The sequence below is a fragment of the Paraflavitalea sp. CAU 1676 genome (genome assembly GCF_029223285.1).
Lineage (GTDB): Bacteria > Bacteroidota > Bacteroidia > Chitinophagales > Chitinophagaceae > Paraflavitalea.
On sequence record NZ_JARHUJ010000007.1, the window covers coordinates 461,371 to 519,041 of the forward strand.

A 57,671-nucleotide genomic window follows, 5' to 3' on the forward strand; every position below is an offset into this window, starting at 1 on the left:
GCGGGCAACTACCTATCCGACACGGACACTTGTAAAGAAGTCGTACAGGAACTATTCATCACCCTGCACACGAAGCGTTTCCAATTGAAAGTAAGCAGTTCCGTATCGTCGTACCTGTACAGTTCCCTAAAGAACAAGATCTTTAACCACCTGCGCGATCAGTCTGTTTACAACAAACACATCAAAGGAGCCTCGCGCACAAAGTGGGCGTCGTTCAACGACAACAATGTAGAGCAAACGATCGACCTGATCGAGCTTAACCGGAGTATCAATGAATGCCTGCTGCTGATGCCCGAGAAATACCGCCAGGTGTATACGCTTCACAAACAATACGGCTATACCCTTAAGAAAACATCCTTCCTGCTGAAGCGACCGGTCGATACCGTAGAAAAGCAATACCGGCGCATCATTCACCTCATCCGGGAGCATCTCTGCGAGAAGGAGCTCTACCCAGCGATATCTCTCAACAAAGCGTAGAGATACCTCTAAATTTTAGAGATGATGGCGGAAAAAGCGCCCCGACGGTGTCTTACCAGCAAAAGACATTAAAACTATAAGCGTATGAAAAAATCGAAACCGCTGGCCGTCTGGACAGCCGCCGTCCTTTGCCTGGCGTCCTGCGCGCCCAGCCTGAAGGTCAATACCGACTACGATAAAAGCGCCGATTTCAGTAAATACAAGACTTTTACGCTCTATCAAAGCGACAGCAGCAACTCGGCCATCAGCCAGCTGAACCAGGAAAGGATCAAGAATGCCGTGATCGCGGCCATGCAGAGCAAGGGCCTCACCCTCGCCAGCGGCACGCCCGACCTGTACGTCAATACGGTTACAATCCTGAAGGACAAAGTAGCTCTGAGTTCCAACACCGACTACTACGGGTATGGCGGTGTGTACCGGCCCTACTATTGGGGTGCCGGCATGGGAATGTCCTCCTCCACCAACTACAATGTCGATTATTATAAGGATGGATCGCTCATCATCGATGTAATCGACGCCGGCACCAAGAAACTGATATGGCAGGGGATAGGCAATAAGGAGATCGATAACCCGATCAAGAACCCGGATGTTGAAGCTCCTAAAATAGTTAATAAGATCATGGAAGGATTTCCCCCGGGCGCAGCAAAGAAATAATGATCACCGCCAGCATTTTTCATCTTACAACTGATTCGATGGCTACCCAAAGAAGAAAATTCTCCTACGAGGAGAAGCTTGGAATCGTTCAAAGAGCCGGCCAGCTGGGGGTCACCGCCGTGTTGCATGAGTATCATTTATCGTACAGCGTATTTGCCCGGTGGCGCAAACAATTCATCCAGGCCAACGCCAACGCAGCCGAAATGGCTGCCACCAACAAAACCAGGATTGAGCTCAGGCAACTGCAGGAAGAGAACGTTCGACTGAAAAAGATCATCGCCGATCAGGCGCTCGAACTGGAAAGAAAGGAAGAAGACCTTCGAAAATTCAAACGATAACCAGGCACCCATCAGTTTCATCAACCAGCTAGTCAACATTAACTAACAAACAACAACCCTCCATTAAAAATGAAACAAATGAAAAAGTATCTCTTTCTGCTGATCGCCATGGCATGGATCAGCCACAGTTTTGCCCAGGATGACGACATCGTAATCCGCGGCACCTCAAAGATCAACAAGAACCTGACACCAAAGGTCGTGATCGATTCACTCAACAAGAAGTTCCCCAACGCCAAAGCCGTACAATACTATAAAACCCCGGCCGATGCAGCGAAGAACGGTTGGACCATCACCACCGAAAACGACCTCGACGCATCCGACGAGATCGATTACTATACCATCAGCTTCAAGAGGGACAACATGAAGTATTATGGCCTATACAAAGCCAACGGAGAACTGGTCACTTCCAAATTGGCCCAAAGTGTAAAAACATTACCGGCACCCATACAAACGTCGCTGAAATCATTGAGTACCCAGTACCCGGGCTACAAGGTCATCTCAAAGACCTATTACAAGAACACCAATTACTCCAAACACAAGGAACATTATGAGATCATCGCCGAAAAAGGAAAAGAACAGAAAAGGCTTTATTACGATGGAGAAGGCAACCTGGTGAAAGTGAAAGGATAAAAACGATCCGCCTACCACAAAACAAGACCGACCGGCAGGAAAACCTATTGAAAATACAAACAACACTATCATGGCAGTATTAAGTAAACACCTGGCATGGCCATTTGCCGTATGTACCAGCATGGCCTTATGTACATACCAGACCTCCGTAGCCCAAAAGAAGCCCAATATTCTGGTCATATTCGGCGACGACGTAGGTCAGGCCAACATCAGTGCCTTCACCTATGGCGTGGTAGGCTATAAAACGCCGCATATCGACCGCCTCGCAAAAGAAGGCTTGTTGTTTACTGACTACTATGCGGAAAACAGTTGTACAGCCGGTCGCTCTACCTTCATCACCGGGCAATGCGCCAAGCGCACGGGCCTTTCCAAGGTAGGCATACCGGGCGCCCCGGTAGGCCTGCAGGCCAGAGACGTAACGATCGCAAGGGCATTGAAAGCACAGGGTTACGGTACCGGGCAGTTCGGAAAGAATCACCTCGGCGATCGCAACGAATTTCTCCCTACCGCCCATGGGTTCGATGAGTTCTTTGGCAACCTCTACCACCTCAACGCCGAGGAAGAGCCGGAGCGCCCGTACTGGCCCAAAGACGAACCGGAATTTGAAAAGATGTATAAGCCACGCGGTGTATTGCGCAGCACGGCCGATGGGAAAGTGGAAGATACAGGCCCGCTCACCAAAAAAAGGATGGAGACCATAGACGACGAAACCACCGCTGCGTGCATTGACTATATTAAAAGGCAGGCGCAACAAAATAAACCATTCTTTACCTGGATGAACTTCACCCGTATGCACTTCGAAACGCATATACGGCCGTCCATGCAGGGCCAAAGCGGCATGCCGGGAAATGGTTATGCCGACGGCATGATTGAAATGGACAACAATGTAGGCAAACTACTCAACCTGCTGGATGAGTTGAAGATCACCGACAATACCATCGTGATCTTTACTACCGATAACGGCCCCAACCAGTTCAGCTGGCCCGATGCCGCTACAACTCCGTTCCGCAGCGAGAAAAATACCAATTGGGAAGGCGCTTACCGCGTACCCGCCTTCGTTCGCTGGCCAGGCCACATCAAAGCAGGCTCAGTCACCAATGAAATGTTCTCTGGCATGGACTGGTTCCCTACCCTGCTGGCAGCCGCGGGCGACAACAACATTAAGGAACGACTGCTCCAAGGCACCACCCTTGGCGGCAAATCGTATAAAGTGCACCTCGACGGTTATAACCAATTGGATTTTCTTACCGGAAAAACTGACAAAAGCTCCCGCATCGAATTTCCCTACTTTAACGACGATGCTGAAATGGTGGGCTTTCGGTTCAAGAACTGGAAAGCTGTATTCCGGGAGCAATCGGCCCCGGGCGGCTTTAAAGTATGGTCCGATCCGTTTATCAGGTACCGGGTACCCAGGTTGTTCAACCTGCGCATGGATCCTTATGAACGCGCCGACGGCGTCTCGGATCAATACTTCGACTGGCTGGTCAAGAACGACTATATCATCTTTGATGTGATGACGCATGCCATCGCTTTCCTCGAAACGTTCAAAGCCTATCCGCCATCGCAATTGCCCGCCAGTTTCTCGATCGACCAGATAGAAGATGAACTCAACAAGGCACTGGAAGAAAAACTAAAACCCAAAGCACCCACAGGAGGTAAATGACAACGTAACATTAACCATTGATAAACCAAGAGGCCTCATGAATCCGTACTGGGGCCTCTTTACCTTATACCTTATCACAAAATGCTTACCGATGGCGACACGCGATCAGATACTGGAGCTGAAAAAACAAATTGGAGAGAACATCATCGGCCAGGAAGATGTGATCACAAAGATCCTGATCGGATTGCTCACCGATGGCAACGTGTTGCTGGAAGGCTTACCAGGACTGGCAAAGACCAGGGCGGTGAAAAGCCTCGCCAAACACCTGGCCTGTAAGCTCAGCCGCATACAGTTCACGCCCGACCTGCTGCCCTCCGACATCACCGGCACCGAGATCTACCAGCCGCAAAGTGAAGAGAAGTTCATCTTTCAGCCCGGACCGCTGTTCAGCAACCTGGTACTCGCCGATGAGATCAACCGCGCTCCCGCCAAAGTACAGGCGGCCCTGCTCGAAGCCATGGAAGAAAGGCAGGTATCCGTAGCCGGTAAAACACACGCCATGGAACCGCTGTTTATGGTGCTCGCCACCGAAAACCCGATCGAGCAGGAAGGCACCTACCCATTGCCCGAAGCACAGCTCGACCGGTTCATGATGAAGATCGAGGTCACCTATCCCGGCTACGACGACGAACTGTCTATCATGCGCCTGGTGCGGAAAGAGGCCGGCTCTACCAACGGCGCAGCACCGGTAGTGATACCACAGGAAGTGATCTTCGAAGCACGTAAGGCCATCAACACAGTAAAGACCAGCGAAGCAGCCGAGAAATACATCGTCGACATCATATCAGCCACCCGCTATCCCGACAAATTCGGAAAGGACCTGGCCAAATGGATCAGTTATGGCGCCAGCCCCCGCGGCACCATTGCGCTCGACAAATGTTCGCGCGTAGTAGCCTGGCTGGAGGGGCGCGACTATGTAACACCCGACGATATTCGATTTATCGCGCACGACGTATTGCGCCACCGCATCATACTTAGCTATACCGCCAATGCCGATGGCATGAATGCCAACAAAGTGATCGACGAACTATTGAAAAATGTAGCCGTAAGCTGATATGTTCCGCTTCAAACAAAATACACCGATCGATTATCCGCCCGAGGTAGTAACCACCTTGCACGACCTCATGCGGTTCGAGTACCTGGTGCAGGCAGGCCACCTGTTGCCGGCACACCCCGTTTATTCCCTGCTGGCCGGGCGCCATGCCTCCAAATTGCGCGGCCGCGGTCTCGACTTCGAAGAAGTTCGCCTCTACACCCCCGGCGACGATATCCGCAATATCGATTGGCTGGTGACGGCCCGCACCGGCAAAACCCACTCCAAAACATTCAATGAAGAAAAAGAACGCCCCTCTTTCATCATCGTGGACCAAACCAGCCGGCTCTTCTTCGGCAGCCAACGATATACCAAATCCGTGATCGCCGCACATGCGGCCGCACTCGCAGCCTTCTATACCCTCAAAAGAGGCGACCGTGCCGGAGGCATCATATTCAACGAAACCGGCGCCGATCATATACACCCGCGCCGCAGCAAAGCGCTCATACAGCACTTCCTGCAATGCATCGTAGAACGCAACCGGCAATTGCCGCAGCGCAAAACCGCCGGCAACAGTCCTGAATTCCTCAACAAAGCCATTCAACAGGCACAGGCAGCCATCACCCACGATTACGTCGTGAGTCTCATCGGCGACCTCAGCCTTATCGACGAAGAAACGAAAGAACGGTTACGCAACCTCAGCTACCACAACGATGTGATACTGGTACATATATACGACGCCTTCGAGGAAAGTCTCCCCGAAGGCAAACTGGTGTTATCCAACGGCAAACAACAGATCGCCTGGCGCAATAACCGGCGCCAACATGGCGAACGATTCCGCCAGGACTTTACCGCCTGGAAAGAAAGCATCACTGATGAATTCCGGCATACCCGCATCCCGATCGTATTCTTCAACACTACCCAACCCGTAGAAGAACAGGTAAAACAATCGATGGGAATGCTGCTTGATTAGTCTTTTCTGCCAATCAACAGCAACACCACCATTCATAAAAACAGCATTAATCATGAATGAATTCGGCAGCCTGATAGAGCCCCCACCCGTACCCTTCCGCTTTGGGGCACCCGGCTGGTATGTACTGGGCGCCCTGATCATGCTCATTCTGCTTGCTGCAGCCAGGCTCATCATCCGCCATTACCGGCGCAATGCATACCGGCGGCAGGCCCTGGGGTGGTTAGAGCAACAGGAAACCCGGCTGCAACAGGGAGGATCACCCCTGGCATTTGTATACAATGTCAACATGCTGCTGAAAAGAGTAGCCATGGGCCGCTACGGCAGGCCCGGCATTGCCCCCCTGCGCAATGACCAATGGGTAGCGTTGCTGAACAAAACTGCCCCGCGCAGCCTGTTCACCGGCGAAGATGCCAGCTTGCTGCAACAGGCCCTGTATACACAACAGGAAATACCGCTCAACGAGGCGGCCGCTTTCGCCGCCAAATCTAAAAACTGGATACAATACCACCGGTACAACTATGCACTTTGAGATCGCCTATAAATGGATATACTGGTTACTGCCACTACCACTGCTGGTCTGGTTCCTGTTGCCTGCCCTCAAAAAAAGAAGAGCAGCCCTGCTGGCACCCTTTTTCGACCGCGCAGCGAAACTCTCGGGTCAGCATCCACGCAAAGCAGCCTGGATCACCACACGTTCCTGGCTGGGATTGGCAGCCTTGTTCCTGTGCTGGATATGCCTGCTGGCAGCAGCCTCCTCGCCCCGGTACGTAGGCAAGCCAGGCAAAAAGGTCAAAACGGTAAGAAGCTTCCTCATAGCAGCCGATATCTCCTTCAGTATGGCGCAAACCGATTGGATACTTGATGGCAAACGAACCAGCCGGTGGGCAGCGGTAAAGACCATCATGAAAGACTTTGTGAAAAACCGCCAAAGTGACCAGATTGGCCTGGTCATGTTCGGCACCCATGCCTACCTGCAGGCTCCCCTCACGACCGATCTCGATGCCATCACCTGGCTGCTCGATGAAACCGAGGTAGGCATGGCCGGGCAAATGACAAGCATCGGCGAAGCGATCGGCTTCAGCATAAAAGTGTTCCGCGAGGATACGATCAAACAACGCATCATGCTCCTGCTCACCGACGGCATCGATGCCGGTCAGCAGGTGCAGCCACTCGATGCCGCCCAGGAAGCCCGTAAAGACTCCATCATCATTTACACGTTGGGAATAGGAAAGGCCCACGGCAGTGGCGGTTACGACCTAGATGAGAAAACGCTCAAGGATATAGCCCGGGTAACCGGCGGAAAATATTTCAACGCCATGAATGAAGGACAATTAAAAGAAGTATACAAAGAGCTCGATAAACTACAGCCCGTACAATATGAGGAGGAGACCTATAAGCCGGTGCAATTGCTGTACATGTACCCATTGGCATGCGCCATTGCACTGGCCCTGGTCTTCCACCTGTTGAATGGCATTATCCAGGCGATCAGGTGGAACTGACACATCACCACCAGCGCAGGCAATTATGTGGAGCGAACTTGAACATATCATCAGTAGCATCAACTGGGAGCAGTTCCACTTTCTGCGACCGAAGGCCCTCTATTTGTTCATACCGCTGGGCATCATCGCCGGGCTCCTCTTACTCGGCAACCGCGAACGCAAGAAATGGAAGCTCATTCTGCCACCCGCTTTGCGCCCATTCATGTTCACCCGTGGCAACGCGCTTTCCCTCCTCCTTCCTTTACTATTATTCTTACTGGGATCCACCATATGCATCTTCGCACTGGCAGGTCCTGCCTGGGAAAAGAAAAAGATACCCGGGCAGAAAATAGAAGCTGTCGTATTGATCGCGCTCGATCTATCGGGCTCCATGCTCGCCACCGATATAGCCCCCAACCGCCTCGAGCGGGCAAAGTTCAAGATCAGTGATTTCCTCGATGCCAATCCCCGGGCACGCGTCGGACTGGTGGCCTATGCCGGCACCGCCCATCCGGTACTGCCATTTACATCCGACTACAAGCTCATCAAACACCATGCAGCCAGCCTCGTCAACCGCATCATGCCCGTGCAGGGCAGCAACTTGTCCATGCTGGTGCAAATAGTCGATACCATGCTGCGCAAAGTACAGGCGCCAAGCACCCTGCTGCTGATGACCGATGCCATTACCAGCGACGACGCCGCACTCCTTACACAGTTTACACAACATTCCATTCACCGCATCGAATTGTTGCTGCTGTCTACACCCGCAGGTGCCAAAGTACCCGGCCATCCCAACATTACTTCCAAACAGGAGCCCACCATCATCAATAATCTGCGACAGGATACCTCCATCGCCATCACACCGCTTACACTCGACACCACCGACGTAGGCAGCATCGCCGCACGCATCGCCGGCAGACTGGTCTTTGAAAAAGATAAAACGAAAGACGACAAGGACTGGGACGACCGGGGTGCACTACTCCTGGTGCCCGCACTACTGATCACCCTTTTCTGGTTCCGCAAAGGCTGGGTATTGCATTGGTGCTGGCTGCCATTGGTGGGCGGCCTGCTTACCGGTTGCGGCGTCAACAGCCAACACCCCGATTGGTGGTACAGCAAAAACTACCAGGCACAGCTATTGGAAAATGCCGGCCGCTACCAGGCCGCCGCCGAAACGTTTGAAGACGACAACCAAAAAGCCATTGCCTATTATAAAGCTGGCAACTTCACCGCCGCGGCCGATCTCTGGGCACTCGACAGCTCAGCCACTGCCACCTATAACCGCGCGTTGGCGCTTGCACGTCTGGGACGTTATGACGAGGCCCTGACAGCCTTTGAAGAGGCAGGCGCCAAAGACCCCACCCTCCGGCAAAAAGCAACGAACGGACTTACACAAACCCGCCTCGCCAGGCAAAAAGCCGACAGCATCAAAAAATACGACGAAACAACAGTCAGCAAAAAGGAAAAAGACCTGGCCGCCGACAAAAAGAAGGAGAAGAAAGATCCATTGAAAGAACACAAACCACAGGGCAAAGACGAACAGCTCAGTTCCGATACCCGCGTAAAGAAATTACCCAAATTCGGCAATCGCGCCACCGACGAAGTAGCCTCCGATATCCATCACGGCAAAGAAGCGAAATGGCCTCCCAAAGACCAGCAGCAGCAACAACAGCCCCCCAATCAAACCGCGGGCGCCATCCTCATGCGCCAGGTAGCCGCCGACCCTTCCGAATTCCTGCACCGCCGCTTCGAACTGCAGGAGAAACGGTATTACAAACATATACCCAAACCCAAAGAAGCCTGGTGAAAAGACTGCTTGCCATATTACTGATACTGATAACACAGCGGGCAATAGCGCAGGGGCATTGCTTTGCACGCATCGCACTCGACCGCAGCAGCGTATATGTACAACAACCATTCAAGGTAACCATCACCGTACTGACACCCACCTGGTACACGCAGCCACTCGAATTCGACAACATTCAAATACCCAACGCCTTTACGCTACCCTTCGATCAAACAACACCCGGCATGTTCGACGTGGATGGCAAACAATATGCGGGCCTGGAATTTTACTTCATCGTATTTCCCTACCAGGCAGGCGACTTCACTTTACCACCCATCAACATCGTGGCCACTACCCCACCCGAAGGATCGTCTACCGCTACCCAGGTAAAGATCGCTACACCGGCCAGGCACTTTACCGTAAAGCCAGTACCGGCCAAACTGAAAGGCAACGATTGGTTGGTAGCCAAGAACGTAATCATCAGCGAACGATGGAACAAACCACTAACGCACCTGAAAGTAGGTGATGTACTGGAAAGAACGGTATCCATATCAGCTCAGGGTACCCTACCCCAGTTTATACCTACCCTACCCTCCGAAAACCTCTCATTTGCCAGCGCCTATCTGCAGGATGCAGAACTGGATGATGAACGCAATGAGTACGATGCCAATGGCAGACTCACCCAAAGTATTACCTACCTGCTGGAAAAAGAGGGAGACTTCGAGTTGCCACCGGTCACCATTACCTGGTGGAATCCGCTCAACAGCCGACTGTACAAAAAGAGCGCAGCCCCGGCAACAATCCACGTGGCGCCCAACCCCCACCTCGGCATGATGACAACCCTCAAAGACAGCCTGGCCGCTACGCAAACCAAACAGGTGGCAAAGCCGGCAAAAAAAGGACCGTACACCATCGCAGGCCTGCCCTGGTACTTATTCGCAGCATATGCCATCGGCGCCGGTCTGTTATTATATATCCTCGCCCGGTATGGCTACCTGTTCGTTATCAGGCTGCGGGCCAGGCGAAGCGCCTATATACAAAGCGAACCCTTTTACTTTCGGCGGCTACGCCATCTTTCCAATAGCCCGTCGGGAGTGATCCACCATTTCTATCCCTGGTGGGATCGTTTTCACGGTAGCGGGCCATCACCTTCGGTAACCCTCACCTGGCAACAGGAAAAGGAACAACCCCTGCTACAGTCATGGCAATCCATCAATCAAATCGCGTTCAACGACACACAAGCCCAGGACGGGCAGCCACCACCCAACCTGAAACAATTCAAGGTATTGCTACCCGACTACCGCAAAAAACGAAAACGAATGGGCAACGTCCCCCATCAACCAGTGATCGGCCAGCAACAACAACCATGGACATAAAAAATCATTCAACAGCAAAAGTCATCTCATGAAGCCATTAACTTATCTATTCTTTACAGTGGGCCTATGGCTTACGTTCGCCTGCGGGAACAAGCAACCAGCATCAACGACCAACCCGGCCACCACAACGCCGGCCGGGAAGGAAGCCCTGGCCAGCTGGCGCGATGGACCACTTAAACAAGCCATCATCGCCTATGTAGAAAAGGTCACCAAAGATGGCAGCCCCGACTACATACCACCCGCCGACCGCATCGCGACCTTCGACAATGATGGAACGCTGTGGGCCGAACGCCCCTATGTACAGGAGCTCTTCGCCATCTACCAGGTAAAGAAAATGGTGGCCGCCAATCCCGCATTGGCGAATAAGCAACCGTTCAAAGCGGCAGTGGAACACGACAAGGCCTGGTTCGAAAAAGGCGGCGAAAAAGCACTCGTAGAAATGGTAGGCGCCACGCATACGGGCATGACGGAAGATGCCTTTGAGGCCGCAGCCGGTAGCTTCTTCGAAAACGCACAATATCCCGTCCTCAACAAGCCCGTCAAAGAGATCGTTTACCAACCACAGCTTGAACTATTGCAATACCTCCGCGACAATGGATTTAAAACATTCATCTGCACCGGAGGCACCATCGAGTTTGTACGCGCCATCGCGCCCGCCTATTATGGCATACCCAAAGAACAGGTGATCGGCACCAGCTTCAAATACCAGTTCGTCGACAGTAACCGTACCATCCTGCGCACGCCGGTACTGGAACATTTCAATGACAAAGAAGGTAAACCTCCCGGCATACAATTGCATATCGGACAACGTCCCGTCTTTGCCTGCGGCAATGAAGGCGGCGCGGGCGATATCGCCATGCTTAAATATTGTCAAAGCAGCCGGTACCCATCCTTCCAGCTGCTCATCAACCACGACGATGGTGACCGGGAATTTGCTTACCAGGAAAAAGATTCGGCCTCACTCAAAGCGGCTGCACAAAACAAATGGCATGTCGTGAGCATGAAAGACGATTGGATCAACATCTTCCCCACTCCATCCGCCACCCAAAAAAAGTAGCAGCCTGACTAAACAACGCAACAAGAAACAGATCATCATAAAACCGAACATCATGAAACAAATCATCAGTTTTGTCGCCATCGTGCTCCTTTGTTCCTGCGCAGCCTCCAAAAAGGCTAAAATGCTGGAAGCAGAAAGTCAGGGATTGAAACAACAGATCGGCCAGCTGCAAGCCACCAACCAAAAACTGGAACAATCCAACGCCCAGATGCAATCACAGCTCGAGCAGTTCAAATCGGAAAGACAGGCAAACGTCGAAGCATTTACCCGGTACAAAGAGGAATGTGAAGCCGCCCAATCGAGGCTCATCGCCACACAATCCATTTTGAGAAACCAGGCAAAAACGCTCCAGGAACTCGAGGATAAGATCAACACAGCCCTGACCGATTTTGCAGACAAGGGCGTAGATGTGTATTACAAGAATGGCTATGTATACGTAAGCATGGAAGACAACCTCTTGTACAAGAGTGGAAGCTCGGCATTGGGAGCAGAAGGCAAAAAAGCATTGGGCTCACTGGCTGGCGTATTGAACGATTACCCGAATTTGAAGATCGTAATCGTAGGCAACACCGACGATGCCAAATTCAAGAAAGGCAGCATGGACAATTGGAGCCTCAGCACCGAACGCGCCAATGGCGTGGTACGCGCCTTCCGGGATGATTACAAGATCGATCCAGCGCGCCTTACCGCAGCAGGCAGAAGCAAATACAATCCAGTAGCCGACAACAGTACAGCAGCAGGCAAAGCCAAGAACAGGCGAACCGACATCATCCTCAATCCCGACATCGACAAGATATGGGAAAGCTTGGGTAACTAACGCGAACCAGCGACCTATAACGACCCCTCAACAACTTTGCACGTGTATCATGCAACGTGCCCTGGAAACTATTGCCTATACAAAAGCCTTGAAAGATGAAGAACACACGAACATCCAAGACCCTGTTGCACGTCGCGGGCGCATTAATATTTTGCACGCCATTGCAAAGTCAAACAACGCCCCCCCCTCCCCTGCAGGATCTCGGCTGGCCGCGGCAAACAGCTGCCAATGGAGCCACCCTCACCTACTACCAGCCACAGGTCGAAAGCTGGAGCAATTACAAGAACATGGAAGGCCGCATGGCATTCGCCCTGCAGCCGAAGAGCGGCCAGCCAATAATGGGTGTAGCATCCGTCACCTGTAATACGATCGTAGACAAAGACACCCGCACGGCCTACCTCCGCGATGTAACCTATACCGATGTACGCTTCCCTTCTCTGCAGGGTGACTCCGTGCAATTGATGGGCAACCTGTTCAGGCAGCTGGCCCCAACAGGAGGTGATCCTGTAGCGGTAGACCGCCTGCTGGCCGATATGCACCAGCACGAACCACAGGCACAAGGCGTGGCACTCAACAACGAACCGCCCACCATCTTTTACAGTGCTGGACCCGCCATCCTGCTCATGGTGGAAGGAGAGCCCGTTTACGCACCCATAGAGAAAACAGGACTGCAATTTGTCGTCAACACCAACTGGGACCTCTTCCAGGAAAAGAAAAAGAAAGACTACTTCCTGCTGGTGGATAAGAATTGGTACACCGCCAACGACCTCAAAGGCCCCTGGACCTACACCCAGGCCTTACCCGAAGACATGAGCAAGCTGCCGGCCGGACAAAACTTCGATGAGGTCAAAAAGCTGGTGCCGCCACCGCCGCCCGCAGGCACCAATCCGCAAATATTCTTCAGCGATAAACCGGCCGAACTGATACAATTAAAAGGAGCGCCGGTCTATAGCAAAATTCCCGGCACACAACTGTTGTACATCGCCAATACCGACAACGATATCTTTCTCGATCAGTCCACCAACACCTACTACGTGCTGTTCTCGGGCCGCTGGTTCAGTGCCGCCGGCTTTGAAGGCCCCTGGCATTTTACCAGCGATAAACTGCCCACCGACTTCAGCAAAATACCAGCCGGTTCCCCCAAAGCGACTGTACTATCATCGGTACCTGGTACCCTCGAAGCAGCCGATGCCGTGATGCTTGCCCAGATACCCACCACCGCTATCGTCAACAAAGCCGAGGTAGAATCGAAAGTAAAAGTGACCTACGACGGCGCGCCGCAATTCAAACCGATCGATCAAACCAACCTGCAGTATGCATCCAATACGCAAGACAAAGTGATCAAAGTGGGCGATCTCTATTATTGCTGCTTCCAGGCCGTATGGTTTAAATCCACTACGCCGAATGGCCCGTGGTCGGTGGCCGACGAGGTACCGAAAGAGATCTACACCATCCCTCCCGGATCGCCCGTGTATAATGTAACCTATGTAACACAAACCAATCCTACCAGCACCACCATCGAAAGCAGCTATACCAGCGGCTACCTGGGCATGTTCATATTCGGTGCGGCATTGGGCGCCTGCCTTGCCTTTGGCACGGGCTGGTACTACCCGCCTTATATCTGGTGGGGCCCCGGCATGTTGTATCCCATCTATCGTCCATGGCCATGTACTTATGGTATAGGCGCCGTGTACAATCCGTGGACGGGTGGCTTCGCAGCAGGCCGCGCAGTCTATGGCCCCTATGGCGCAGCACGCACTGCCGCCTGGTACAATCCGGCAACCGGCCGCTATGGACGCTCTGCCTCTGTTCAGGGATGGTATGGCGGCCGTACCGCCGCCAGCACCTACAATCCATGGACAGGTGGATATGGTGCCACCCGGCAGGGACATAACGCGTATGCGCAATGGGGCAACTCAGTGGCATCGAGAGGAAACCAATGGGTGCAAACCGGCCACATCTCCACCGCCAATGGCACCGCTTTCGGCTATCGTACCTCCACCGGTCAGCACGGCGTCATCAATACCGGTCCACGCGGCAATACCGTAGCACACACCACCAACGGCACCTATGCGGGGCACGATGGAAATATTTACCGGAAGAACGCCCAGGGCAACTGGAGCCAGTATACCCATGGCAGCTGGCAACAACCGGTAGGCACCAGCCAACACACAATGGGTGGCCTCGACAGGTCGGCACAGGCCAGGCAGCGCGGACAGGTACAAACCCAACGATTCCAGCAACACCGAGGGTCATTTGGCGGTGGCGGCGCAAGGGGCGGGTTTCGCCGCAGGTAAAACTTATAGAATCAAGTAAAATCATCGCCATGAAACATACAACCAGGAAAGCAGCGGCACTATGGATCATCTTATTAACGGGCACCAGTATCCTGCAGCAGGCGACAGCGCAATTGAAAGGCTACAATATCTTAGGCGATCAGGGCCTGCAGGCAGGCACCCAGCCTCCGCCCTCCATCAGCCTGGCAATACCCTTATACGTCTACAGCGCCTCTTCATACCGCAACAGCAGTGGCGACAAACTCAGCAGCAGTCCCTCGCTCGACATGTTCTTTACCGGCATCGCCGGCAGCATCGTCACCAATGTGAAAGTATTCAATGGCAACTGGGGCGCCACCATCATTGTACCTTTTGCTTCCAACAGGGTCGAAGGAAACGTGGTCAACGTCGATGGCCCCTTCTCTTTTACCGATATGTACATACAACCCATTCAGCTGGGCTGGCATACCAAGCGGGCCGACTTCAATATGGGCTACGGCATCTTTATCCCAACCGGTAAATATGAATTTGGAGGCGATGACAACACCGGCCTCGGCATGTGGGCGCAGGAGCTAACAGCCGGCACTACCCTATTTCTCAACAAGACCAAGACTTTTCATTTTGCCACCACTTTCTCGTACGAAGTGCATGGCGACAAAAAAGATACGGATATCAAAACCGGCGACATCCTGAGCATCGAAGGGGGACTGGGCCATACCTGGTACAAAAAAGGGAAAACACCCATCCCCACGATCTTCAATGCCGGGCTTATTTATTACATGCAGTTTAAAATATCCGATGATAAGATACCGGTCGGCAACACCGTCTTCAGCGGCAGTAAAGACCGCGTGTATGGCTGGGGAGTGGAAGGCAATGTATTCATGCCAGGCATCCGCAGCCAGCTGGGCCTGCGCTGGCTGGCCGAAACAGGCGCCCGCAACCGCTTCGAGGGCAGCACCTTTTTCATTACCCTCGGTTATATGTTGAAATCTTTGAGCAAGAAATAACATGAAGAAAACCCTTTGCATAGCGAGCCTGCTGTTCTTCTTACACACTGCCAGCGCCCAGGTATTGATCGCCCTGCTGTTTGGCAACAAGCTCAATACCGGCCAGCTCGAATTTGGATTGACCGTTGGCCCCTCGCTCACCAATATAAGCGGAGCAGGCGGAAAAGGGAAAGTAGGCCTCAACCTCGGCCTCTACTTCAACATCAAACTCAACGATCGCTGGTACATTCACCCCGAAGGGGTTGCCAAAGGAGGATTTGGTGCAAAAGACATATTACCCTACAGCACCGGCAACGACAGTCTCGACCAATTCTTTACAGGGGGCGCCGTAAAAAGGCAGATCGGCACGCTCAGCCTGCCCGTATTGATCCAGTATAAGATCTACAAGCGTTGGTTTGCCGAACTGGGCCCGCAGGTCAACCTGCTCACCAAACCCAAAGACATTTTCACTGGCAAGGTCAACGACAACGAACTGTCCTACACTACAGAGATCCGCGAAACCATCACAAAGCTCGATTTCGGCATGGCCGGCGGTTTGGTCTACAAACTGCGCGAAGACCACGGCATGGGCATTTGCCTCCGGTACTACGGAGGGCTCACAGATATCCAGAAAGACCTGCCCGGTGCTAACCGCAACAGGATGTGGCAATTAAACGTAACGATACCCATCGGGGCCGGTAAAGCAAAATCCAATGCCAACGGCAATTCCAGCAAAACGCCCCCTCCATAAACATCAGCATACCGCAAAAAGCAAATCACTATGACAGGATTCTTCAAAACGCTCTTCCTGGCCGGCACCCTGGCAACAACCGTCACAACCAGTGCCCTGGCGCAAAAACAAAAAAAGCTCATATCGCTAAAGGATTCGCTCGATGGCAAGTTCGACCTCAGCGATTACATCATCGATGCCAATGGATTCGTGCCCGTACCCTATATCATTACGGAACCAGCCCTTGGCGGATTTGGAGGCGCACTGATACCTGTATTCATAAACAAGAACAAACCCTATATCGATTCGGTAAAAGGCAAACTGGTGCGCACACCGGTAGCACCAAATGTAACAGGCGGCATCCTGGCTTACACGGCCAATAATACCTGGATACTTGGCGGCTTCCGCTCCGGCACCTTCGTCAAAAGCCGTATCAAATACACCGTATTTGGAGCATATGCCAACGTGAACATGTCCTTTTACAGAACCTTCGATCGGCTGGGAGAAAAGGAACTGAAGTTCAACTTCAAAACGATACCGGCCATGCTGCAGGCCACCAAACGCATTGGCTACAGCCACTGGTATGCAGGCTTCAAGTACCTCTTCCTCAAAACCGACGCCACGTATGAGGGCGATACCAGCCTCAGTAACCTGGTAAAGAACATGGAGTTCAGTAGCATTATAAGCCAGCTGGGCGCCATCATCGAACTCGATAACCGCGACAATATATTTAGCCCCGACCGGGGCAAGAAACTGCATGTGGATGCGAATATGTCCAACGGGATCCTGGGCAGCGATTTCGATTTCTGGCGCATCAATTACTACACCTATATGTATTGGCAGCTATCGCACAAACTGGTGGGAGGCCTGCGTGTGGATGGGCAACAGGTCTTTGGCGACGCCCCCTTCTACCAGCTGCCTTATGTAGACATGCGGGGAGTGCCGGTAAACCGTTACCAGGGCAAGGCCGATATCCTTACCGAAGCAGAATTCCGCTGGGATGTGGTAAAACGTTGGAGTATCATGGCATTTGCCGGCACCGGCAAAGCATTCGACGAATGGAGTGAGTTTGGCCCCGCCGATTGGGTAGTATCCGGCGGTACCGGATTCCGCTACCTCCTGGCGAGAAAGTTCAAATTAAGAGTCGGCATAGACATTGCCCGCGGGCCCGATACCTGGGCCTGGTACATTGTATTTGGCAGCAACTGGCTCAAATAACGATCCGGCAGGAAAGACTTCCTGCCGGGCCGTTATTGGCCTTATTCACTGGTGGGGCGCAACGCGGCAATGCCGGGCGCCCGCCTGAATGTCAAAATATTCCGCGTATACACCGAAGGCGTAAAACCGGTAAATTTCTTAAAGGCAGTGGTCAACGTGTTTCGGTTGCTGAATCCGCATTTGAGCGCAAGGCCTTTCAGATTCAATTGTCCTACCAGCCCGTCCTGCATCAATCCTTCACAGTACCTCACCCTGAACTGGTTGAGGTAATCATTGAAATTCAAGCCGATCTCGCGGTTGAGATAGGCAGAAAGCTGGTAAGAGGGGATATCGATATCATCCGCCAGGTCGCGGATAGAATAACCAAACCGGAGAAAAGGCTTCTGCTCACGCATAAAACGATGTAACCGTCCTTCAATGTTCTCTATGCGGTCTGATGATAATTCGTAAGTATAGCCGGGCCTTTCGTTCTTGACCTGAAATGTCAGGTATTGGAGTAGATCGTGACGCATGGTAAAAAATTTAATGTTACGTAGAATGAATGGGATTCCATAACGCCGGTTTAAGGTGTTATCGAGGCATTGTCTACATCGTTCAATTGGTAAGACCCGGGCACTTTGTCACGGCCGGATCCACACACTCATTAAATCAGGGTGGAGTAATAAATTAATAACATTAAAAAATGATCCTGGAGAAGTTGCTTTACGAATCCTGAGTCTACGGACGATTTTTGAGTCTACCAGTTAACAATGTAATTAGGCTGGAATGGTGTGACAACATGGTTTCGACTGGCCGGAGAACTGCACCGGCTTCTTCAAATGTCTGTCCTGATAATTTTGACACCTTGTCATGAGAGGAAAGAAAGACAAGTTTGAGAAATCTTGGCAAGGTAGGCTTAATGGGTCCACTAGTTTTTCGTGCTTGTTCATACATTCAAATTTTGGTGTTACGCAATGGATTGGGGGAGTTGCTACTTTGATTAATGCACTAACAATTTACAATCTTAAGCACACCGAAGCCTAATAAAAATACCCGAAAGCAGCATTGTTTTATAATTATTGGCAGCATTTCCCACATAGAGACTTGCCTAATATTATAGCATCTTGCAGTAACCGTGCCCGTTTGTTTTTGAATACAATCGGTATTCTACATAATACTTACACAAAAGGGTGTAAAACACGGTATATCAGACATCAATTAAGCAAAAACACTTAGCAATTATCAAACAATTCGTGTATGATCATGGCAACTGGGTATTACGTCTTCGACTAAGCGTATACGCTTATACAGGAGCTCATCTTTCTATACGAAATTGACTTATATCAACCCATTGCGCATGCATCGATTCGTAAGTTGAGGCCAACCGCTACCTAATGGGCATTGCGGCCTTCGTAATTTTATACAATAAAACCTTGAAAAAGCTACTTCGCATATGTGCCACGACATTCATGGGCGGAATATTCTTCCTGGTCCCATTAGTACTGGTCATCATGATCCTCGAAAAAGCGGTCAGCCTGTTGAACCGGATCATTGTCCCCATGACGCGCAGGCTGGAAGATTGGAAAGTAGGGGGCGTCTATTTCCATGAAATTCTGGCAGTGATGTTACTATTGCTCATCTGCCTGGGAGCCGGCATCGTGGCACGCACCGGCCTGGCCAGGCACCTCATCAGGCGGATCGAAACCCGCATCCTCGTTCACCTCCCCGGCTACGAAGTGATGAAATCGATCCTGGGTGATCTGGACCCCGACAATACCGAAAAAGATCAGATGAAGGTCGTACTCGCCCAAACCGATGCAGGCTGGCAACTGGCCTTCCTGATCGAGCAGGTCAACGAAGAACTCTTCGTCATCTTTATCCCCAACGCCCCCAGCCTGCGCGATGGCATGGTGGTCTATGCAGAAAAAGACAAGATCAGGCCCATCAACATAAGCCGCAAGGAAGCCATCAGCACCATCCGCCGTATGGGAGCCGGCTCGGCAAAGATCTTCCGCAACAAAGGCGGGCAACCTGTCTAGCAGCGCCGGATATACGCTCAACCCTCTCGTATTCCATTCAAATGCCACAACTTATAAGATTGGGCACACAAGGCACCTCAATATTTTGTACGCGACAATCACTACTGTAACTTCAATGCAGGTTCTAACAAGCAGGTATAAACTTATTATCCGGCCAGTGGATAGCAACGATACAAGTTACTTTTCATGTTTTAGTTTAAAGGCTCCGTGCCCTGTGAAACTTTTCTCATCATTAACTCGCAGTAAGGGGTTCTTTTCATATCAGAGTTTTTTATTTGTGCCCGGAGTTCCGCTTTCGCGGGACTCCTCGTTTTTACACATCTCCCTATAGCACGATCGTAACGGCAAACTGCCATTTATAGCACAATCATACACACCATTTATATGTAATAAGTTATCGGAAGAAGATATACTGATAGGCGAGAGAAACTGTATTGTAATCATACCCACGAGTAGCAAAAGCACCCACGTGAAATTGAAGTTTGAGAGAATGTCCTTTGGCTATTGGAGTAGACCAGGTGGCGCCCACCCGCCAGTTATCAAACAACTCGCCACGCGATCGGCCGTCCACGAAATTCTGACCGCCATTGAACCAGGTGCCATCTACACTCAACCACATCGTATTGCGGAATTGATAACACGCATGCCCCTGCAAACTGAAAACAGGCTCCTGCCTTTGCACCTGGTGCCCCATGTATTCATCGTTGGGGGCATAAAACCAAACGCCCGTATACAGTTCGCCATAGAACCGGTTGATCCGCTGCGAGATACCCACCTCCGGTTTAACAGCCCAGCGATTGCTACCGGTATTCACCACCTTGTCGTTGTGATAAAGACCAGTGGGTATGTTGACCACCATGCTAAAACCCAGGATGGTGCCCTGCCTGAATTTTGCAAACGCCTTGCGGTCCATCGCCGGCGAGCCGAGCAGGTTGATACCCCAACGCAGCTGAAGGTCATTGAAACCCGCCCGGCTGATACTTGTATCACGGCCCTGGATCTTTACATTACCCGCCAGCGCCGTAAAAGGAAGGCTTACTGCCACCCGGGCCAGCTTCCCCCACATGCCAAAGGTGTGCGCATAGCCGGCGATCAGCATATGTGTCTTCAAACTAAAGTCTTCAACCGGCAATGCTGCGTCGGCCACGATATTTCCTTCCGAGAAACCATATCCCAGCGCAAGCGCATTCATCCCCGTTGGCAGGGCCGCATAGCGGCGTGGCTCCAGGTCCTGCCCCATCGCGCCCCAACAGCCCAACATAGCGGCCACACAAAAGATGATCCTGCTCATTGCAAGCAAGACACTTCCCGCAACAACCAACCACCAAGTAAGAACCTGATAAGAACACATCCCTATACAACAGCAGTTTATAAATCTGTGCAACTTAGTCGGCCCTGCACCCCAATCTTCTGCCTGCAGAAAACAGTACTTCGGTAATTATTCAATAAATTTATGATAACCATTAAGTTCGATACTGCATGAGAACACACCTGCTCTTACTGCTTGCAGTAGCCAGCATCTACTGCACCAACATTTCGGCCCAGCAAAAAGATGAAACCTCGCTCACGGAGGCAGACACCATCAGCAATTTTTCAGCCTTTAAACGCTCCCTGTCATTCTCGGGCGTATTACAAACGCGGTATATGGCATCACTCAACGACCAGGTCGATGTGAATGGAAAACACTTCAACCCCTCCACCGGCGCCAAAGGCGTACGCAATACCTTTCTCGTCAAACGCGCGCGGATCATGGTCAAAGCCAATATCAACGATCATTTCTCGGCCAATATACTCGCCAACCTGGCCGACTTCAACGGTACCCCGGCCAATAAGGTTCTCGAAAACGCCTACATCAAATACAGCCTCAACAAGTATTTCAACGTACAGGCCGGACAGTTCCGCCCATTCTTTGGCATTGAGGACGCTATTGCAGTCGATATCATCCGTACACTCGATTTCTCCAACCAGTACTATGCTTTCGGCCGCAATGGCTGGCAAAGCTTTCAGATAGGCCTGTCGGTATTCGGACAGCTCTCCAAAGACGGTAACCTTCGCTACTTCGCCGGCGTGTACAACGGCAACAACCGCAACCAGCCCACCGACGACGACAATACCAAAAACGTCTACGGCCGGCTCGAAGCCACCATTGCGCCAGATTTCACCGTAGCCATGAATGCAGGCCTCGGCAGCATGGCCGGCAGCGGCACCGGCAATGCCTGGGGAGGCGATGCCACCGCAAAGATCGACCTCACCAGCCGCTGGCAACTCTTGGTGATGGCCGAGTATAAATCCGGATCCGATTTTCTTGCGCACAACAGCAGCACCATTACCCCCAAACCAGCCATCAGCCAGTTCAGAACGCGCGGCTTCTACTTCTTCCCCACCCTTCGCTATGAATATGAACATCCGCGGGTGAGGGCCATCGAGCTTTCAACGCGTTGCGAGTGGCTCGATGAGAATTACAAACAGGCAAAGAATGGACGCCAAACCATCATACCTAACGTGTCGTTGATATTCGCCGACAATTTCTATGCAGCCTTACAGGTAGGCGTGGCGATCGACAGGTATAAACATGATATCCGGCTCACCAATGCCTACAGTTACAACCTGGCCTACGCACAATTGCAGATAAGATTCTAATTGGAACAATAAACCAAACGCATGAAAGAGATCAGGCCCAAAGCATTGCTCATTACCTTTATCGTAGCATTGATCATCTGGTTCATCCCCGCCCCCGAAGGGGTAAAACCCAATGCCTGGCACCTGTTGGCGATCTTCCTGGGCACCATACTGGGCATCATCCTCAAAGCGGCGTCTATGGGCACCATGGCCATGCTGGGCATGACGCTTTGCGCAGCCACCCAGGTGCTGGCCCCCGGCGATCCGGCACACGCCGTCACCGCAGCCCTCAGCGGCTTTGGCAACTCCACCATCTGGCTCATCGGGCTCGCCTTCTTCATAGCCCGGGGTTTCATTAAAACCGGCCTGGGCACACGCCTCGCCTACAACTTCATCCGCATCTTCGGCAAGGGCACCCTGGGCCTGGCCTATGGCCTCAACACGGCCGACCTCCTGCTGGCGCCCGCTATACCCAGCAATACCGCGCGCGCCGGCGGTGTCATCTTCCCCATCATGAAGTCGATCGCCATCAACATGGGCTCGCACCCCGATAAACCCGAAACGCATCGCCGCATTGGCGCCTACCTTACCCTGGGCAGTTACAATGCCAACATGGTCACCTCCGTCATGTTCCTCACTGCAACCGCCAGCAATCCCATGGCGCAGAAGTTTGCCAAAGACCTCGGCATCACCATTACCTGGACCAGCTGGGCCATAGCAGCCCTGGTACCCGGGCTTGTTTGCTTTTTATTACTGCCGCTGTTACTGTATAAGTTCTTTCCGCCCGAGCTCAAACAAACCAAAGAAGCACCCGCCATGGCAGCGGCCAAACTCAAAGAGATGGGGCCCATAAGTTTGCAGGAATGGCTCATGGTTGCTACCTTCCTTATCCTGCTCGTATTGTGGATCTTCGGCAACCTCATTTCCATCGATGCCACCACGGGCGCACTCATAGGCCTCTGCATACTGCTGTTGAGCGGAGTACTTAATTGGGAGGATGTAAAAGCAGAGAAAGGCGCCTGGGATACCATTGTGTGGTTCTCCTCGCTGGTGATGATGGGCTCTTACCTCAACTCACTGGGCTTCGTAGGCTGGTTTGGCAACCTCATCGGCAACAAGATGGCGCACTTCAGCTGGCAGATGGCCTTTCCAATACTGATACTCGTGTACTCGTATAGCCATTATATGTTTGCCAGCGCCACCGCACACGCAGCCGCCATGTATCCCGTATTCCTCGCAGTGGGCATCGCCGTAGGCGTACCGGGCACCATGCTCGCCATCTTTCTCGGCGCTTGTGCCACGCTGATGGGTTCGCTCACCCACTATGCCCACGGACCAGCACCGATATTCTTTGGAAGCACTTATGTGGATATGAAAGACTGGTGGAAACATGGATTCTTTATCAGCGTACTATTCCTGGCCATATGGTTTGCCGTGGGCGGCCTGTGGTGGAAAGTACTCGGACTTTGGTAACACACACATACCCCCCTACCCATGCACCGGCTGACCATTAATCATCCTGCGTATGAAACATATAGTAACGTTCACCATTGCCTGCTGCCTGCCCCCTGTGTTGCTCACCGCGCAGGACATCAGCCTGCAGGACTGTTTCCGCATAGCGGGAAACAGGAACATCGTTATACAACAATCCCAGGCCTCCCTGCTGGCCCGGCAATACAATCTCGCTGTAGAAAAACAGCGCTATATACCGAAGGTCGATCTCCTGGCCAGCTATACTTATCTCAGCAGGCCACTCGAGATCAACCTGCAAACCGTGCGCGAAGGCATCCTCGATGGCAGCTCCCAACAGGCGGTGAATACCGCCAACACCCTATACCAGGAGCTCACCGGCAATGAACTGTCGCAGGCCGCACAGGATAGGATCTACAACACCTCCAAAAACATACTGGGCGCCGTGTATCCCGATTACAACCCACCGCTCAGCCGGCAGTCTTATTTTATCGCCGGCCTGGCAGCACGCCAGCCCATCTACCTCGGCAGCAAGCTCACCGCAGCCCGCAACTTTGCCGAGTCGGAAGTGATTGCCGGCAATATCAACACGGCGCTGGTGGAAAAAGATGTACACTACGCCCTGGCCGTACAATACATCCGCATACGGTACCTCAACACCCTGCTCAAAACACAGCAACGGCTCGTAGAAGCCTTTACCAAAAACAGGGATTATAGCGAAGAGCTGGTAAAGAATGAAATACTGGCGCCTTACCAGAAAAGCTGGACCAAAGTACTACTCTCACAGGCACGCACCACCTTCTCCAACCTGCAGATGGACAAACAGAATGCCTTACTCGAACTGAATAAGCTGCTGGGCCTTCCGCTCGACTCGGCACTCACCATTACCGACACCCTGCAATACAGGGCCGGCAACCTGCCGCTAGATGACCAAACCGCCTGGCAGCAAAACCCCGCCTATCAATTGGTAAAAAGCAAGATCGCTACTGCACAAACCGCCGAACAGATAGCCCGCTCCTTCCAGCTGCCCAATATATTCGCAGTAGGCAATATCAACCTTTACCAAAACGAGTTGCCCGTAACCCTGGCGCCCTGGATGGTGGGGGTAGAAATGCAATGGAACCTCTTCAGCGGCACTCAATCGCAAAAACGAAAGAAAGCCGCGCGGCAGTTGGTAGAAGAAGTAAAACTGGCCGAAGCCAATACCCGCGAAAGCCTGCAAATGCAACTGCGCGTAGCACGCAACAAGATCAGCGCTGCCCAAAATGAGATCAGCACCGCCGATAGCGCCCGCACCGACATCGGCACCACCCGCCGGCTCGTCGATGAAAGGGTGCAAAACCAGTTGTCCTCGCTCAAAGACCTCAACGACGTATTGATCATTCAAGGCGAGGTCGACAAAGCCTACTATACCGCTATCCTGGCCTATTACATAGCGTTAGCAACCTACTGGAACATCTATGGCACCCCCGAACGCATCACCGAACTAATTCCATAACAATGAGAACCTTCTTAAAACATTACTGGGCGCTCTTCATACCCATCATCGTACTGGCCGTGGCCATCTGGTTCCTCTTCCGCCAGTCGGCAACGGAAACCAACGACCCCATCGGCATGGTCGATGCCACCAGCGTGGATGTAGCCGCCGAATTTCCCGGCCGCCTCGATAGCCTCTTTGTAGAACAGGGCGATACCGTAAAGACCGGCCAATTGCTTGGCGTACTGCGTACCACCGAAATAGAAGCCATCCGCTCGCAGGCCCTCGCCGCAGTGGATGCAGCTAAAGGCCAGCTCGAACTGTTACAGCAAGGGCCACGCAAAGAATTGGTAAGCGCCACCGGTAAACTCTATGAGATCGCAGAAGACCAGTACGATCTCTTCAAGAAGACCTACGACCGTATGCAACGCCTCTACAATGCCGATGTCATCAGCGGTCAGGAACGCGACATCTTCTTTTTCAAATACCAGGCCGCCCAGAAAGAAATGGAAACGGCCCGCCTCAACCTCGAGATGCTGCAAAAAGGTACCCGGCCCGAGCTCCTCAAAAGCGCCAACGCCATCGTACAACAAGCGCAGCATGCCTACGAGCTCACCAAAGCACTGAAGGAGAACACCCGCATCTACTCCCCCGCCAATGGCGTCATCACCTCGATGGTCATACACCAGGGCGAGATCGTCTCCATCGGCTATCCCATCATGAGCGTGGAAAAAGAGAATTCCTTTATCCTGCGTTTCAATATCCGCCAGGATCAGGCAGCACAACTAAAACCAGGCGCTACAGCCACTGTGAAAGTGCCCGGCTGCACACCCGAAACATTCAACGTGACCGTATCCTCCATAGCGCCATCACTCACCTTTGCCAATTGGGTACCCACCAAAGACAAAGGACAGTTTGAGCTGCGCACCTTCACCATCGAATTCAAACCCAGCGATCCCCCCGGCGTACAGGGCTTACGTTCCGGCATGACCGCCGCCTTACAACTACCCCGATGAGCACACTGGCGAAGATCATAGTAAGGGAATGGAAAAGAATATTCCGGCTGCCGGCACACTACCTCGTGCTGCTGGTAATGCCGCCCTTGTTGTTCTTTCTGTATGCCTACATCTACAACGAACAACAGGCCGATCACTTGCCGGTAGCCCTCTGGGACGAAGACCGATCGGCCGTATCGCGCCAGTTCACCTTCCTCCTGCAACAGGTAGAGACCATACGCTTTACGCAGCAGGTGGGCAGCATCGGCGAACTGGAAGACCTCGTGCGCCGCGGAGAAATATTGGGCGCTATCCATTTCCCTAAGAACATGGAGCGCGACATCAAGAGCCGCCACCCCGTCAACGTAGTTGTCTATACCAATGCGGCGGCAGTAGTGCCCGCCAAGCTCATCTACAAGGAAGCAGCCCAGGTCATCATCACCGCTGGCTCCGGCGTCATCCTGCAAAAGTTTGTAAAGACCGGAATGGAAAAAGAAAAAGCCATGGCGCTCGTGCAGCCCATTGTATTAAACGCCTACACACTGTATAACCCCACCTACAACTACCAGCAATACCTGGTGCCCGGCCTCATCACCGTGGGCCTGCAAATGATCATGATCATGGTAAGTGTATTGTTGTTGAACTATGAAACCACCACCCGCACCCAACAGCAACTATTCACCCTCGCAAAAGGCTCGGCATCGGCCGTGATCATCGGCAAATCGATCGCCCACCTCACCATCGCGTGGCTAAGTTTCCTGCTCGTGGCTTTTGTAGTATTTCCATTCTTCAACCTGGGCACCGCATCGGCCGCCGGCAAATTCTTCGTACTGTATACCTTATTGAGCCTCGCCTGTATCGGCATCGGCGTCATGTTATCGGCCCTGTTTGCCGATACCATGCTGGCCACCGATGCAGCGCTCTTCTATACCTCGCCGGCCTTCGTGTTCAGCGGCTTTACCTTTCCGCGCTGGGCCATGCCCTGGTACGATCAGTACTACGCCAACATCATGCCCTATACCCATTTCCTCGACGGTTTTTTTAAAGTGTATTACATGGACCTCTCCTTACGCTATGCCCGCACCGAAATGGGCTACCTGCTCTTGTTCATCGCCATCACCTTTTCAATAGCCATCTTACTTTATCAGCAACAACTTAAACGATTAAAACGTGCCGTCCACCAACCAGCTTAGCCTAGTAGGGCGCCTCATCAAACGCGAAACAGCGCGCATCGGCAGCGACCACAGCCTGCTGCTCACGCTGCTCATCGCACCACTGCTCTATGCATTCTTTTACGGCAGCATATATACCTACAAGGAAGAAGAAGGCGTAAAACTGGCCGTGGTAGACGACGACCACAGCTCCCTTTCACGCTTGCTCACCCAGCAGGTCGGCAATGCACAAGTAGTAACGGTGTTCAACGTACCAGGAATAGAAGCAGCCAAAGAAGCCATGTACCAGGGTCATTGCCAGGGATTCCTGTACATCGAAAAGGGATTGGAACAAAAAGTAAAATCATTGAAGCAGGCCCATGTAGTGGTAGCCCTCAATGCAGCCAGGTTTTTACCGTCGAGCGATCTGCTGCTCAGCATCAACCAAACCTGCCTCACCCTGGGCGCCGGCGTGCGCATGCAATACCTGCAGAAGTCCGAAGGCATGAACACCGGCGGCTCCCTGCAGGAAGTAATGCCCGTTAACCTCGACTACCGCCCGCTTTTCAACAGCCGCAGCAGTTATGGCGCTTTCCTGCTGCCGGGATTACTCGCGCTCATCCTGCAGCAAACACTGTTGCTCGGCCTTTCGGCCAGTGTGGCCGGCGAAAGAAAACACCGGCAGGTCGGCAACTGGTTGCAAACATCCGGCGGCAGCCCCTCCATGGCCCTCGTCGGCAAAGGAGCATTTTACTTGATCCTTTTTGCCGCGTATGCGTTCTTCTTTATGACCGTCAACTTCACGCTCCTGGAATTGCCGATGCGCGGCAGTTATACAAGCCTCAGCATAGCTTTCCTGCTGTTCATTATAACCCTCATCCCCATGGGCCAATGGATCGGCAGCCTGTTCCGCGATCCGCTGCTCAATGTGCAACTAATGGCGTTCTCCACCTATCCCTTCTTCCTGCTCACCGGTTACACGTTTCCGCTGCAAAACATACCATTGCCCCTGCAATGGTTGGCAGCCCTGTTGCCCACCACGCCATTCATCAACATGTACCAATCCATCGTACAGGCAGGCGGTACACTGGGACAAAATGTGCAACACATCATTCACCTCATATTGCTATTGTTTTTATACACCATCGCAGCGCTGATCAGGCTCAATAAGTTGAAATTTCAGGGATGGCACAAAGCGGGCTACACCGGCAGCACATAAAAAAGCCCGGAGCTTCACAACCGTGAAGCTCCGGGCAACGATCAGGAGGTATAGGAAGAAATATTATCGCGCCAGTATCATTTTTTTAGTGATCGTTTCATTACCCATCACCACTCTCACAAAATAAGCGCCGTTGCGCCAGTTCACCGGGCAGGGAATATCGATCAGCGCTGCTGTTTTGATAGCATCCGTTCGCACCCGGTACAACTCACGGCCTGTAATATCAACGATCGAAATACTAGCCGCTTCCTTCACCGGCGAAGCCAGCGACAGGCGCAGGTGACTACCCACCGGATTCGGCAAAATAGAAACGGCCCGCTTCAGCAGGTTTTTCTCAAACACAAATTTCCGGTTCTTATCAGTTTGTTGCAGCAGTGTACAAAATGGATCGAGCGTTACTAGCACCGTATCTGTAGCGTAGGTAGAGCCACAACTGTCCATCAACTCCTGGCTTACGATATAGGTACCCGGCTGGTCTACCATGATCGTTGGCCCGATAGAGCCGCCGGCGATATGACCATCGGGTGTTTTCCAGGTATACAACGAAGTGATCAACGGATTGCTTACACTGAGGGTACTGATGCCGGCAGATCCGCAAAACATGGGAATATCTGCCGCTGCAGTGGCCATAGCAGCGCGGAAAAAGTCGAAGGGACCTACAAAGTCCTTCAATTCTGCACTGAAGGAGCTCGACGAACGCGACTTCACCAATATCCTGCGGAAAGGCATCTTACACGCATCCCCCATGCTCACCAGGGGATCAACACCCAGTTTGCTCAGGTTTACCGAAAACTCGAGGAATTGATCCTGTTCATAGTCTGGTACAAAACTGTTATCACCGCGTACGAGGCCGAAAGGCCCCGCCCAGGTATTGGCGCCACATTGAAGGCCCGTATAAAAAGCACCTGCACTCGTGGGCAAAATATTGGCATATCCAAAGGTTGAGCCGGCTGTAGCGCCATCGAAAGCCCCACCCCAGCTAAAAGCCGCAGGTGTAACCGTAGTAAGCGCCGATTTGTTGACCCATATCCGGGCTTCCAGGTTCTGCAGCCCCGAACCACTGTACTCAGCCGTAAAGATGACATCGCCGGCCGTCACCACTTTACCAGTGGCATCAAAGGTCCAGCTCGTGTGGCCGGCATCGGGACCATATCCCTTAAATTTCAGCGAGGACCTTTCATAAACGATATCCGTCTGGTACATCTCGAAGTCGAAGTACCGGTTACCACCCGAACCTTCCAGCGAAACACCGCCAAACAACCAGAGCGAATCGGTGGTAAAAGGGCCAGCCCTGCGCACATGCATGAACATATCGAGGATATCACTTTTGTCGGGCACTCCCTGCACCGTCGGGGTCGCCCACGTCGCAGGGCTCTGGCTATTTTTATTTGAACCCGAGGCAAACGCGGTAGAATCAGCACCATGGTGGTCACGGATGAAAACCGCATCGATCAACATCATATTATTGACAACCGAGAATTGGGGGTAGTTCATACTCCTGAACAAGGGATAACGCCGCGAAGCAGGATTGTTCAGATATAGCTGATTGATATAGCTCGCGCCGGTCGTGTCGATCACGAAAACACCGGTACCGGGCTCACCATTGCCAAACCAGTCGTCGCCTCCGGTATTCCAGATGCCATTGAAGATATTGGAGCGCAAACCGCCGTCCACTTCAAAATTGGCACGCACGATCGGCGTAGTGATCTGTGCAGCCGAAGCAAACACACAACAACAAAACAATATTGATTGTATCGTTCTCTTCATAAGTCGGGATTTAGTACGATGATGTCCGGTCGGATACCGTAAAAGGTTCATCCATCCGGGTCAGCCAACAGGCTTTCAGGCAACACCCCGATATCAGGGAGCAACCTTATATAGAGTATATAATATCACGTTGAATAGAATAGCCCGGGAGGAGAAATATAAAACGAACACCGTTCGTGCGGCCACGTATAAAGCAGGCCCTTACAGGCATGAGCATTACAGGATGATAGGGATAGTACCTTCATGGGTTACAGATTTGCCGACAAAATAGAAGAAAGATTTCAAATATAAAAGCCCCCTTTCTACCCAAACACCTTAGCCCCTTAAAACCATGCAGTTAGACCTTGATTTTATGTTATTTACGTATAGATCAATCCATTTCTGGCATACTTTTCGCCCCTCCGGAATCAAATTTTCCATCTATGAAACCCTTACGTTTTTTAGTCCCCGTAGCCATTGCAACCGGATTGATCGTAGCCTGTAAAAAAGACAACGAGAACACGACAGAACTCAAGATCAAACTCACCGACAATCCTTACAATGCTACAGAAGTAAACGTTGATATCCGCCAGGTGCGGGTGAACCTCCAGGACGATTCATCGGGCTGGGTGAACCTCGAAACCAGAACAGGCGTCTACAACCTGCTCGATTACCAGAACGGCATCGACACCCTCATCGCACAAAGCACCGTGCCCACCGGCCGCGTAAAAGAAGTGCGGTTTGTGCTTGGCAGTGAGAACAGCATTAAGATCGACAATAAACTGTATCCGCTCACCATACCCAGTGGAAGCGAATCGGGTTTAAAGATCAAGCTCAACAAGCAGCTGAATGCTCACCTCGACTCACTGGTCATTGATTTCGACGCAGCCCTTTCCATATTCCAGGAAGGCACAGGTGATTATAAATTGAAGCCGGTATTGAAGATCAAATAATACCAGTCGGTAAAAATAACCATTATCCGTACCCATTGCCCCCGGCAGCTTAATGCTCCCCCGGGGGCTTTTTTATTTAATGGTATCGCGCACCCAGCACCAGTTTGTCGCCGCTGTCATCAACTTCAAACAACTGTGGAATGCGAATGTACCGGCCGCTTTTATCTTCACGATGGCTATGTACCGCCATGAGCAGTTTGCCATCGAAGGTGCGGAACAACATGCTATGCCCATAGTTGGGCGGCGTGAAAGGTGTGGGTTCGTGTATCCAGGGACCTGCCAGTTTACCGCTTTTGGAATAAGCTACGCCCTGCGTATACTCGCTGAACACCCAGCTGGTCCACAACATACCCAGCTTACCGGTCTTTGTATGAAACAACCAGGGCCCGTCCGTTACTTTATTGGGGATTACTTTACCAGCACTGTCACGTTCGCGGCTCCAGGGCGATGCACTGGCTTTGAACAACAGCTTGCTTTGTCCAACGGAACCGCTCAGGTCTGGCTTCAGTTCGATCTGCTCGATCGTACCATCCCAATTCTGCAGCCATTCATAGCAATAGATGAGGTAAGGTTTGCCATCTTCTACCCACAGCGTACCGTCGAGCGTGGGCATATTCGCCGGCAAATAAGTAGGATCTTTCATGGGCACATACGGCCCTTCCGGCACTTCGCTTACCAGGATATGGCAGGCCCTGCGTTCGATCACATTCCCTTTCACGGTATCGATCTTTACACCCCTGTTCGTGAACGTAGCAAAATAGTAGTACTTGCCCTTGTAATGATGCAGCTCCGCAGCCCAGATCATCGGCTCGGGTCCCATCCACGAAGCCGGATCAGTTTTCGTTACTTTGTAAGGTCCCGTCCACTTTTGGAGGTCCTTGCTCTTCCACAACAAACCGCCTGTGCCCGTCATATAGTAGGTCATCGACTTTTTATCCGCCAGGATAAAAGGATCACTCAGCCTTATAGAGTCCAATGGAACATCCGTCTTCAAAACTGGCACCCTGTTCTGCGCAACAACGCTGCCCAGGTTGAACAACATCAGCGCCCAAATCGCAAGCTTCATCATAGAGGAGACTTTCGATAAATATAAAGAATGAAAAGCTGAAAGTTGCGCAAACAAAGAGAACAAAATAGCAGGCACACCACAGACAGTACAGGATGGGATTGCACACAAAATCCCGGGTAAAGAATTTCCAAAAATAGGCCGCGTTTCTGTAGCGGATGGCGCAGTATCGGGTGACAAACCCCTTAATGAAAAAGTTATCCGCTTGCCTGTTGTCAGTAGTCATCTTGTTGACGGCCGCTCCCCTCCTGGCCCAACAATTACCCACAGCGCCCCGCAACAACGAATGGAGGGCGCAATGGATCGTGCCACCCAATGATCCGGGCACGGGTTATGGTATCTATTACTTCAGGAAGCAGATCGAATTGGCGGCAAAACCCGCACGCTTTATCATACATGTATCGGCCGATAATCGTTACAAATTATTCATCAACGGCACGCTCGTATCATTGGGACCAGCCAGGGGCGATTTCTATTACTGGAATTACGAAACCGTCGACCTGGCCCCTTATCTCACCCCAGGCAGAAACACGGTAGCAGCGCTCGTATACAACGAAGCCGAACACCGGCCCGAAGCACAGCTATCGGTACGTACGGCCTTCCTGCTCCAGGGCAATACACCGGCGGAGGAAATACTCAATACCAACAATACGTGGAAATGCGTGCGCGATAAAGGACGTCACCCCATCGCCGGATTCTTTGCGGCGAGCAATGGAGAGTTTATCAACATGAACCAGTCGGTGAAGGGATGGACGGCTGCCAATTTCAACGACAGTGATTGGCCCACAGCGGCCCAATTGTTCGGGGCAAAGGGAAAGGGACAATCTGACGGATTGGCCTGGATGCTCGTACCCTCTTCTATTCCTCAAATGGAGCTCACCTACCAGCGCATACCAGTGGTACGCAAAGCAAGCGGCATTACTGCGCCAGCTGGTTTTCCGGCAACGAAAACAACGGTGACCATCCCGGCCAATACAACGGCCACCCTGCTGCTCGATCAATCGGTACTCACCAATGCATATATTAATCTGCAGTTCAGCAAGGGCAGTCAGGCCGGGGTTTCACTGCGCTATGCAGAAGCGCTGTACGATAACCTGAAGTTACACGGCGATCGCAAAGGCAACCGCAATGAGGTGGAAGGCAAAGAGTTTAACGGAAGGAAGGATTCGCTGGTCTCCGATGGCAGCATGGGCCAAACCTTCACCTCCCTCAACTGCCGCAACTTTCGGTATATACTGCTCACCGTGCAAACGCAGCAGGAAGCGCTTGAGATAGATGATATCTACGGCATCTTCACCGGTTATCCGTTTACCTACAATGCCGTATTCAAAGCCAATAACCCAGAGATAGACAAGATGCTGGAGATCGGCTGGCGCACGGCGCGGTTATGTGCCATGGAAACTTATTGGGATTGTCCTTACTACGAACAATTACAATACATCGGCGACACGCGTATACAGGCCCTGGTAAGCTATTACAATAGTGGGGACGATCGGCTGGCGCGCAATGCGATTAGTTTGATGGATCATTCACGCATACCGGAAGGGGCCACGCAGAGCCGCTGGCCGGTGCGCAGTACGCAGATAATCTCTACTTTCTCCCTTTGGTACATTGGCGTGCTACACGATTACTGGAGGTACCGCGACGACAGCAGCTTTATTAAAGAAAAGCTCGTAGGCGCACGACAGGTATTGAATTTTTTCAGCCAATACCAGGCGGCCGATGGATCGTTGAAGAACCTGCCCTATTGGAACTTTATAGACTGGGTGGGCGGCAAGGGTTGGAATTTTGCAATGCCGCCGCAGGGCAGCGATGGCAATTCGGCTATACTCGATCTGCAACTGCAGATGGCCTACCAATGGGCTGCCGAAATGGAAGCACGCCTGGGGATGAGTGCTTACGCCAGCCTGTACCGGCAAAAAGCGCAGCAGCTAAGCAAAACCATCCGCAGCAAGTACTGGAATGCTGCTCGCAAGCTATTTGCTGATACCAAAGAGAAGGATGTCTATTCGCAACACGCGAATGCCCTGGCTATACTGGCAGGTTTGGTGAGCAAGGAGGATCTGCGCGCCGCAGGCGAACACCTGTTGAGAGATAAGGACCTCACGCAGTGCACCATTTATTTCAAATACTATTTGCATCAGGCGCTGGTAAAGGCAGGTATGGGAAATGATTACCTGCAGTGGCTCGCTGTATGGAGGGATAATATCAACATGGGCCTCACCACCTGGGCCGAGGTATCGGATCTACCCCACAGCCGGTCCGACTGCCATGCCTGGGGCGCCAGTCCGAACATTGAGTTTTACCGCACAGTGCTCGGTATCGACAGCGATGCGCCTGGCTTCCGTCGCATCAAAATAGAACCACATCTTGGCACGATGATGAACGTAAGCGGCGAAATGCCTCATCCAAAGGGAAAGGTCGCCGTGTCATATGTCCTCAACAATGGCAAATGGAATATTGAGATCGGGTTGCCGGCGAAAACCAGTGGTACGCTAGTATGGAAGGGCAAGCAATTTGCACTGAAGGCAGGCAGTAATCGGATTATGATCAATAATGCCGGGCTATGAGTAAGCAGGTGCATTTACCTTCGGTCAAAGTCATTTTACCATCTTTATTTTAATTGGCTCGAAATATACGTAAACCCATCCTTACCATATTAAATGCAGATTGGTAATTTTATCCTGATCGCTTTGGAAGCTACTTTCAGGAATAGATGTATGTATAAACAACTGACTATTCTTCGATGTCTTAAAATGGAATAGAAGATTTTCATCGTAAGGGACAAAGCTCTTGGTATAAGGTCCAAACAATTCACCAAGTTCCTTTACTGAAACATCAAAATCTCCAGAAATTAAGACAGACCCAATTAAAGAACCTTCGTAGTCTATGTCAACTCTTTTTACTACGGGTGTTTGAAACGGTTCGAATGTCATTCTTTTTCCCGTATCCCTCAGTTCTCCCGAAACTCCGTCAAATATGCTCTTTACATCACCCCTATTATCAGTAAAGTAATCAACAAGTTGGATAATGGAATCCTTGTCAATTTTAGTTGAAAAATCAATCACCGGGCTAAAGTATTCATTGGAGAATGTTTGCACTATTCATCGAACTGCTCGTTTACCCATTCCAATCATCATCTGAAGGGGATGCTACAAAAAACGAACTAACTCCAAATTTGAAAGTCCAGGGGTCGATAACCGAAGTCGAAAAAATACGCACCCGCAAACCATTGTCTATTACTAAAATAGGATCATAGCTTGGTTCTTCTTTTGATCTTTCAATTCGTATTATGCTACGGCCTATCATTTCCTTCAGATACAATTCAGCATCCGAATCATGACAGCCTTTAATCATGATCACGTCATTGACAACTACCCAATCTCCTAACGTGTTAAAGTGCCAATTATCGCCGCCCATGTACAACGCTATGTTGTCCCATGATACTTCTTTAATTAAAAGAGGTACGCTGGCGTTGGCTACTTCTAAAAAATCATCAAAGTATGACTTCATATTTTCGAGTTTGATGTCATTCAATTATAACCTCAGTGCAAATACAAAAGAACGGTCCTCTTCGGGAACTGTAGAAATGATTGGAACATTACCAAACATCATCTGCCAACATTACCTTTACCAAGATGTAAGAACAGTATCTTTTGCCTTATGAACAGTGAATCTCTCTTCGACTTTATTAATGACAATATTATTGAACGATGTATCAAAACCATCTATTTTAAACGCAGTATCACTGTTAATATTAATTATTATCTTCTTCGCTTTCAGTATAAAACTGCGTCCTTCACCCGTCAAAGCATTTGTGGTCACCAATGCGGTAATTTCTTTTCTGCCTGCCATTATCTTCACGGTATCAGCGTTAAAATATTCAACAAAATATACAATTTTGGTATTGTCATAGCTTCTTTCAGCTGAAGTTTTTGCATTACGGCTATTATGACAGGAAAGCAAAAAAGCAATTGATGCACTTAATAACACTAAAAAAACAAACATTCCACTAATGCGTAATTTCATTCCATTATCCTTTAAAATATTGGCAGGAGCATTTACCATAAAATCTGCTATCAGGTGCTACAAGCCTGTGTTGTTTCCAATGCCACTCCATTGATATTCCGGTCTAATCGCAAACCAGGCAGAAATATAACTACTGCTTTTCAGGAGGCCAGGCCCTGTCTTCCGGCCAAAACATAGGCTTAGGAACCTGCTTAGAATACGTCCTTTGCAAATGGGCAAAATCCTCGAATATCTCAACATTTTGGGCCAACAATTGCTCTATTAGCAATTCCACAATATCATAATCGTCAAACATAAAGAAACTCTGCCTAAACTTATGGGTCACCGAATATTTGAATATTAGCCCCTCACCATCTTTACCGGTTTCCTTTATTAGAACCAGATTTCCGGAATTCTCCTGAATAATCTTTTCTACCTCCTCAACTACTCTTTTTGAATATTCTTTCATTCCATTATTAATGTAATAATTCAATAATTGTATTTGAGAATATCTTTCCTTCGAATTGTGTTGTCAAGAAATTCCTCAAACGAAGCGCCCAGCTGATAAACCCCTCCTTCCGCCACCATATAAAACGATAAGTCTAAGGCAATCAAAAGTAACCCTGTTTCAAAATGCAGCAACCCAGCTGGGACTAACTGTTTGCCCACAATAGCTTCCATCTTTTTGACATCATCAGGGTCGGTGCAGCGCCTGCCTCGGTCTACATTTAACACAATATCACTAAACTCCCCACTTGGCAAGGCAAATTCGATCCTCAGGTTCCAGAACTCTTTCCATAGTAAGATGACCTTCTCATTCGGAAGGGAGAATCCTTCCCTTGATAAATCCTCTATTTCATATTCTATATTAATGCTTCTGTTCTCATACCATCCGGCGGAATCCAATAATTCCTTGATTAAATCGTCCATCTCTGTTTTTTGTATTAATACCTAAACAATTCACTGCATCACACGCCCTTCCACTTTTAGTGAAAGTGGCTTGTTTTCGAAACTTGCGCTATTTGTACGAGACCGGTACGGGTGCGGTACGGATCGGGTACGGGAGCGCCTGGGAGCGGGTGCCTCCGGAAGATTTGGGAGCAGATCCAATTCTATTACTCCGGCCCTTGGGCATAATTTCGGGAAGCTTCCCTTATTCCGCATTGCAAACTTAAGGTAGACAGCAAGGCTTTAAAAGTTTTTAAGAAGAAAATCTATATGGCGTACAGGTAATGTCAGGTTATGTCATGACACTATATGACATGCGAGGAAAGAGCTATGCCAGGGGAGTCAACAAGGCTTGCCTGCAATCCTGCTGATGGAGCTAATGCCCATGCCTTCCTTAATCAAGCAGCCGTACCTGTCACTATAGACACGATTGGAACATCATAATAAAAATACCAAGTATTACGGGGCGTCCTTTTATTGTGGCAGTTGATCCAGCGAAGCAATCTTTTCCAAACACAGCGGACCGGCCACCGACTGCAGCTTTTCTACCCGTTCGACCAAAGTACTTATCTCTTCCCGGGTTATGTTGTAACACCAGCCAGCCAGTCACCCGCAACCATCCGCGCATTTATTCCGCATTCCTTTTTGGCCTGGCGCAAATGCCGCATGGAAGCTGCGGGCAGCTTTTGCTGTTATTTTTTAAATCTTAAATGTTTTGTTTATGAAGTATTATCTGGTGGCTTCCTCTACTTGCTGTATGGTAGGCATTGAGCAATGCGTGGTCTACATCGTCTGCCGGTCGCGGCAGGCAGCCTTCACTAAGCAGTTCGCCGGCCACATCCTCCTGTCGGCAGCCAGCCGAGAAGCGCTGCCGGCAGCACCGTTGCGCATGTTTAATGAAGGGCTCCGGCCCTTAATCCATCTTCCGGCAAATACTATATTGCCCGCTTGGGGGATGGTGTCACGCGAATGACACTTTAACCATGTGTTGTGGGTAGTTTATAATTTTAGACCATTTACTTCGGTTGTATACGCATGTCAGGGAACCTGAACATCATTGGCCGATGTAGCATACAAACCAATCAGCGCACCGGTAAAACCACCCGCCACATCGGTCGACAGGATATCACCCGAAACGACTCCTCCAATGGTTTTGAATTGCTTGCCATCCGTTGAATACGCGAAGATATAAGCATCGCCCTGAGCGGCCACCTTCAACTGCACCGCGGATCCGGCCACCAGCTTTTCGCTGCCTGCAATGGTAGACTTTCCATTCTCTGTTCTCTCGAGCACCACAAACAGATCGTTTCCCTTTTTAGTGATACCGAATACATAATGAAAGGTCTCCTTTTGGTAGCAGACCAGGCCAGCCAGGTCTTTGTCAGTTGCGGGAGTATAATTCAATTGTACCGTAGCCTCGAAATGAGCATGCTGCTGACGGTAAAACAAGGTCGACGTAGGCGCTGTAGCCTTAATGCTAACCGGGAAAGGATTGATCCGCACGCCCTCCTTAGTACTGGTGATGAATTGCTCGCGGGCCCCGCGTACGCCAATCCATTTATGATCCAGCCTGGAAGCCGTCAGTTCGTCTGTAAAAGAGAAATTGCCATTGGGCAAAAATCCATTGCGCCCCGCCTGGTTGCTCACTCCCGCCGGCATATTCGTTCTCACCTTCAAAGGCACCAGCCCGTTTTCAAATACCGGAAACTCGCCACTCCAGTCCACCGGCAAAATAAAAGTCTCACGGCCCGTATTCACGCGGCCCTTTTCATTGGGACGCACCGCCAGGAACACACCGTAGTATTTTCCCACGGGACCTTCTACCAAATCGGCATGCCCCGCCCAATCCACTTTATTGCCCCTGTCTTTAGGAAAATAACGCTGTGTTAAAATTGGATTGTTATTGGCCGGCTTAAAAGGCCCCTTGGGACTATCCCCCACAAAGATCACCTCACTATGCCAGCCACCAGTGCCGCCTTCTGCACACATCAGGTAATAGCGCCCATTTCTCTTGTACAGGTGCGGCCCCTCGATCCAGATAGGCTTTTGCGTAATATCCACGCCGCCATCAACGATAATCTGATCAGTCCCTTCTATTACCGCGTCATTCGCCACATCGTATTCCCATATCTTGATCACCCGGTGACCGTTGTACAACGCTTTACCCCGCGGCGGCGCATCATTGTGCACTACATACGCCTTACCGTTGTCATCGAAAAACAAGGAAGGGTCGATACCATCAAATTTCAATTTCACAGGATCACTCCACCCTTTGGCAGGGTCCTGCGTTTTTACCACCATGTTACCGATCCCCCCGGCGATCTGCGTGGTGATCATATAGAAAGTATTGTTGTGCGGATTGTATTTGATATCGGGCGCGTAAATACCGGCCGAGATCCCTGCTTTCTCCACCTTTAGTTGCGACGGCCTGTCCAGCACGTGACCGAGCTGCTTCCAGTTTACAAGATCGGTCGAATGAAAGATGGGTACACCGGGCACCATGGAGAAAGAAGAGTTAACCAGGTAATAGTCATTTCCTTTCCGGGTAATGCTCGGGTCGGGATAACATCCCTGCAGGATCGGACTGTAAAACTCCCCCTCCCGCAACGGATTATCCGCATATACACGGTCATTACCCTGGTAATTGAACCTGGTAAACAGGGGCTGATTTTTAAGGGGTACGGCTTTTTGTGAAAAAGCAGGAGCGCCCGCCAACAGGCTCATGGCAGTCCAGATCATCGATGGCATCGCAACGTTCTTAACAGTGAATAGCTTCATTATTGAGTGCTGATTTTTGAGTAATATAATAGGGTACACGCCACTTCCGGCCATCTTCATCTATTCAACGCCTTTCGCACGGTCACCCTGCGCCCGCGGATAACCGAGTAAAGCAAGCATAACATCAGCATAGCGGCCACCCAGGACCCGGTATCCTTCTGCGTTGAAATGTAAATTGTCTTCCGCATCGGCACACCCCTGCGATGAAATAATATGGGCCGTAGGGATCACCTGGGGCAATGTGCCGATGATCCGGTTCATACTGGCGCAAATGCCACCCTGCTCGGCATGTACCACTTCACCGGCCAGCAGTGGAACCTGGGCAGCATCCAGTTGCAGGTCCTGCAGCAATTGTTCATATACCTTCTTAACCTTCAGCGGCCACCTCGTATCGCCGGTATTCGATTCACCCTGGTGCAGCAAAATTCCTTTGATCACGCCGTCGCGTTGTGCCAGCCTGGCCATGTCTACCAGTCGCGCATAGGGGTTGCCGCTGTACTCATTCACCATATTCTTCAACCAGCCGGGAGCCGTAGCTACATAATCTGCAAATCCATCTTTGTCAAACAACTCAATCTTACAACCGCCAACCGATATATTGATAACGCCTACCCGTACCTTGACAGGCAGCGCGGCTATCAGTTTCCGTCCGAAATAATCGACTGGCGTTAGTCCCGTTTGGCAACGGCATAGCGGAGGCCGGGCCGGATACCATTTACCCATGGCCCTGTTGAGGCTGGGACAATCTACCGCCTCCATTACCAGGAAACGATCACTCACACTCGTGTCCCGGTCTTCGAACCGGGCATTGCCCTCCATATTCGATTGGCCAAGGCACAGGTAAATATGAAAATCGGGATCCTGCGCATAGGCAGCGTCGCGTGCCAGCAACAGCAGGCACAGGAGCATCATTATTTTGTTGGGCATTTATTTGAATAATAAGGAAGCGAAAGAATAAAGATTATTACGCCACACCGGCCAGGTATGACCACCGGGATATTCACTGTAAGTATATTTCAATCCGAGGTCATCAAAACGCTTAAGCATGATCTGACAATTATTGTAAGCAATATCCTCCTTGCCGCCCATCGCGATCCAAAACAACTTCAGCCGCTCCTTAATAGCAGCCGGATTGTCCCGGATAAAATTGTACTGCGCTGTCGAGATCGCTTCCTGAGCAGGCAACCATCCCGAACTGAACACCCCTAAGTACCCGAATAGCTCCGTGTTTTTAATACCGGCATAAAGCGTTTGAAGACCGCCCATCGAAAGGCCGGCAAGCGCTCTGTTGGGCGCGCCTTTCGCTGTCCGGTAATTGGCTTCTACAAAAGGGATCACCACCTGCTTAAGTTCATTTTCAAAAGCGCGCAATGGCTGCTCGGTAAATCCACCCATCCCCATATTGCCATCCATCATCACAACCAGCATAGCCCTCGCCTGCCCGGTCGCAAGGAGATTGTCCATAATGAGGTCGGTATTGCCCTGGGTAGCCCAACCCCGCTCATCTTCGCCACCGCCATGCAATAGGTACAATACCGGCAAAGCCTGCGCGCCGTTATCATAACCCGGTGGCGTATAGATAAAGAAACGCCGCCAGGAATTCGTGACGGTCGAATAATAACGCTTGATACGCACATCACCGTGCGGCACATCTTTTACGCTATAGTAAGCCCCACCCTTAAACGGTATCTCTATCCCACTCGCCATCCTTCCCATTCCGTAAAAAGTTTCACTGGCCGGATCGGCCAGGGGCACCCCATCGATCAGCAGCGAATAATAATGAAACCCCTCACCGATCGAATCGGTGGTTACCTTCCAGTAACCGCCGGTATCGCGCGCAAGGTCATATTTACGGCCCAGGTCAACCTGTACCTGCTGCGCAGCAGGCGCTTTGATCCTGAACGACACGCGATGATCGGGCATTACCTGAGGGTAGTCGGCCGATCGCACATTGGTAGCAGCACGCGTGCCCAGGATCGTGTACGACGAAAAACTCCCCGGGTCTACCGGCTTGAACAGGAACTGCGAAAACATATGCAGCCCATTCTTCCATACTTTGAAATCATGCACACCCGGTTCTATATAGTAAATATGAGGTACGCCTTTTTCAAATAGGTAATCATGCGTTCTTTTGCTGAAGCTAATGAGGTTATCCTTGTCGCCACAGGAGATCCAAAGCAGTTTCAACTGCCGTTTGGCAGCCTCCGCATCCGGCACCAGCAATTCGGGTTTCTTCGTATTCGGGGCAGAAGAGAAGCCCCCCACCCAGGCAAAGCGATCCAGGTTGCCCAGGCCAAAATTGAGCGACTGACCGCCCCCCATCGATAAACCGGCAATCGCCCGGTTTTCCCGGTCTTTTAAAACAGGGTACTTTTTCTCGACAAAAGGAATGAGGTCATTCAGCAGATCCTGTTCGAAGGTGGCAAAAGCCTGTACCTTGTCGGGCGCCATCACATTACCGGTCGCACGGTCATCCTTCATCGCACGGCCGTTGGGCAGCACGACGATCATGGGCGCTATTTTGCCATCCGCATACAGATTATCGAGAATGACATGCGGCTTGCCATGCGTAAACCACTCTTTTTCGTCGCCACCAATACCGTGCAAAAGGTACAGGACGGGATACTTTTTCCTCGATGAAAAACCGGGCGGTGTATAAACCAGCATCCGGCGGTCGGCCCCCACCGTTTTGGAAGCATAGGTAATCGTGTCGATCTTCCCGTGCCCAATATCGCTCCGCTCAACATCAAAACCCGGTGGCGCTTGCTTATCGGTGGGTTGTGCAGCAGACAGGAAAGGAATGGTAAACAGGATCAGTAGAAGAAAGTAAGTATATTTCATAATGGCAGTTGTTAAACCTTCGCCGTTCCGGCTATTTACGCAGCATCGGTAATGGTCTTGCTTCGTTGGTAGCCCGAAGGGGTCATGTTGAAGTATTTGAAAAACGATTTACCAAAGCTGCTTTGCGACGCATACCCCATCATACGCGCAACCTCGAAGATCCGGTATTTACCGGTCGTTAGCAGTTCCGCTGCTTTCTTTAACCGCATCTCATTGATCAGTTCATTAGGGGTCGCAATACTAACGTTTTTCATTTTCCGGTAAAGCGTAGGACGGCTCATGTACATTAACCTGGCCAGCTTGTCAACACTCAGGTAGCTATTGACTTGAACGTCCGATAAACAGGCCTGCAGCCGCTGCAACAACAGTTCTTTTTCCTCCGCCGGTAAAGACTTATTCATCGTTACCGACCGCTCCGGCAACCGCCTCGTTGCTCCGGAGGCTAACTGTTTCTCTATCTCTTCTTCAAGCAACACCGGCAATAAAGGCCCGCTGATATGCGCATCAGCCCCGGCCGCCAGGCAGTTGATCCGTGCTGCCGCCCCCTCGTCACTCGTTACGGTGATCAAAGGAATAGGTGCCGATGTTTGATCCTCCTTAAACCGGCGGCAAAGTTTCCACCCCGGTTCCGACAGGGAACCCGCCTGGCAAATGATCAGCTGAATGAACTGCATGCCCAGTATCGGCCAGGCTTCACTGCCAATATTCACCGTAAAAAGATGGTGGCCGTAGGGCATCATCCTCACCAACATGTCCAGCGATTCCTGCGAATGGGCAACAATCAGAATATTACTCCGCATGGCAATATCGTTTTAGGGAAACTTCACTTTTTTGAGACGGAAAAACGAAAAATAATTGTCAATTTCACGTCATCACAAAAATAGCTGGCAAGTAGACCAGGAGAATGCTTCATTTGTTGAAATCAATGGCACAAATGTTCTCCAACTATTCTGTTTCAGTGTTTTAACGATCGCATGCTTATGTGGAACTATAGATACACACTATTGTTGCTTTCCCTGCTGCTTACGCTGGCCGGCCGGTCACAAACGGCTCCCCTTAATTTTACCTCGCTTTCAACCAAAGACGGCCTTTTGTCCAATTCGGTCAACGCCATCATCAAAGATCAGTACGGCATGATGTGGTTTGCCACCGATGACGGACTGAACAAGTTCGATGGAACCAATTTCACGGTTTACCGGCACCTGCCAGGAGATTCCACCAGCCTCCGCGCCAATGAGATCCTGGCCCTGCATGAAGACCCTTCCGGCAATTTATGGATCGGTACCAGCGGTGGCGGCCTCAGCCGGTACGATCGGAAAAGCAACGCATTTATACACTACCCCACCACCGGTCAAACCGGCGAACTGCCCTCCCACGCAGTGATCCGCGGCATCTCCAGCGACCCAACGGGTAAACTGTGGGTGGCACAATACGAAAACCTGTTCCTCCTCGACCCTGCCACCAATACCCTGTCCAGGGTCGATCTTTCGAAAGCTGATAATAACCAGCCCAATAGCAGGGTCCTGACCTGTGTATTTGCCGACAGCAAAAAACGGATCTGGATAGGCACCCAACAAGGCATTTACCTGTATGATAGCAATACCGGCCGTGTGCGCCGGTACCAAAGCAACCCCGACCAGCCCGGCAGCCTCCTGCACAACGAGATCAGGGCCATTGTTGAAGATGAGAACGGCGTAGTCTGGATAGGCACACCAGCCGGCCTGTGTACCTTCCGCACAAACGGCGCAGGCTTCGACAACCATAGTTACCTCAGCGGCCCGTCGAGCGGCCTCAGCAGCCATGAGATCACCTGCCTGGCGCCCGACGAAGCTGGCCGCCTATGGGTTGGCACTTCCGAAGGCCTTAATATCGCCGATACACGGGCGCACCGGGTAACCACCTACCTGCCACGGGAAGGCAATATTTACAGCCTTACCAGCAAATGGGTAAGATGCGTTTACATCGATCAGCAAGGGATATACTGGCTGGGCACTTTCCGCGGAGGCATCAACAAATACGACCGGAACCTCAACCTGTTCGACCTCAAACTGAGCAAAGCACTATTTCCACAAACACGGTCAGCGGCCATCATCAGCGCAATGGCCGAGGCCCCGAACGGAGACGTATTCATTGGTTCCGACGGCGGCGGCCTGTACCGCTACAACCGGAAAACCGATCAGGTTAGTGAGATCGAACTTGGTTTGCCGGTTCACAAAAGCCATCCCCTGTCAGTATTGGCCCTGCTGGTAGCCAGCGACAACAAATTATATATCGGCACCTATGCCTGGGGCCTCATCACCATAGACCTCCATACAGGCAGACGCTCGTATATGCACCAGGGCCCCGGCCAGGAACAGCTCAACTCCAACAATATATTCTCGATCAAAGAAGACCGTAAAAAACAGATCTGGATCGGCACCAACGGAGAGGGAATCAATATAGTGAAGGAAGGACGGGTGGTCAGGAAGTTTACACCTCATCCACGCGCAAATATGGCCAACGAGGCACTGCTGCCCAGAAATGGCTTTGTGCGCGCCATTGAAGAAGATACGGCCGGCAATATCTGGATCGGCTCACATGGCGGCGGCATCAACGTGTACCATCCGGGCACCGGCACCTGGACCACCTACGCTCAAAATAACAGCCTGCTGCCCAGTGATAAGGTACAGACGCTGCATTGCGACAGCCAGGGACGCATTTGGATAGGCACATTTGGAGAAGGGCTCAGCCTGTACAACCCGGCACAGAAAAACTTTATTACCTACTCCGAAAAAGACGGTTTGCAAAATACCACCGTGTACCACATACTGGAAGATTTCAACGGGCTGTTGTGGTGTAGCACCAATGCCGGCATCACCAGTTTTGAGGCAGAGAAAAAAACTTTCCGTAACTATAGCTATCACAATGGCGTTCAAAACAACAATTTTGCACGCGCATCCGGCATTCGTTTATCCAATGGCAATCTCATGTTCGGCGGACTGGAAGGATTTAATTATTTTGACCCGGCCGCTCTCACCATCAACCGCAATGTGCCGCAGGTCAGGCTCACCGACCTCAAAATATCGAATAAGTCTGTCGTTCCGGGAGAAGATGGCCCCATCCGATCGCATATTGCAGTCGCCGATCAGGTGCATTTAGCGTACAGACAAAACTTCGTCCTCAGTTTTGTAGCACTCAACTATACACTCCCCCAGCAAAATCAATACGCCTACAAGCTCGAAGGTTTTGATAAAGATTGGAACTACACAGGCACCGTGAACACGGCATCCTATACCAACCTCGACCCCGGCGAATACACCTTCTACGTTAAAGCCGGTAATAATGACGGCGTATGGAGCAGCGATCAACAGATGATCCGCATCTACGTACACCCCCCCTACTGGCGCACCACCTGGGCCTTCATTGTTTACGCGCTCGCCGCCTGCGGAATTTTATTGTATAGCCGGCACATAGGCATCCTGCGCATCCGGAAAAAGTTCCTGCTCGAACAGGAACGGCAGGAAGCCAAACGCATCCAGGAGCTCGACCGTCTCAAGATCAGGTTCCTGACCAACCTCAGCCACGATTTCAGAACGCCGATCTCCCTCATCATGGGTCCGGTAGATCAATTGATCGTTCAGGAACAAACCGAGAACCGCCTCGACAAACTGAGCATGATCAAACGCAACGCGCGAAGGTTGTTGAACCTGGTAAACCAGTTACTCGATTTCCGGAGGATGGAAGAACATGAATTGAGCCTGCAATTATCGCAGGGCGATCTCGTAAACTTCCTCAAAGAGGTAACGGATGCCTTTATGGACTTTGCCGAAAGAAAGCATATCCATTTCCTGTTCCATAGCAACAAGCCGGCCTTTCACGCTTTTTTTGATCACGACAAAATGGAGCGCATTCTTTTCAATCTGCTGGCCAACGCATTCAAGTTCACCCTGGAAGGAGGAAACGTACGGGTCGAATTACAGGTACTCGATAAGCCAGCCGATCCGCAACACCAATGGGTCTCCATCCAGGTCAAAGACTCCGGCATTGGCATTGCCAAAGACAAACAGGAACAGATATTCGAACGCTTTTTTCAAACCAACAGCAGCACTGCAATATTAAACCAGGGCACCGGAATTGGCCTCTCCATTACCAGGGAATTCATCAAATTGCAGGGGGGCACCATCGCCGTCGACAGCGAACCCGGACAAGGAGCTACCTTCACGATCGAATTGCCATTACAAACTGTTGTACCTATACCGGAAGCAGAACCGGCCCTGCTCCCCCACATAACACCTGCCGTGCAGGAAGAAGCACCCCTGAATACAATTACAACTACAACCGGCAATGCCCCGCTGCTCAACCCGGCCGATTTGCCGCTGCTGTTGCTGGTCGAAGACAATGAAGACTTCCGTTTCTACCTCAAAGACAATCTTTGTAACAGCTATAAGGTCATCGAAGCGGTGAACGGAAAAGAAGGTTGGCAAAAAGCCCTTGCGCATCATCCGCAATTGATCGTAAGCGATATCACCATGCCCGAAATGGATGGTATTCAGCTCGTCCAAAAGCTGAAGGCCGACAAACGTACGAACCACATCCCCGTTATCCTGCTCACAGCGCTAACAGCCGAAGAGCAACAATTGGCCGGACTCGAAACAGGGGCCAACGATTATATCACCAAACCATTCAATGTCGAATTGCTGCATGCGAAGATCAGGAACCTGTTGCTGCTCAATAACACCTTGAAATCAACCTATTCCAAACAGATCAAGGTCATGTCGCCGGAAATAGGCGTACAGTCGGCCGACGAGCAACTGCTCCAAAAGATCGTTCACTACCTCGAAGAGAACCTCACCAATCCTCAGGTCTCTGTAGAAAACCTGAGTAAGGAGGTAGGCATGAGCCGCAGTTCACTCTATAGTAAACTGCTCGAACTCACAGGACAAACGCCGGTAGAATACATTCGCTCCTACCGCCTCGACAAAGCAGCTGCCCTGATGGAAAAAAGTGATAGGTCGATTGCAGAGATCGCCTACCTGGTTGGATTTTCCACACCAAATTATTTTGCCAAATCCTTTAAGACAAAATTCAACATGCTCCCATCCGAGTTCATAGCCCGGATGCGAAAAGGCGCAAACAACAATGACTTGTAAAAACAGGATCCTTTTAGTTCAATCGTCTCACCAATTCATCTACACATGAAAAGCTATTTATCATGGGCATGCGGTACTTGCCTGCTTGGCCTTCACCTGTCGGGTTGCAATACCCGCCACACCACGGCATCAAAGGCATCCGGAACGCCAGCGTCTGCTACAGCCACGGTCGTTCCTTCCCTGAAGGAGACCTTTCAGAAGGATTTCCGCATAGGCACCGCTTTCGACTTTACCCAGGCAGCAGGCAGGGATACCAACACCAGCCGGTTGATCAGCCGGCATTTCAATGCGGTTACGCCCGAAAACACCATGAAGGCGATGCATCTTCATCCTGAATGGGACCGCTACAACTTCGGGCCTGCCGATCGTCTCGTTGCCTACGCGCAACAAAACAACATGCCACTCAACGGACACACGCTTGTGTGGCATAGCCAGCTGCCCGGATTTATGAGACGGATGAAGAATGCCGACTCCGTACGTCATTTCTTTACCGATCATATCACTACGGTAGCTTCACGGTACAAAGGGAAAGTGTATTCGTGGGATGTCGTTAATGAAGCCTTGAATGAAGATGGATCGTTACGCAGATCAGTGTTTCTCCAGCACCTGGGGGAAGGTTATATTGTAGAAGCGTTTCGGCTCGCCAACCAGGCGGCGCCGGATGCCGAACTGTATTACAACGATTACAACATCGAGCAGCCGAAAAAAAGGGCCGGCACCATGGCCCTCATCAAAAAGCTGCAGTCGGCTGGAGTCCGTATCGATGGTGTAGGCATACAAGGGCACTGGCATATCGACAACCTTCCGCTGGCAGCCATCGAAGAAAGCATTCTGGCATATGCGGCGCTCGGCGTAAAAGTGATGTTCACCGAACTCGACCTCACAGTACTCCCTAATCCCTGGCAGAATAACACAGCCGATATCGGCAGAACAGCCGAAGGAAGCGCAGCCATGAATCCCTACACGCAGGGATTGCCCGACTCGGTACAGGTAAAACTGGCAAAGGCCTACCAGGACCTGTTCACTCTTTTCCTGAAGCACGCCGACAAAATAACCCGTGTTACCTTTTGGGGTGTCAACGACGGTCATTCCTGGTTGAACAACTTTCCGATCCGGGGAAGAACGAATTATCCTTTATTGTTCGATCGGAACAACCAGCCCAAGCCGGCATTCTATGCAGTCATCAATACCAAAAGCAACAACAGCATTGAAAAGCTCAATGAATAAAAGCTTGTTCACGTAGCAACTCTACCCTATCGATCATTGGCAGCTAAACCGGTCCCGCGTTTCCACGCCTGGGGCCGGTTTTATTTTTATCCGCCCCTCCATCTGTAAACAAAAAAATCCCCGGCCACGAAAAGCCAGGGACAATTGCTATATGAGAGATACGGATGCTTATTTCAAATTTGCCTTGATGCCTTCTGCCACCAGTCCGTAGGCTGGTTTGCGTACGTAGGTCTCCGTCCAGATACCGATGGGTTCTCCGGCACGCCAATTGGAACTGGCCGGACTATCGAGCGGACTCCAGATCGTGATGCCATAGCGCTGTTTTGCGGGAATCAATTCAAAGTATTTATCGATCACATATTTATACAGTTCGGCCTGCGCCTTGTAATGAGCAGCGGTTGCCTCCGGCGTCTTGATCCCTACGCCAATATCGAGTTCGGATATTTTGATCAGTTTGCCGGTAGCAGCCAGCAATTTGAACATCTCTGTAATATTCTCCTTATTGGCAGTAATGCTGATGTGCATTTGCGTGCCGATGCCATCCACCTTTGCGCCCTGGCTTTCTATGTATTTAACATACTCGATCAATCCACGGCATTTGTCGAGGCTATACTCGAGATTGTAATCATTGATGAATAGTATATCGGATGCATTGCCGTATTGGCGCGCCAGTTTGAAGGCGGTGACCCCGTAATCTTTGCCCAGGTAATCCTGCCAGTAAAACTCATCGGTTGCCAGCGTTCTGCCCACACCTGTTTTAAGCTCATACGGTTTACCATCATCCATCGGCTCGTTAACGACATCCCAGGCCTTTACCAACGGTTTCGCCACGTCGAGCATGCCCTTCATCCATTTATCGAGTGCTGCACCAATCAGGATCGATTTTTCCAGTGGGGTCTTTTCGGTAACGGTCGTTGAACCTCCGGTTGCCTTACTGCTTTTCAATACTACATCATCTATATACACTGTTCCGGCATACTCACCATAGCTGAAGATCAGCCGGCTTCTATCGGCCGCTGTTGCGGTGGTAGCGACGGTTACCTGTTTCCAGTCGGTGGTTACCTGTACCTGGCCAAAACCATTCGAAGAGTAGTTGGCGCTTTGCAATTCAGGGCGGATAACGCCGGTGGCCGTCCCCTTCACCCAAAAGCTCAATTCGTACGTTTCGCCGTTGGTAAGATTGGCTGCAAAAGGGTAACTGGTTTGTACATCCCAGTAGTTAGCTGCTTTGGCAGGGTTGGTGACAAAAAATGCCTTCCCTTTATTGCCAACACCCATACCATCGGTGGTAACACCACGCGTACTGCTGCCACCCCAGCCGCCCCAACCAGACCCGCTTTCAAAATCGCCACCGGTTACCAGGTTTACGACAGCAGGGGCCCCCTGCGTATCATACACATAAAAATTGTTGACATCTACCGTGTAGGTTACACCGGGTTTATAACCCAGATCGAGGTGCAGTTTGATATTGCCTCCCGCAAAATCGCTTACCTGGAATCGTATCTCTTTCCAGGAGATACCGGTCGTAAAGGTCTCGGTAGCCTTGCCCGATTTTGTCCAATCGATCGCCGGTGTGTTATTATTCAACCCTTCAAAAGCGATCCGCCCTTCACCGGGTTTATCTGACTTAATGTACAGGACGACCTCGTACTTATGTGCCGGGTTCACGGCGATCGAAGGGGATATCAGCTGCAGGTCGGCAGCAGCGGAAGAGCCACCACTTGATATCAGCTTCAATGCCTTATTACCGGTACCCATTCCTTCGTTGTCGGACACCGTGATGCCCCCGCCAGGGTGACTCCGATCCCAGGCTGTAAAACTTTTATCCTGTAGGCCAGCCAGGTTGAGGTCGTTCGCATAGGCCGGCGCAGTCACCACCATCGGCGACAGCAGTCCGTTCAGGTAAGCCGCTTTCTGGTTCGCATGCCACACCAGGGTATGTCCATATACAGTCGTACCGCCAGCTTTGGCGGTTTCCAGCAGGACCTTTACCTTCGCGAGGTCCAGGCTTCCATCGGCCTGCACCACCGCGCCATGTTTCATTTCATAGCCCAGTACGATCTCGTCGAAGTTCTTGTTGGCAAGCCGGTATTTTACACCCTTATCAAGATACTCCTGCAACCCCAATGCTACGCCCCATTTAAAGTTTGGATGTGCACCGCGATTGATGAAGCTCTTCAAGGCCTCATAGGTGTCGAGATCTTCCTGTGCGGTTACCGTAGCGGGCTTTTCGGTCCCGAAAGCCGGCGATTCATATTTGTTGCAGGCCGGCATCAACGCCAACACCGAGAGTCCTGCTGCGATCGTTAGTATCTTTTGCATAACAATGTTTGAAAATGGCACAATAGGTTATTTCGCTACCGGGTTAAAGGTTTCCATGGTTACGGCACGGTCACGTATCACCAGTGTATCTGTCGTCGTGACTTGCATATCCGGTAAATTCACCGTATAGTTCAGGTACAGGGCGTCCCGATCCTTACCACCAAAGCTGTTCTTTTCACCGCGCTTTACAAACTGGCCCGTACCGGTGGCGGTCATATTCGCCGATCCGCCTGTGACTGTACATTTACCGGCATCATCAAAGCGCAACAATAGTGTACAGTTCACATTGACCCCGTTCTTATCCTTATACACCAACGGAAACTCAAGATCTTTCATGGTCTTCGTATTCAGCTTATTCACTTCATCGTCCTCTACATACGGTTTATGACGTACGAGGGTGTTGTTGACGCTCCCCGTGATCACGTCTTTTCCCCGGCGCAAATAATTACCATGCCAGGGGTTGACATATTTAACGGCATACAAAACATAGCCCTTCCCATCGAGGATGGAGTCGGCGCCCGACTTGCCGGTCATACGAACCGGGATCACGTAGGTATTTTTGATCGATTTGGGATCATTGAAAAAGGCGTCTGTCAACTGAACACCCACTGAACCGGTGAGGCCGCCTTCCTTGATCACGATGTTGTTGGCGGCCAGCTGGAAATAGTTGTTCGGCATCGGTAACACTTCGTCTTTACCGGTACCAAACAACATACCACTACCCAGCAAGCTATTGTCGACGGCAATCGGTATCGTTACATCCCGCTTACTGTAATAAACGCCACCGGTCGTAGCTACGATCTGGCATTTTCCCTGGTTATCCAGGTCGGTATTGAATACATCTTCCCCAAACGTGATGGTACGTACCGGAGATTGATAGGCGAAATACACCGTTTGGAAAGCATAGTCCGGAAACTCCGCCTTTTTGTTACAGGACATCAGGGCGAACAGGCCAATCAATGGTAAAAGCAGTTTTTTCATTATTACTAATTTCAAGGTCAAAAGAATTTAACGCCATCCCTGGTTTTGTTCCAGTGCCCCAAACTTGAGGATCTCTCCATAGGGAATCGGGCCATAGATCATGAATGGCTGAAACTGTCTCGGCTCTACATCGAAGGCCGTCGGCACATTGTTACGGATACTTACTCCTTTAGCCGTCTCGGTCATCGGCGCCTTCCACCGGCGAAGGTCCCAGAAGCGGAATCCTTCGAAACAGAGTTCCAGCCGTCGTTCATTGCGGATCAGCTCGCGCATTTGCTCCTTGCTGCCTTTTACCAGCTCCAGGTAAGCATCTCCATTGGTGAGGCCGATACCAGCACGTTTGCGGATGGCCTTGATCACATCATACGCCGAGAATCCCTGATTTCCTGTTCCCATCGGGCCCCACGCCTCATTGGCCGCTTCGGCATAATTGAGGTAGATCTCCGTGTACCGGATATGCGGTTTATAATGCCGTTGGTTATTGGCCGAATTGGGATTCAGGTTCACATCCTGACGCAGCAACTTGCGCAGGTAATATCCGGTACGGGTAGAGGTTTCTACTTTATTGAGGGCGTCGTTGGTGGTACCGTCTGCTGCCGTGTTGATGGTAGCACTGGCCGGACCGGCCGTACCGCCATTTACCAATATATAAGTTTTCAATCGCGGATCGCGGTTGTTATAGGGATTGCCGGCGTCGTATCCGCTGGCTGCGTCGGTGATAGGATAGCCGGTCAGTGTAGGAAAAGCATTCACCAGGTTCTGCGTGGGGTTGATGCGGCCGCTGCCAAACAGGCTGGGTGGAAAATTCTGCTGTTCCAGGTCACGGTTATCACCATGATTGTTACGCCACAGGATCTCCGGTGGATTGGCTCCATCGGCCAATGCGGCAATCTCGCTGGTGTTGGCATACCAGGTGAGCCCATTGGTAGCCAAGGTGCCGATACCACCTTTCAGTGTCAATACATCTCCGGCGTAGTTAGCCGCCTCCACCCAGGTGGTGCTATTGCCCGCTGCAAAGGCCGGACTGGCAGCCAGCAGCGCTACCTTCGAGCGGATGGCCTTTACGATACGCGCTGAAATCAAACCACGAAAATTGATGCCCAGTGCGCGGTTATACTGTTCCGGACTTACGGCGCCAAACTTTACCGGTACCTGGGCGGGAGCGTTTACATTCTCGTAGTCGAGCGGCAACAATCCCTCCGCATCGCTGAGGTCGCTGTAGATCTGCTTCATACATTGATCCAACGTGGCCCGCGGCTGATTGAAATTGGCATCGGTTTTCTGCGGCTGTACGATCAAAGGCACACCCAGCAGTGCTCCGCCCTCGCTCATACCAGCATGCGTTTGCAACAGGTGATAATAAAAGAGCGCACGCAATCCATAGGCCTCCCCTTTTACGCGCATGCCGAACAACCTGCTCACAGCCCCGTCGGCGGCCCATTTAACCGTATCAACGTCCTTCAAAAGAATGTTGATATATTGAATGGCCGCATAGGCATTCGTCCATTGACTGGCCGGATTGTTGTTGGCCGTCCATTGTCCGTTTGCCATTTTCAGGTAGCCGTTCGCCTGGTCGTTCGTAACGGCATCATCGGTGGCTACATCATTGAATGACCAACCGTTCGTGGGAATACGGTTGTAACCGTTCAGCAGGATGCCGAATGGAAAACGCGCATCATTGGGCACATATTGATCCGGGTTTAGATCCCGGTTATTCTCTATCGCCGGTTCCAGCAGGTCCTTACAGCTGCTTAGCAGGACTACCGGCAACACCAGCATCATAATACTTCTTTTCATATGCATTTGCTTGATTAGGCCGCCAGGTCCTGATTAGAACGAAGCGGTCACTCCGAGGTTAAACAAACGGGTTTGCGGCGCACTGCCAACATTGGTTTCAAGAACTTTTCGTTCTCCCGATATCGTCAGCAGGTTAAACCCACTGACATATACACCGAGTTCTTTCACAAACTTCTTGTTCCTGAGTACACCACTCAGGTTATAAGACACCTGCACCTTGGCCAGGTCGAACCGGTTCGTGCTATACAACCAGAAATCGGAAGCCCGGAAATTGTTGTCGCTGTTGAAAGTGGTGAGGCGTGGATACTTGGCTGTTGCGGCCGTCGCCGGCGTCCAGCGGTCACGTACCACGATGGAATATTTATCTTCGCCGTCGACCCAGAAATAACTATTGTTTTTCAGATCATAGGCACCAAAGCGACCGATACCAATGGCAAGGAATGACAGGTTCTTCCACTGTGCGCTAAGGTTTACTCCAAGCGTAAAGGGAGCCCCAAACCAACCGCCACGGCCCAGGTACACTTCGTCGCGCAAGTCGATGACACCATCACCGTTTTGATCCCTGTATTTGATATCGCCAGGTTTCACAGCGCCGAATGTTTGTGCAGGCGAGTTTTTGATATCGTCTGCATCCTTGAAAAAGCCAAGGCTTTGCAGTCCCCAGATGCCATCGATGGGTTTGCCTTCACGATACTGGTACGCATCCTGGAACACTTCGGCCCTTTGCGTGGCTTTGGTGCGGTAGTACGTTCCTGTAACACCCAGTGTCCAGCTTACATCGCCCAGTTTTTGATGCAGGCGTGCATTGAAGTCGAAACCCACCCGCTGATCATTGTTGTAGTTTACATAGGGGATGAATGAGGAAACAGGAAATCCGGTCGTGAAATAGGAAGGGAACAAAACACCCGCCTGGATAATGTTGCCGGTGATGCGATTGGCAAAAACATTGGCTTCTACCTGCACGGCTCCCTTCAGCAAGGAACTTTCTAAACCAATGCTTACCTCTTCTCTTTTGGGGAAGCTCATCTCATCGTTATTACCTCTTCGCGATTCCGTAGCCTGGATTCCACTACCATCCTTCCAGCCATACCAACTGCCCAATACGGTATATACTCCCTGGTACAGGTAATAACCGGTAATATCCAGGTCTGTGTGCAGGATGCCAGCCGATGCCGTGAGGCGCAGATCGTCCACCACCCTGCTGCCACGAAGGAAAGGTTCGTTGCTAAGGCGCCAGCCAAGCGAAACGGTCGGTGAAACAGCCTGGCGTTTCCCTTCCGGCAGCCGGGCGCTATGCACCAGCGCACTGCTGAGGTCTATATAATAGATTTGTTTGTAATTGTACCCCAACTGCAAACCCAGGTTCGCATTACTGGTCGCATGGTACATGGCCGACTCCTTTTGCTGCCAGCCGTTCACCAGCAATACGGCAGAGACATTATGCAATCCTTTGAAGCTGTTGACATAGTTGAACTGCCCCGTAGCCCAGATCGTTTGCCGGTACCAGCTATTGCTCACAGTTTGAATACCGCTGCTGGCATCCTGACTATACTGCGTCAGGTTGCTTACAAGATCCTTACCCGAATAACTGTTCCAGGCAGGAGCATAGACTGCATAAGAATTATTGAAAGCCAGGTTGTACGACGCATTGTAATCCACGGCAAAAGCACCGCGAAAACTCAGCCCCTTCAACACATTGCGCAAATCGGCATTCACGCCTGTATTGAACTGAAACTGGCGGCTCGTGTATTTGTTGTTGCCACCCGCATAGATGGCCGCGATAGGATTCGTTTGATCGAGCTGCGTGCCGCCCAGCAGGTATTTACCATTGATGATATGGTTGCTGTTCTTTACATAGATCTGCGAAGCCTCATCTTCAGGCTCTATCATATCCAGGGGGATCAGCGGCGTATACCGGTGCGGACGCAAGGTGGCGGCGCCTTGCCAGTAGTTGGTATTTACCCCCTTGCCGGTATAGAAGATGGCTGTAGCATCAACATTGCAGGATATATATTCGTTGAGGTTGATGTCCACATTGCCACGAAGGTTCAGCCGGTCCACGCGGTCGTTCCGGATCGCTTCGCCGAAGTTCAATAGGGAGCCGGCCGTAATGTATCCCACATTAGTGTAATAACGTGCCTTATCATTGCCTCCTGTTATTTCGGCTGTTGCATCATAACGGCCGAACGTCTTTTTAAGATATTGGTCCGAATAATAATCGACACTTGGATAGCGATAGGGGTTTTTACCCGACGCATAATTATAGATCGTTTCAGGAGTATACAACTCGGCGAGTCCTTCATTCCGGCGCGCCTCGTTGTACAAGGTCATGTACTCGGCCGAACCCAGGTATTCGGGGTACTCTTTCGGTACATGCATCCCGGCATTCACCCGGATATCGACCTTTTGAGCGCCGGCCGATCCCCGCTTGGTAGTGATGTACACCACACCCTTGGCGGCACGGCTACCATACAGGGCCACGGCATTCACCCCCTTCATAAAAGTTATCCTGTCGATCTCGGTAGGTAATACGTTGGTCGCCTCGCGCGGTACGCCGTCGATAATAAGCAGGTAACCGCCCATGCCCCATAGGCTGTTGCCATTGAAGCCAGCTGCCCAGGCATCCATGTTCTCCAGGCTATAGGCCATATAGTTTTTTTTCATTTGCCCGGCAACATCTACAAACGACACGCCGCCCAACGCATCTTTTTTATCCAAGCGTCTAAACGCCACCTGCACCCGTTGATCCGGAGCGGCCTGCGCACTCACTTCGCTGCTGTCCTGTGCCATGCCGGCCGGCCCCATTGCCGCCAACACGCCCAGCATCAGTATATTTTTTATTTGCTTCATGAAATGGTTGATTAAAATTTGATAAAGAATGCCGCACACTACCAACCCGGATTTTGCGGAAACTCGAGGTACAGGCTGGCATCCGAGTTCTTTAACGGAAACCAATAATGCTTTTCGGTATACTTGCGCTCCAGGATGGTAACTTCCCGCAGGTTCAGCACGCGGTTATTTTTCGGATCTGCCGCGTTGAAACCCGGTGCACGGTCAAACTCCAACGATTTTTTGAGTGTATAGGGGGCATCGATGAACAGCATCCAGCGGCGCAGGTCATTGAACCGGTGTCCTTCGAAGGAAAGCTCCACCGCACGCTCGCGCCTTACCTCGGGCATAAAGGCAGCCAGCGAACCGGTAAACTGTGCCGCTACATGGCCGGCGCCTGCACGATCGCGCAGCACGTCGATGGCCTCTACCGCCGTTTTGCCATAGTTACCCGATTTACCGGCCGGCGTACCGAAGCCCTGTGCTGCTGCTTCCGCATACATCAGGTACACATCGGCCAGCCGCATATACGGCAAGTGAATATTGAGACCTTTATCGTATGAAAAGCCCTGGTCATGCTTATTGGAAGTAATAGGTATGAACTT

The 57,671-nt window shown here is 51.2% G+C and carries 47 protein-coding genes (2 of these 47 only partly in view); 29 read left to right on the forward strand and 18 right to left on the reverse strand.

What is annotated here, in order from left to right:
* The 17 genes from P2H89_RS24235 to P2H89_RS24315 all read left to right on the forward strand — a co-directional run.
* A protein-coding gene (locus P2H89_RS24235) for a sigma-70 family RNA polymerase sigma factor (RefSeq protein ID WP_275831838.1) crosses the window boundary here: on the forward strand, positions 1-477 show its 3' portion. It extends 117 nt beyond the left edge of the window; 477 of the gene's 594 nt are visible here — the last part of the coding sequence; its start codon lies beyond the left edge, outside the window; it ends in the stop codon at positions 475-477.
* 84 nt (positions 478-561) lie between these two features.
* A complete protein-coding gene (locus P2H89_RS24240) occupies positions 562-1,131 on the forward strand; it encodes a DUF4136 domain-containing protein (protein ID WP_275831840.1) in 570 nt (189 codons plus the stop codon).
* 38 nt (positions 1,132-1,169) lie between these two features.
* Positions 1,170-1,469, forward strand: coding sequence for a transposase (locus P2H89_RS24245; protein ID WP_275831842.1), 300 nt, complete (start codon positions 1,170-1,172; stop codon positions 1,467-1,469).
* A gap of 78 nt (positions 1,470-1,547) precedes the next feature.
* A complete protein-coding gene (locus P2H89_RS24250; protein ID WP_275831844.1) occupies positions 1,548-2,099 on the forward strand; it encodes a hypothetical protein in 552 nt (183 codons plus the stop codon).
* Positions 2,100-2,169: 70 nt separating this feature from the next.
* Positions 2,170-3,762: an arylsulfatase gene (locus tag P2H89_RS24255; protein WP_275831845.1), complete on the forward strand. Its 1,593-nt coding sequence runs from the start codon at positions 2,170-2,172 to the stop codon at positions 3,760-3,762.
* A 91-nt stretch (positions 3,763-3,853) separates the two neighbouring features.
* Entirely contained in the window at positions 3,854-4,816 is a 963-nt protein-coding gene (locus P2H89_RS24260) for a MoxR family ATPase (protein WP_275831847.1), read from the forward strand.
* A 1-nt stretch (position 4,817) separates the two neighbouring features.
* Complete coding sequence (locus tag P2H89_RS24265; RefSeq protein WP_275831849.1) at positions 4,818-5,768, forward strand: DUF58 domain-containing protein; 951 nt, start codon at positions 4,818-4,820, stop codon at positions 5,766-5,768.
* A gap of 52 nt (positions 5,769-5,820) precedes the next feature.
* Positions 5,821-6,297 (forward strand): DUF4381 domain-containing protein, encoded by a 477-nt coding sequence (locus tag P2H89_RS24270; RefSeq protein ID WP_275831851.1) that lies wholly within the window; start codon positions 5,821-5,823, stop codon positions 6,295-6,297.
* On the forward strand, positions 6,287-7,267 hold the full coding sequence (locus tag P2H89_RS24275) for a VWA domain-containing protein (protein WP_275831852.1): 981 nt from the start codon (positions 6,287-6,289) through the stop codon (positions 7,265-7,267). Before P2H89_RS24270 ends, P2H89_RS24275 begins: the two co-directional genes overlap by 11 nt.
* A 25-nt stretch (positions 7,268-7,292) precedes the next feature.
* On the forward strand, positions 7,293-9,053 hold the full coding sequence (locus tag P2H89_RS24280) for a VWA domain-containing protein (RefSeq protein WP_275831854.1): 1,761 nt from the start codon (positions 7,293-7,295) through the stop codon (positions 9,051-9,053).
* Positions 9,050-10,408 carry a BatD family protein gene (locus tag P2H89_RS24285; protein ID WP_275831856.1) on the forward strand — a complete coding sequence of 453 codons (1,359 nt, stop codon included), beginning with the start codon at positions 9,050-9,052 and terminating at the stop codon, positions 10,406-10,408. Before P2H89_RS24280 ends, P2H89_RS24285 begins: the two co-directional genes overlap by 4 nt.
* A 28-nt stretch (positions 10,409-10,436) precedes the next feature.
* Complete coding sequence (locus P2H89_RS24290; RefSeq protein WP_275831858.1) at positions 10,437-11,465, forward strand: HAD family hydrolase; 1,029 nt, start codon at positions 10,437-10,439, stop codon at positions 11,463-11,465.
* 52 nt (positions 11,466-11,517) lie between these two features.
* Complete coding sequence (locus P2H89_RS24295) at positions 11,518-12,282, forward strand: OmpA family protein (RefSeq protein WP_275831860.1); 765 nt, start codon at positions 11,518-11,520, stop codon at positions 12,280-12,282.
* 95 nt (positions 12,283-12,377) lie between these two features.
* Positions 12,378-14,579: a hypothetical protein gene (locus P2H89_RS24300; RefSeq protein WP_275831862.1), complete on the forward strand. Its 2,202-nt coding sequence runs from the start codon at positions 12,378-12,380 to the stop codon at positions 14,577-14,579.
* A 29-nt stretch (positions 14,580-14,608) separates the two neighbouring features.
* The gene (locus P2H89_RS24305; RefSeq protein WP_275831864.1) at positions 14,609-15,565 is read left to right on the forward strand and encodes a transporter; all 957 of its coding nucleotides are present in this window, start codon (positions 14,609-14,611) and stop codon (positions 15,563-15,565) included.
* Between the two features lies 1 nt (position 15,566).
* On the forward strand, positions 15,567-16,295 hold the full coding sequence (locus P2H89_RS24310; protein WP_275831866.1) for a porin family protein: 729 nt from the start codon (positions 15,567-15,569) through the stop codon (positions 16,293-16,295).
* A 30-nt stretch (positions 16,296-16,325) separates the two neighbouring features.
* The gene (locus P2H89_RS24315) at positions 16,326-17,492 is read left to right on the forward strand and encodes a BamA/TamA family outer membrane protein (protein WP_275831868.1); all 1,167 of its coding nucleotides are present in this window, start codon (positions 16,326-16,328) and stop codon (positions 17,490-17,492) included.
* Positions 17,493-17,533: 41 nt separating this feature from the next.
* On the opposite strand, the gene P2H89_RS24320 is transcribed toward P2H89_RS24315, so the two are convergent.
* On the reverse strand, positions 17,534-18,004 hold the full coding sequence (locus P2H89_RS24320; RefSeq protein ID WP_275831870.1) for a helix-turn-helix domain-containing protein: 471 nt from the start codon (positions 18,002-18,004) through the stop codon (positions 17,534-17,536).
* 900 nt (positions 18,005-18,904) lie between these two features.
* Here P2H89_RS24320 and P2H89_RS24325 point away from each other — a divergent pair.
* Complete coding sequence (locus P2H89_RS24325) at positions 18,905-19,510, forward strand: DUF502 domain-containing protein (protein WP_275831872.1); 606 nt, start codon at positions 18,905-18,907, stop codon at positions 19,508-19,510.
* A gap of 394 nt (positions 19,511-19,904) precedes the next feature.
* On the opposite strand, the gene P2H89_RS24330 is transcribed toward P2H89_RS24325, so the two are convergent.
* Entirely contained in the window at positions 19,905-20,801 is an 897-nt protein-coding gene (locus tag P2H89_RS24330; protein WP_275831874.1) for a transporter, read from the reverse strand.
* Positions 20,802-20,989: 188 nt separating this feature from the next.
* Between P2H89_RS24330 and P2H89_RS24335 the strand changes: the two genes are divergently transcribed.
* From P2H89_RS24335 to P2H89_RS24360, 6 genes are read left to right on the forward strand one after another with little or no spacing between them, the layout of a single operon-like run.
* Complete coding sequence (locus tag P2H89_RS24335) at positions 20,990-22,150, forward strand: porin (RefSeq protein WP_275831876.1); 1,161 nt, start codon at positions 20,990-20,992, stop codon at positions 22,148-22,150.
* A 21-nt stretch (positions 22,151-22,171) separates the two neighbouring features.
* Entirely contained in the window at positions 22,172-23,602 is a 1,431-nt protein-coding gene (locus P2H89_RS24340) for an anion permease (RefSeq protein WP_275831878.1), read from the forward strand.
* Positions 23,603-23,654: 52 nt separating this feature from the next.
* Positions 23,655-25,097, forward strand: coding sequence for a TolC family protein (locus tag P2H89_RS24345; protein ID WP_275831880.1), 1,443 nt, complete (start codon positions 23,655-23,657; stop codon positions 25,095-25,097).
* 2 nt (positions 25,098-25,099) lie between these two features.
* Positions 25,100-26,092, forward strand: coding sequence for an efflux RND transporter periplasmic adaptor subunit (locus tag P2H89_RS24350; RefSeq protein ID WP_275831882.1), 993 nt, complete (start codon positions 25,100-25,102; stop codon positions 26,090-26,092).
* Positions 26,089-27,264 carry an ABC transporter permease gene (locus P2H89_RS24355; protein ID WP_275831884.1) on the forward strand — a complete coding sequence of 392 codons (1,176 nt, stop codon included), beginning with the start codon at positions 26,089-26,091 and terminating at the stop codon, positions 27,262-27,264. Before P2H89_RS24350 ends, P2H89_RS24355 begins: the two co-directional genes overlap by 4 nt.
* A complete protein-coding gene (locus tag P2H89_RS24360; RefSeq protein ID WP_275831886.1) occupies positions 27,242-28,441 on the forward strand; it encodes an ABC transporter permease in 1,200 nt (399 codons plus the stop codon). The genes P2H89_RS24355 and P2H89_RS24360 overlap by 23 nt, the downstream gene beginning before the upstream one ends.
* 63 nt (positions 28,442-28,504) lie before the next feature.
* On the opposite strand, the gene P2H89_RS24365 is transcribed toward P2H89_RS24360, so the two are convergent.
* Positions 28,505-30,208: a T9SS type A sorting domain-containing protein gene (locus tag P2H89_RS24365; protein WP_275831888.1), complete on the reverse strand. Its 1,704-nt coding sequence runs from the start codon at positions 30,206-30,208 to the stop codon at positions 28,505-28,507.
* Positions 30,209-30,630: 422 nt separating this feature from the next.
* Between P2H89_RS24365 and P2H89_RS24370 the strand changes: the two genes are divergently transcribed.
* Positions 30,631-31,140: a DUF4382 domain-containing protein gene (locus P2H89_RS24370; RefSeq protein ID WP_275831890.1), complete on the forward strand. Its 510-nt coding sequence runs from the start codon at positions 30,631-30,633 to the stop codon at positions 31,138-31,140.
* Positions 31,141-31,216: 76 nt separating this feature from the next.
* On the opposite strand, the gene P2H89_RS24375 is transcribed toward P2H89_RS24370, so the two are convergent.
* Positions 31,217-32,209 (reverse strand): glycoside hydrolase family 43 protein, encoded by a 993-nt coding sequence (locus P2H89_RS24375; protein WP_275831892.1) that lies wholly within the window; start codon positions 32,207-32,209, stop codon positions 31,217-31,219.
* Positions 32,210-32,394: 185 nt separating this feature from the next.
* On the opposite strand from P2H89_RS24375, the gene P2H89_RS24380 reads away from it, so the two are divergent.
* The gene (locus tag P2H89_RS24380; RefSeq protein ID WP_275831894.1) at positions 32,395-34,776 is read left to right on the forward strand and encodes an alpha-L-rhamnosidase C-terminal domain-containing protein; all 2,382 of its coding nucleotides are present in this window, start codon (positions 32,395-32,397) and stop codon (positions 34,774-34,776) included.
* An 81-nt stretch (positions 34,777-34,857) separates the two neighbouring features.
* On the opposite strand, the gene P2H89_RS24385 is transcribed toward P2H89_RS24380, so the two are convergent.
* The 5 genes from P2H89_RS24385 to P2H89_RS24405 all read right to left on the reverse strand — a co-directional run bounded on the left by P2H89_RS24385 (position 34,858) and on the right by P2H89_RS24405 (position 37,144).
* Entirely contained in the window at positions 34,858-35,307 is a 450-nt protein-coding gene (locus P2H89_RS24385; protein WP_275831896.1) for a hypothetical protein, read from the reverse strand.
* A 19-nt stretch (positions 35,308-35,326) separates the two neighbouring features.
* A complete protein-coding gene (locus P2H89_RS24390) occupies positions 35,327-35,719 on the reverse strand; it encodes a hypothetical protein (protein WP_275831897.1) in 393 nt (130 codons plus the stop codon).
* A 117-nt stretch (positions 35,720-35,836) separates the two neighbouring features.
* Positions 35,837-36,274, reverse strand: coding sequence for a hypothetical protein (locus P2H89_RS24395; RefSeq protein ID WP_275831899.1), 438 nt, complete (start codon positions 36,272-36,274; stop codon positions 35,837-35,839).
* 91 nt (positions 36,275-36,365) lie between these two features.
* The gene (locus P2H89_RS24400) at positions 36,366-36,683 is read right to left on the reverse strand and encodes a hypothetical protein (RefSeq protein ID WP_275831901.1); all 318 of its coding nucleotides are present in this window, start codon (positions 36,681-36,683) and stop codon (positions 36,366-36,368) included.
* Positions 36,684-36,703: 20 nt separating this feature from the next.
* Positions 36,704-37,144 carry an SUKH-3 domain-containing protein gene (locus P2H89_RS24405; RefSeq protein ID WP_275831904.1) on the reverse strand — a complete coding sequence of 147 codons (441 nt, stop codon included), beginning with the start codon at positions 37,142-37,144 and terminating at the stop codon, positions 36,704-36,706.
* Positions 37,145-37,883: 739 nt separating this feature from the next.
* On the opposite strand from P2H89_RS24405, the gene P2H89_RS24410 reads away from it, so the two are divergent.
* Positions 37,884-38,135 carry a hypothetical protein gene (locus P2H89_RS24410; protein WP_275831906.1) on the forward strand — a complete coding sequence of 84 codons (252 nt, stop codon included), beginning with the start codon at positions 37,884-37,886 and terminating at the stop codon, positions 38,133-38,135.
* A gap of 65 nt (positions 38,136-38,200) precedes the next feature.
* Here the strand turns inward: P2H89_RS24410 and P2H89_RS24415 are convergent, their stop codons facing one another.
* From P2H89_RS24415 to P2H89_RS24430, 4 genes are read right to left on the reverse strand one after another with little or no spacing between them, the layout of a single operon-like run.
* Positions 38,201-39,940 (reverse strand): glycoside hydrolase family 43 protein, encoded by a 1,740-nt coding sequence (locus P2H89_RS24415; RefSeq protein WP_275831908.1) that lies wholly within the window; start codon positions 39,938-39,940, stop codon positions 38,201-38,203.
* 60 nt (positions 39,941-40,000) lie between these two features.
* Entirely contained in the window at positions 40,001-40,867 is an 867-nt protein-coding gene (locus P2H89_RS24420; RefSeq protein WP_275831910.1) for a sialate O-acetylesterase, read from the reverse strand.
* Positions 40,868-42,781 carry an alpha/beta hydrolase-fold protein gene (locus P2H89_RS24425; protein WP_275831912.1) on the reverse strand — a complete coding sequence of 638 codons (1,914 nt, stop codon included), beginning with the start codon at positions 42,779-42,781 and terminating at the stop codon, positions 40,868-40,870.
* A 35-nt stretch (positions 42,782-42,816) separates the two neighbouring features.
* Positions 42,817-43,581, reverse strand: coding sequence for a helix-turn-helix domain-containing protein (locus tag P2H89_RS24430; RefSeq protein ID WP_275831914.1), 765 nt, complete (start codon positions 43,579-43,581; stop codon positions 42,817-42,819).
* 180 nt (positions 43,582-43,761) lie between these two features.
* On the opposite strand from P2H89_RS24430, the gene P2H89_RS24435 reads away from it, so the two are divergent.
* Together P2H89_RS24435 and P2H89_RS24440 are read left to right on the forward strand one after the other, a co-directional pair.
* Positions 43,762-47,910, forward strand: a complete 4,149-nt coding sequence (locus P2H89_RS24435; protein ID WP_275831916.1) for a hybrid sensor histidine kinase/response regulator transcription factor — start codon at positions 43,762-43,764, stop codon at positions 47,908-47,910.
* Between the two features lie 45 nt (positions 47,911-47,955).
* A complete protein-coding gene (locus P2H89_RS24440) occupies positions 47,956-49,137 on the forward strand; it encodes an endo-1,4-beta-xylanase (RefSeq protein WP_275831918.1) in 1,182 nt (393 codons plus the stop codon).
* Positions 49,138-49,305: 168 nt separating this feature from the next.
* Here the strand turns inward: P2H89_RS24440 and P2H89_RS24445 are convergent, their stop codons facing one another.
* The 5 genes in view from P2H89_RS24445 to P2H89_RS24465 are tightly spaced (at most 38 nt apart) and all read right to left on the reverse strand, a layout consistent with a single transcriptional unit that may run on beyond the window.
* Positions 49,306-51,459 carry an endo-1,4-beta-xylanase gene (locus P2H89_RS24445; protein ID WP_275831920.1) on the reverse strand — a complete coding sequence of 718 codons (2,154 nt, stop codon included), beginning with the start codon at positions 51,457-51,459 and terminating at the stop codon, positions 49,306-49,308.
* Between the two features lie 27 nt (positions 51,460-51,486).
* Entirely contained in the window at positions 51,487-52,440 is a 954-nt protein-coding gene (locus tag P2H89_RS24450; protein WP_275831922.1) for a DUF5627 domain-containing protein, read from the reverse strand.
* A gap of 27 nt (positions 52,441-52,467) precedes the next feature.
* Positions 52,468-54,237, reverse strand: coding sequence for a RagB/SusD family nutrient uptake outer membrane protein (locus P2H89_RS24455; RefSeq protein ID WP_275831924.1), 1,770 nt, complete (start codon positions 54,235-54,237; stop codon positions 52,468-52,470).
* 33 nt (positions 54,238-54,270) lie between these two features.
* Complete coding sequence (locus P2H89_RS24460) at positions 54,271-57,087, reverse strand: SusC/RagA family TonB-linked outer membrane protein (protein ID WP_275831926.1); 2,817 nt, start codon at positions 57,085-57,087, stop codon at positions 54,271-54,273.
* 38 nt (positions 57,088-57,125) lie between these two features.
* Positions 57,126-57,671, reverse strand: partial view of a RagB/SusD family nutrient uptake outer membrane protein gene (locus P2H89_RS24465; protein WP_275831928.1) — the final stretch only. 1,335 nt of this gene lie beyond the right edge of the window; the window shows 546 of its 1,881 coding nt (coding positions 1,336-1,881); its start codon lies off the right edge, out of view — the gene reads right to left on this strand; its stop codon occupies positions 57,126-57,128.

Excerpts from the sequence above, each read along its gene's own strand:
- P2H89_RS24365 (WP_275831888.1), bottom strand. The coding sequence starts at position 30,208 with ATGAAGAGAACGATACAATCAATATTGTTTTGTTGTTGTGTGTTTGCT.
- P2H89_RS24455 (WP_275831924.1), bottom strand. The coding sequence starts at position 54,237 with ATGAAAAGAAGTATTATGATGCTGGTGTTGCCGGTAGTCCTGCTAAGC.
- P2H89_RS24345 (WP_275831880.1), top strand. The coding sequence starts at position 23,655 with ATGAAACATATAGTAACGTTCACCATTGCCTGCTGCCTGCCCCCTGTG.
- P2H89_RS24415 (WP_275831908.1), bottom strand. The coding sequence starts at position 39,940 with ATGAAGCTATTCACTGTTAAGAACGTTGCGATGCCATCGATGATCTGG.
- P2H89_RS24300 (WP_275831862.1), top strand. The coding sequence starts at position 12,378 with ATGAAGAACACACGAACATCCAAGACCCTGTTGCACGTCGCGGGCGCA.
- P2H89_RS24420 (WP_275831910.1), bottom strand. The coding sequence starts at position 40,867 with ATGCCCAACAAAATAATGATGCTCCTGTGCCTGCTGTTGCTGGCACGC.
- P2H89_RS24335 (WP_275831876.1), top strand. The coding sequence starts at position 20,990 with ATGAGAACACACCTGCTCTTACTGCTTGCAGTAGCCAGCATCTACTGC.
- P2H89_RS24380 (WP_275831894.1), top strand. The coding sequence starts at position 32,395 with ATGAAAAAGTTATCCGCTTGCCTGTTGTCAGTAGTCATCTTGTTGACG.
- P2H89_RS24355 (WP_275831884.1), top strand. The coding sequence starts at position 26,089 with ATGAGCACACTGGCGAAGATCATAGTAAGGGAATGGAAAAGAATATTC.
- P2H89_RS24265 (WP_275831849.1), top strand. The coding sequence starts at position 4,818 with ATGTTCCGCTTCAAACAAAATACACCGATCGATTATCCGCCCGAGGTA.
- P2H89_RS24425 (WP_275831912.1), bottom strand. The coding sequence starts at position 42,781 with ATGAAATATACTTACTTTCTTCTACTGATCCTGTTTACCATTCCTTTC.
- P2H89_RS24460 (WP_275831926.1), bottom strand. The coding sequence starts at position 57,087 with ATGAAGCAAATAAAAAATATACTGATGCTGGGCGTGTTGGCGGCAATG.
- P2H89_RS24260 (WP_275831847.1), top strand. The coding sequence starts at position 3,854 with ATGGCGACACGCGATCAGATACTGGAGCTGAAAAAACAAATTGGAGAG.
- P2H89_RS24390 (WP_275831897.1), bottom strand. The coding sequence starts at position 35,719 with ATGAAGTCATACTTTGATGATTTTTTAGAAGTAGCCAACGCCAGCGTA.
- P2H89_RS24280 (WP_275831854.1), top strand. The coding sequence starts at position 7,293 with ATGTGGAGCGAACTTGAACATATCATCAGTAGCATCAACTGGGAGCAG.
- P2H89_RS24450 (WP_275831922.1), bottom strand. The coding sequence starts at position 52,440 with ATGAAAAAACTGCTTTTACCATTGATTGGCCTGTTCGCCCTGATGTCC.
- P2H89_RS24435 (WP_275831916.1), top strand. The coding sequence starts at position 43,762 with ATGTGGAACTATAGATACACACTATTGTTGCTTTCCCTGCTGCTTACG.
- P2H89_RS24320 (WP_275831870.1), bottom strand. The coding sequence starts at position 18,004 with ATGCGTCACGATCTACTCCAATACCTGACATTTCAGGTCAAGAACGAA.
- P2H89_RS24275 (WP_275831852.1), top strand. The coding sequence starts at position 6,287 with ATGCACTTTGAGATCGCCTATAAATGGATATACTGGTTACTGCCACTA.
- P2H89_RS24270 (WP_275831851.1), top strand. The coding sequence starts at position 5,821 with ATGAATGAATTCGGCAGCCTGATAGAGCCCCCACCCGTACCCTTCCGC.
- P2H89_RS24255 (WP_275831845.1), top strand. The coding sequence starts at position 2,170 with ATGGCAGTATTAAGTAAACACCTGGCATGGCCATTTGCCGTATGTACC.
- P2H89_RS24400 (WP_275831901.1), bottom strand. The coding sequence starts at position 36,683 with ATGAAAGAATATTCAAAAAGAGTAGTTGAGGAGGTAGAAAAGATTATT.
- P2H89_RS24375 (WP_275831892.1), bottom strand. The coding sequence starts at position 32,209 with ATGATGAAGCTTGCGATTTGGGCGCTGATGTTGTTCAACCTGGGCAGC.
- P2H89_RS24330 (WP_275831874.1), bottom strand. The coding sequence starts at position 20,801 with ATGAGCAGGATCATCTTTTGTGTGGCCGCTATGTTGGGCTGTTGGGGC.
- P2H89_RS24445 (WP_275831920.1), bottom strand. The coding sequence starts at position 51,459 with ATGCAAAAGATACTAACGATCGCAGCAGGACTCTCGGTGTTGGCGTTG.
- P2H89_RS24370 (WP_275831890.1), top strand. The coding sequence starts at position 30,631 with ATGAAACCCTTACGTTTTTTAGTCCCCGTAGCCATTGCAACCGGATTG.
- P2H89_RS24440 (WP_275831918.1), top strand. The coding sequence starts at position 47,956 with ATGAAAAGCTATTTATCATGGGCATGCGGTACTTGCCTGCTTGGCCTT.
- P2H89_RS24245 (WP_275831842.1), top strand. The coding sequence starts at position 1,170 with ATGGCTACCCAAAGAAGAAAATTCTCCTACGAGGAGAAGCTTGGAATC.
- P2H89_RS24295 (WP_275831860.1), top strand. The coding sequence starts at position 11,518 with ATGAAACAAATCATCAGTTTTGTCGCCATCGTGCTCCTTTGTTCCTGC.
- P2H89_RS24405 (WP_275831904.1), bottom strand. The coding sequence starts at position 37,144 with ATGGACGATTTAATCAAGGAATTATTGGATTCCGCCGGATGGTATGAG.
- P2H89_RS24250 (WP_275831844.1), top strand. The coding sequence starts at position 1,548 with ATGAAAAAGTATCTCTTTCTGCTGATCGCCATGGCATGGATCAGCCAC.
- P2H89_RS24305 (WP_275831864.1), top strand. The coding sequence starts at position 14,609 with ATGAAACATACAACCAGGAAAGCAGCGGCACTATGGATCATCTTATTA.
- P2H89_RS24350 (WP_275831882.1), top strand. The coding sequence starts at position 25,100 with ATGAGAACCTTCTTAAAACATTACTGGGCGCTCTTCATACCCATCATC.
- P2H89_RS24290 (WP_275831858.1), top strand. The coding sequence starts at position 10,437 with ATGAAGCCATTAACTTATCTATTCTTTACAGTGGGCCTATGGCTTACG.
- P2H89_RS24240 (WP_275831840.1), top strand. The coding sequence starts at position 562 with ATGAAAAAATCGAAACCGCTGGCCGTCTGGACAGCCGCCGTCCTTTGC.
- P2H89_RS24430 (WP_275831914.1), bottom strand. The coding sequence starts at position 43,581 with ATGCGGAGTAATATTCTGATTGTTGCCCATTCGCAGGAATCGCTGGAC.
- P2H89_RS24340 (WP_275831878.1), top strand. The coding sequence starts at position 22,172 with ATGAAAGAGATCAGGCCCAAAGCATTGCTCATTACCTTTATCGTAGCA.
- P2H89_RS24315 (WP_275831868.1), top strand. The coding sequence starts at position 16,326 with ATGACAGGATTCTTCAAAACGCTCTTCCTGGCCGGCACCCTGGCAACA.
- P2H89_RS24395 (WP_275831899.1), bottom strand. The coding sequence starts at position 36,274 with ATGGTAAATGCTCCTGCCAATATTTTAAAGGATAATGGAATGAAATTA.
- P2H89_RS24410 (WP_275831906.1), top strand. The coding sequence starts at position 37,884 with ATGAAGTATTATCTGGTGGCTTCCTCTACTTGCTGTATGGTAGGCATT.
- P2H89_RS24310 (WP_275831866.1), top strand. The coding sequence starts at position 15,567 with ATGAAGAAAACCCTTTGCATAGCGAGCCTGCTGTTCTTCTTACACACT.